Raw genomic sequence first — 56489 nt, 5'->3', positions numbered from 1 at the left:
TTGCGCAGCATCCGCTCCGCGACCTCGGCGGTGATCCGCTCCTCGGGGTCCTTGCGCAGCAACCCCTGGAGCACCGGCTTCAGCGGCCCGGCGTTCTTCGGCGGCGGCAACGGCTCGGTGGCCAGCGCGGCCAGGGTGGCGATCGCCGACGGCCGGGCGTACGGCGACTTGCCCTCCAAGGCGGCGTAGAGGGTGGCACCCAGTGACCAGAGGTCGGCCTCCGGACCCGCCGTGCCGTCCCGCGCCCGCTCCGGCGCGATGTACGCGGGCGAGCCGAGCACCATGCCGGTCCGGGTGACGTTCGGGTCGCCCGGGATGGTGGCCAGGCCGAAGTCGGTGAGCACCACCCGGCCGTCGTTGCCCAGCAGCACATTGCCCGGCTTCACGTCGCGGTGCATGATGCCGGCCTTGTGCGCGGCCTTCAACGCGCCCAGCACCCCGAGGCCGATCTCGACGGCCTTCGCCGGCGACACCGGCCCGTCCTCGGCGATGGTGTCCTGCAAGGACTTGGACGGCACGTACTCCATCACGATCCACGGATCGCCGTCGGTACGCAGCACGTCGAAGATGCGGACCACGTTGACGTTGTTGAGGCGGGCGATGGCCCGCGCCTCCCGCAGCGAGCGCTCGCGCATCTCGCGGCGCTCCTCCGGCGTGAGGCTGGGCGGCGGGACCAGTTCCTTGATCGCCACGTCCCGGTGCAGTACCTCGTCACGCGCCTTCCACACCCGACCCATGCCGCCCTGGCCGAGCGGCGAAATGAGCCGGTACCGGTCGGCGACGAGTTGGGGAAGCGCGTTGGACATCGCTGAGACGGTACCCGGCAGCCCTGACGCGCACACCGCCGGCACGCCACTGTGCGGCGAAGGTCAAGTTCTCGACGCGTACCCTGAGGTCATGTCTGCCGAAGAGCCGCTGTTCCGGATCGTCCGCGGGGTGCCCACCGCCGAGGAGCTGGCCGCGCTGGTCGGCGCGATCGTCGTGCGGACCCGCCCGGCCGCCGCCCCCGCGCCGGCCCCCGTCTCGCAGTGGGCGCGCAGCGCCCGTCCGGCGGGCGCGGCGCCCGCCGCCGGTCCGGGCGCGTGGCGCGCCTCCGGCCTCCCCCGCTGACCCTTCCCCGGGTACGCCCCCCTGCCGGGATCTGCCTGGAGCCATTAACCTCACTCAGGGAAACGGCGTGGTGACGGGCAGGGAGGGTCGATGATCCCCGAGGAGAACCAGCCGGCGGGTTGGCTGCGTGGTTACGGCGGCATCGAGGCCGACATCCGACAGATGCGAGAGTTCGCCGACCGGCTCCAGGACGAGGTGACGCGCAACTATGCCCCGCACCTGTCGTACATCGCCGACGACCTGAAAGCGGAGATCCCCAACCCGGCCGACGCGTTCGTCGAGCTGGTGCAGTTCCTCCAGGCGCACCACGAAACCCAGACGGCGGCCGCCCAGGTGGTCTGGGGCATGGTCCCCGCCACCGGGCATCTCGCCGAAGCCGCCGGCCTGATCGCCAGCAAGTACCAGCACTCCGACGCCTTCACCGCGGCCCGCGTCGCCGACGTCGAACGGGCGCTCGCCCGACCGACCACGACCGTGCCACGCCCCACCCCGCCGCTGCACGACCCCACCGGGCCCGACAACGGGCCGGTGGTGCTGCCGTGATCGAAAGGGGCAGCGGCCGCACCCGCGGACTCACCGACTGGCAGCTGATGGACGTCCACAGCATGTGGGCGTGCCTCCAGGACCAGGACACCAGCGGGCAGTGGAAGCAGGTCGCCGGCTGGCGCAAGATCTGCGACCTCGCCCTCGCCCACCTCGGCCGCCTGCGGGAGTACCGGCGCGGACTCGCCGAGGCGTGGCCGCCAGAGACCAACGCCGCCGCTCGGGCCTACATCGGCGAGTTGGACCAGCTCATCGACAAGGTGCAACGCACCCACGACGCGGCCGCCGCGAACTACGACGCGCTCGCCGCCGCCACCCGAGCCATCGGCAGCACCCGCGCCGAACTCAAGCCGATCCACGACGAGTACGTGGCCAAGTTCAAGCAGAAGCAGGCGTACGAGGAGATCGCCGCCGACCCGAAGGCGGTGGCGGGTAGCCGGCTGCCTGCGACGTCGCCGGTGACGGACGCGGAGCTGGAGCGGTTGAACGTGCGGGCGCGCGGGTTGATGTCAGGGCTGAGCGGCGAACTCCAACAAGCCCAAGCCATGCTCCAACGGCCACCTGTCGTTCGCCCGCGGATCGATGACGGCGAGCCGCAGCCTTACGCCAATGCTGGAGTGCCGGCCCCGATCATCCCACCGATCGTTGCGATGCCGATCCCCACAACGACTGCCGCTCGAATGAGCCAGCCAGTAGCTGGCGCGACGAGGACTCCGACACAGGCTGCACCTACAAGCCCCGGTCCCATCCTCGGAGGTGCCGAATCGAGCCTCCTAACGCCTCCGACTCCACCGCCAGTTCAGCCTGCCGTCTCACCAAGCACGTCGCTTACACCGACTAACGGTCTGCCACTGCCACCAGCACTTCCACAAGTCCCCGATCGAGCACTCCGGCCAGGCGGGGTCGGCAAAATCGGCGGGGACGGGATGCCAGGCCACCTCCAGCCTGGCATTTCGAAAGGCCTGACACCGGTGGCGCCACCGAAGCCAATGCCGCCCGGGGGCCTAATTGGCGGTCCGCCGGGGATAGGGGTTGGTCCGACGACTGGGCCTACTACCCCTCGTCGGGTGAACCCGATAGGAGGCGTCATTGGCGGCGGTGGAGCCGGTACGGCACCCAGCGGTAGCGCAGGTTCCCGCCCCGGGGGAGCACGTTCCTCGCACCTCACTGGATCGCATAGTGCGACTCCCTACGGGGGTGCGCCATACGCGGGCAACAGGCCTGGACAGATCAACCCCTTAAGCCAATCGGGCGACAAATCTCGGCAATGGGATCCGGATCACCCATGGGAAACCGACCGAGGCATAGCTCCCGTAATGCGCCCTCCTGACGAGGAGGGACCCATCGACCCTGGTCCCGCAATTGGCCTTGATAGATGAGCCGAAAGATTCGACGACTCGCGATTGGCGCAGCCCTCGCCCTCGGCTCAATAACCACCGCTCCCATACCAGCCCAGGCTACACATTCCCGTGATGAATCCCAGATAATTCGGCGCAACCAATGGTTTCTCCAATACCTAAATGTCGACAAGGCCCACACGTTATGCCAGGGAGAAGGGGTAATAGTCGCCCTCCCGGACACCGGCGTCGACCCTCACCCAGACCTGCGGGGCAACCTGCTCCCTGGCAAAGACTTCATCCCCGGCGGACGAGGCGATGGCAGGCAGGATCTGAACAGCCACGGCACCGGAATGGCCGGGCTTATCGCTGCACACGGCCGCGGAGGAAACTTAGGTGCCCTCGGGATCGCACCGAAGGCACGAATACTACCGCTCCTCGTGTCACCGCCTGACGGGGATGGAGACCCGGACAAATTGGCGGAGGGTATCGAGTATTCAATCACCCAAGGTGCCGATGTCATCAGCATATCGAGCGGCGGCGGGACGAGCAGTCGGCTAACTCAGGCAATCCGGTATGCAATATCGTCCGACATCGTGATCGTCGCAGGGGTAGGCAATCGGCCAGCAGATCCCTTCGTCGCTTACCCGGCACGCGAGGAAGGAGTCATCGCCGTAGGGGGAATAGATCGTGCCGGAGTTCATGCACCCATATCTGTCACCGGCCCTCAAGTCGATCTAGTTGCCCCAGCTACTGACATATACAGCACCGGTCTCGGCGGAAGTTACCGTAAAGGGACCGGAACCTCCGACGCCACGGCGATTGTGGCCGGCGCTGCTGCCCTCATCCGCTCCAAATTCCCCGACCTGCCCGCTCAAGAGGTCGCGCACCGCCTCACCGCCACCGCCATCGACAAGGGCCCGCCCGGCCGCGACGACGAGTACGGCTATGGGGTCATCGACCTGGTCGCCGCGCTGACCGCTGACGTACCCCCGCTGGGCTTTGAATCCTCGAACGTGACCGCACCCGCACCGACCGCAGCGGGGCAGGCGGACGACGGTGGTGACGACGGGGCGACCGGGCGCGGGCTGGCGACCTTGGGCGTGCTGGTGGCGGCCGGTGGGGGTTATCTCGTTTGGCGACGGCGTCGCCGTGCCGCCGACCCGCCGCGGATCAGCCGGTAGCGTCGGTGGGGTGTTGACCTCCGTACCGCTGCGCCTCGTGCTCGCCTCGCAGAGTCCCGCCCGCCGCAAACTGCTCCAGGCTGCCGGAATCGAACCGGATGTGCTGGTCAGCGGCGTTGACGAGTCGCAGGTGGTCAGTGACCGGGCGGAGGAGTTGTGCCTGGAGTTGGCCCGGCTGAAGGCGCAGGCGGTGCTGGGCCGGCTGCGTGCCACGCCGGACGAGCGGACGTTGGTGTTGGGCTGTGACTCGGTGCTGGCCTTCGACGGGGAGATCCTGGGCAAGCCGGCCGATGCGGCGGACGCCACCCGGCGGTGGGAGCGGATGCGGGGCCGTAGCGGGGTGCTGCACACCGGGCACTGCCTGATCGACGTGGTCCACGAGTCGCGGGCGGAGGGGGTCGCCTCGACGACGGTGCACTTCGCCGACATCAGCGACGAGGAGATCGCCGCGTACGTGGCGACGGGTGAGCCGCTGGCGGTGGCCGGGGCGTTCACCATCGACGGGCTGGGCGGGGCGTTCCTGACCGGCATCGACGGTGATCCGGGGACGGTGGTGGGGTTGAGCCTGCCGCTGCTGCGCGGCCTGCTCGGCGAGCTGGAACTGAGCATCACGGACCTGTGGACGAAGGTCGCGCCGGGGGGCCAGGAGATCGAGCATCTGGGCTAGCGTCCGGTCATGACCACGAAGCCGCTGCCGCTGACCCCGGAACTGCACGCCTACCTCGTCGCGCACGGATCGGCGCCGGACGAGATCGTCCGGGAGTTGACCGAGGAGACCCGCGCCGCCCTGCCCGCCGAGGCGGGCATGCAGGTCGCGCCGGAGCAGGCCGCGTTCCTGACCTTTCTCACCCGGCTGCTCGGCGTCCGGCAGGCCGTCGAGGTGGGTACGTTCACCGGGCTCTCCTCGCTGGCGATCGCCCGCGGGCTGGCCGACGGCGGCCGGCTGACCTGCTTCGACATCTCCGAGGAGTACACCGGGATCGCCCGGCGGTACTGGACGCGGGCCGGCGTGCAGGATCGGATCGAGCTGCGGATCGGACCGGCCGCGGAGACGCTGCGGGAACTGCCCCGGGAGCGGCATCTGGACTTCGCGTTCATCGACGCCGACAAGGTGGGGTACCCGGTGTACTGGGACGAGTTGGTGCCCCGGATGCGGTCGGGCGCGGTGATCGCGGTGGACAACACGCTGCGTGGCGGCCGGGTGCTCGCCCCGCAGGACGCCGACGACCGGGCGATCGCCGCGTTCAACGACGAGGTCCTCGCCGACGTCCGCGTCGACGTGGTCATGCTTTCCATCGCGGACGGTGTGACGCTCGCCCGGGTGCGCTGAGCCAGCTCGCCGATATGGCGGCATCCGCGGCACTGGGACACCGCCATATCGGCGGTCTTGCGCCCGCCAACCGTCATGGTCCACTCCGGTTGCGGCATGTCGGGGCATCGCGTGGACGGGATGGCCCGCTTTGCCGCAGAGCGAGTCGATCAAGCGCGGGCCGCGGGCCGCGGGCGGGCGGTGGTCAGGCGGGGAGCCGGACCAGGTCGTCGGCGGTGGGGTGCGGGGTGCGCAGGACGCGGCCGAGTCGGGCGGTGAGCAGCAGGCCCGCCGCGATGAAGCCGGGCAGCAGCAGGAAGGCCAGGTGGGGGCCGACGCCGTCAGCCACCCAGCCGAGCGCGACCGGCGCGATTCCGAAGCCCACCCCCATCGAGTACGAGGACCAGCCGGCCGCCTTGTCGGCGGCCGGCCCGGCCACGGTGAGGGCGATGGAGATCGCCAGCGGGTAGTGCAGGGCGTTGCCCAGCCCGAGCACGACCAGGCCGGTGACGGCGAGCCAGCCGACCTGGGCGGACCAGAAGAGCGCGAACCCGACCAGGGAGACGCTCAGCGCCCCGAGCAGCAGCGGGACGGGCGGCAGGCGCAGGGCGAACCGGCCGCCGGCGGCCCGGCCGGCGAACATGCCGCAGACGATCGCCGCGACGGCGGCCGAGGCTCCGCCGGCGCTGAGCCCGGCATGGGTACGCAGCACGTCGGCGGTCCACAGGGACAGGCAGACCTCGATCGAGCCGGTCACCGACATCAGCACCCAGGCGATCCAGTACGCCCTCGGCAGCCGCGCCGAGGCGCCAGCGGTGGCCCCGACGGGGTGAGCGGGAGCCGACGGCTCCAGGTCACTGCGCGGCATCAGACGCGCGGAGCTGGAGTCGTCGTAGGGGGTGGCCTTCGGCAGGCGTACCCGGAAGGTCAGGGCGGCGAGGGCGACCAGCGTGATCAGGCCGACCTCGGCGGCCATCACCGGTCGCCAGCCGAGGCCGGCGCCGACGGCGGCGCCGATGACCAGCGGCGCGAGGATGCCCATGCCGGCGCAGGCGGCGTTGGCCTCGGCGAGCGCGGCGGGTGCGGCCGGTCCGTGGTGGGCGACGAGCACGACGTTCACGCCGCTGATCACCATCATGCCGAAGGTGGCGATCACCGCGACGGCGGCGATGGTGGCCGGCAGCGGGTGGAGCAGGCCGAGGGCGGCGACGCCGGCGGCCACGCCGGCGAGGCCGAGCCAGATGGCCGGGCCGCGGCCGAGGCGGCGGGCGACCGGCGCGAAGAGCGCGCCGCCGGCCACCGCGCCGACCGCGATGCCGGTGCTGTGCAGGCCGGCGACGGCGGCGCTGGTGCCCTGTTCGTCGCGGAGCAGCGGTACGACGGGGCCGAACCCGTAGAGGAAGAAGCCCCACAGCCCCAGCTGGGCGTAGGTCAGCCAGGTGGTCCTGTCACGGGTGAGGCGGGGCACCGGCCTTACGCTACGCGCGCATGCCCGGCGCCCCGCCGCAGGTGAGAGGCAGCTCTCGTCGGATCAGCGGACGCTGCGGGCGAACTGCCGCGCGGCCCAGACCACCCCGGCGACGGCGAGCACCGCGATGATCGAGAGGCCCTGCCACACCCGATCGTTGCTCAGGTCGCCGGCGAAGAGCGCGCGGGTGCCGTCGACCGCCCAGGAGAACGGGTTCCACTTGGCGACGCCCTGCAGCCAGCCGGGGGCGAAGGTGAGCGGCAGCAGGATGCCGGAGAGCAGCAGCACCGGCTGGGCCACGGTGTTCATCAGCGGGGCGAGCGCGTCCTCGCTCTTGACCTTGAGCGCGACGCCGTACGAGACGGCCGAGGTCATCAGCGCGATCAGGGCCAGCATCAGGTACGCCAGGAGCAGGTAGCCGATGAAGACGCGCAGGTCGAACAGGAGCGCCAGCAGGGTGATGATGACCGCCTGCGCGATCAGCGAGATCACGTCCCGCAGCGAGCGGCCGAGCAGCAGGGCGAGCCGGCTGACCGGGGTGACCCGGGACCGCTCGATCACCCCGGCGCGCAGCTCGGCGATCAGGCCGAACCCCTGGAACAGGCCACCGAAGATGGCCAGCAGCACCAGCAGGCCGGGCACGAAGATCTTGTACGCGGCGGCCTGGGTGGGCGCGTTCAGCGCGGGCTTGAGCAGCGGGGCGAAGAGCAGCAGGTACATCACCGGCTGGAAGACACCGACGAAGACCCAGACCGGGTTGCGCAGCAGCAACTGGATCTGGCGCTGGAAGATGAGCCAGGTGTCGCGGGCGAGTTTCATGACAGCTTCTCCGGGGGTCAGGACTCGCGCAGCGAGCGGCCGGTCTTGGTGAGGAAGACGTCGTCGAGGCTGGGCCGGTGCAGCTCGATGGAGCGCAGGTCGAGCCCGTCGCCGTCGAGGCGGCGCAGCACCTGGGGAATGGCGGTGGCGCCCTCGTCGACGTAGAGGCGCAGGCCGCCCTCGTCGGCGGTCTCCAGCTTGGTGACGTACGCCTCGGTGTCGAGCAGCTCGGCGGCGCGCGGGGTGGCGGCGGCGTCGAGGCCGACCAGCACCACCTCGCCGGAGATCTCGCGCTTCAGCTCGGCCGGGGTGCCCTCCGCGACCACCTCGCCGTGGTCCATGATCGCGATCCGGTCGCAGAGCGCGTCCGCCTCGTCGAGGTAGTGCGTGGTGATGAAGACGGTCATCCCCTCGGCACGCAGCCGGCGGATCTCGTCCCACATGTGCGCGCGGCTCTGCGGGTCGAGGCCGGTGGTCGGCTCGTCCAGGAAGACGATCTTCGGCTCGTGGATGATGCCGAGCGCGATCTCGACCCGGCGGCGCTGGCCGCCGGAGTAGGTCTTGCACTTGCGGTCGGCGTACTCGCTGAGCTGGAAGGCGTCCAGGGCGCGGGTGGCGCGCCGGTGCGCCTCGGCCTTGCCGATGCCGTAGAGCCGGGCCTGGAGCACCAGTTCCTCGCGGGCGGTGGACTCGTCCCAGGTGCTGCCGCCCTGGGGCACGTACCCGATCCGCCGGCGCACCCCGGCCGGGTCCTTGCGCAGGTCGGCCCCGGCGATGGTGGCCTCGCCGCCGTCCGGCTCGATGAGGGTGGCGAGCATCCGCAGGGTGGTGGTCTTGCCGGCGCCGTTGGGGCCGAGGAAGCCGAAGATCTCCCCCTCGGCGACCTCCAGGTTCACCCCCCGGACCGCGTCCACGGTCTTGGTCTCGCGACCCGCGCGGGAGCGGAACGACTTCCGCAACCCCCTGGTCTCGATCATGTCTGCTCCTGGTCGTCCGGGCCGGACGTGACCGGCCGCCGATCGTCCGCGACGGGGACGCACCTCTCCCGCGCGGCTCGCGCCGAGGCTATCGCGATATAGCTCTTATGGTCAACGTTGATTAATCCGCGTCTTCACCGCAGGGCGGGCCGCCGTCCTGCCACCCCGACCACCCCTCGGCCCGCTCCATTCCAGCGGGCAGGTACGACACTCCTGACTCGATCCGCTCCGCGATCCGCAGGCACCAGCCCATGTCCGCCTCGGCCCGGGCCAGCCAGAGCTCGAACATCCACCCGACGTGCACCGGCTTGCGGTTGCGCACCCAGTCCGAGTCCAGCGAGGCGCGCATCGACTCGATGCCCGCGCGGATCAGGTTGGCCCGGTTGCGCAGCGCCGCCGCCGCCTCGTCGCGCGGCATGGCGGGCAGGAAGGAGAAGGCCGCCACGAACGGGTCCGGCGTCTCGTTGAGCTGCCACCACTGCGCCCGCAGCAGGGTCTCGAACTCCTCCTCACCCTTCGCGGTCACCTCGTAGGTGGTGCGGGCGGGGCGCGCGCCGACCTGCTCGACGGAGACGGTACGCAGCAGCCCCTCGTCGGTGAGCTTGCGCAGCGCGTGGTAGATCGAGCCCGGCTGCACGTTGGCCCACTTGTCCGCGCTCCAGCTCAGCAGCTCACGGCGTACGTCGTAGCCGTGCACCGGCTGCATCCACCTGACCAGGCCCAGAATCATCATCCGCGTTGCCGACACCGGACAAGCGTAATAGCCAAATTTGACTACAGTGCTCGATGCCACACTGAGCGATCGTTAGGGCGAGGACCCCGGCCGATACACTCCCGGAATCGACCTCCCGGGAGGAGCCACCAAGGTGCGCAAGGTACTCATCGCCAACCGCGGCGAGATCGCCGTCCGCGTCATCCGGGCCTGCCGCGACGCCGGCTTGGCGAGCGTCGCCGTCTATGCCGACTCCGACCGGGACGCGCTGCACGTCACGCTGGCCGACGAGGCGTACGCGCTGGGCGGCGACACCGCCGCGGACAGCTACCTGCGCATCGACAAGCTGATCGACGTGGCCGCGAAGGCGGGCGCCGACGCGGTGCACCCCGGCTACGGCTTCCTCTCGGAGAACGCCGACTTCGCCCAGGCCGTCATCGACGCCGGGCTGACCTGGGTCGGCCCGACCCCGCAGGCGATCCGCGACCTCGGCGACAAGGTGACCGCCCGGCACATCGCCCAGCGTGCCGGCGCGCCGCTGGTCCCCGGCACCCCGGACCCGGTCGGCAACGCCGACGAGGTGATGGCCTTCGCGGTCGACCACGGCCTGCCGGTGGCGATCAAGGCGGCCTTCGGCGGCGGCGGGCGCGGCCTCAAGGTGGCCCGCACCATGGAGGAGATCCCGCACCTGTTCGAGTCGGCCACCCGCGAGGCGGTCGCCGCGTTCGGCCGGGGCGAGTGCTTCGTCGAGCGGTACCTGGACCAGCCCCGGCACGTCGAGGCGCAGGTCCTGGCCGACCAGCACGGCAACGTCATCGTGGTCGGCACCCGGGACTGCTCCCTGCAGCGCCGGCACCAGAAGCTGGTCGAGGAGGCCCCGGCGCCGTTCCTCACCGAGGCCCAGCGCCGGCAGATCCACGACAGCGCCAAGGCCATCTGCCGGGAGGCCGGCTACCACGGCGCCGGCACGGTCGAATACCTGGTCGGCGCGGACGGCACCATCTCGTTCCTGGAGGTCAACACCCGGCTCCAGGTCGAGCACCCGGTGACCGAGGAGACCGCCGGCATCGACCTGGTCCGCGAGCAGTTCCGGATCGCCGACGGCGAGAAGCTGCGCTTCACCGAGGACCCGACGCCGCGCGGCCACGCGATCGAGTTCCGGATCAACGGCGAGGACCCGGGCCGCAACTTCCTGCCCGCCCCGGGCGCCATCACGGCGCTGCGGCTGCCCAGCGGCCCGGGCGTCCGGGTCGACACGGGCGTCTCGGCCGGCGACGTGATCGGCGGCAACTTCGACTCGCTGCTGGCCAAGGTGATCATCGTCGGCGAGACGCGTACCGAGGCGCTGGAGCGCGCCCGCCGGGCGCTGGACGAGATGGTCGTCGAGGGCATGGCCACCGCGCTGCCGTTCCACCGCCTGGTGGTCCGGGACGAGGCGTTCACCGCCGAGCCGTTCACCGTGCACACCCGGTGGATCGAGACCGAGTTCGACAACACGGTGCCGGCCTTCACCGCCGTCGCCGGCCCCGCCGAGGGCCCGGCCGAGCGCGAGACCGTCGTGGTCGAGGTGGCGGGCAAGCGGCTGGAGGTCACGCTCCCCGCCGGCCTGGGCGCGGGTACGGCGTCCGCCGCGCCCGCCGCGAAGAAGCCGGCCCGCCGGGGCGGTGGCGCCAAGGCCGGCGCCGCGGTCAGCGGCGACGCGCTCACCTCCCCGATGCAGGGCACCATCGTCAAGATCGCCGTCGCGGACGGGGACACCGTCGCCGAGGGCGACCTGGTCGTCGTGCTGGAGGCGATGAAGATGGAGCAGCCGCTGCACGCCCACAAGGCGGGCACCGTGAGCGGCCTCGCCGCCGAGGTCGGCGCCGTGATCACCGCCGGCGCGGCGATCTGCACCATCGCCTGAGCGGCACCCGTTCGCGGAGTCCGGGCCGGGCCGGCCGGGGTGGTTTGGGCCACCAGCGGCGGCGGGACCGGCCGCGAGCAGGAATGATGTTCCGGTGCGGTTCCTTCATGGCGCGGTTCCCGCGCACGACCTGACCTACAACGACGTCTTCATGGCGCCCAACCGCTCCGAGGTGGGCTCCCGGCTCGACGTCGACCTGGCCACGGCCGACGGCACCGGCACCACAATCCCGCTGGTGGTGTCGAACATGACGGCGGTCTCCGGCCGGCGGATGGCCGAGACGGTGGCCCGGCGCGGCGCCATCGCGGTGATCCCGCAGGACATCCCGATCGAGGTGGTGGCCAACGTCGTCGGCTGGGTCAAGCAGCGCCACCTGGTGCACGACACGGCGATCACGCTCGGCCCCACGGACACCGTCGGCGACGCGATCCACCTGCTGCCGAAGCGGGCGCACGGCGCGGTCATCGTGGTGGACGAGGCCGGCCGGCCGCTCGGCGTGGTCACCGAGGCGGACACCGTGGGCGTGGACCGCTTCGCCCAGCTCCGGCACGTGATGTCGACCGAACTGCACACCGTGCCGGCGGACGCGGACCCGCGTACCGGCTTCGACCGGCTCTCGGCCGGCCGGCGCCGGCTCGCCCCGGTGGTGGACGCCGAGGGGCGGCTGGTCGGCGTGCTGACCCGGCAGGGCGCGCTGCGCGCGACCCTCTACAAGCCGGCGGTGGACGACCGGAACCGGCTGCGGATCGCCGCCGCCGTCGGCATCAACGGCGACGTGACCGGCAAGGCCGCCGCCCTGCTGGAGGCGGGGGTGGACACCCTGGTGGTGGACACCGCGCACGGGCATCAGGAGCGGATGATCTCGGCGCTCCGGGCGGTCCGCCGGCTCGACCCCGGGGTCCCGGTCGCGGCCGGCAACGTGGTCACCGCCGACGGCGTACGCGACCTGGTGGAGGCGGGGGCGGACATCGTCAAGGTGGGCGTCGGCCCGGGCGCGATGTGCACCACCCGGATGATGACCGGCGTCGGCCGCCCGCAGTTCTCGGCGGTGCTCGACTGCGCCGCGGCGGCCCGCGCGCTGGGCCGGCACGTCTGGGCCGACGGCGGCGTACGGCACCCGCGCGACGTGGCACTGGCCCTGGCCGCCGGCGCCTCGAACGTGATGATCGGCTCCTGGTTCGCCGGCACCTACGAGTCCCCCGGCGACCTCTACACCGAGCCGGACGGCCGGCGCTACAAGGAGAGCTTCGGCATGGCCTCGGCCCGCGCGGTGAGCGCCCGGACCGGCGAGGACAGCGCGTACGACCGGGCCCGGAAGGCGATCTTCGAGGAGGGCATCTCCACGGCCCGGATGTACCTGGACCCGACCCGTCCCGGGGTGGAGGACCTGATCGACGAGATCATCTCCGGGGTCCGCAGCGCCTTCACCTACGCGGGCGCGCGGAACCTGGACGAGTTCCACGAGCGGGCCCTGGTCGGGGTGCAGAGCGCCGCCGGCTACACCGAGGGAATGCCGTTGCCGACGAGCTGGTGACCCCGGGAAGGCTCGACGGTCAGGGGAACAGCCGGCCGATCACCGTACGGGCGGCCGCCTCGGGATCGGGGCCGACCCGGGCGGGCAGGGCACCGGCCAGCCAGAGCGTGGCGAAGCCGTGCACGATCGACCAGGCCGCCAACGAGTCGACGTCGGGCTCCCGCCCGGTGTGTCGGGCCACCCCGCTGCGCAGCAGCTCCCCGGCCCGCTCCCGGGCCGCCACCAGGTCCGGGTCGTCCGCCCGGTAGAGGTCGGGGCGGAACATCACCTCGAAGTGCGCGCGGTGTCGGACCGCGAAGCCGACGTACGCGACGCCGCTCTCCCGGAGGTCGTCGCCGGCTGCCCGCAGCGCCTCGCCCAGCAGCTCGAAGCCCTGGGTGGCGAGGGCGGTGAGCAGGCCCGCCTTGTCGCCGAAGTGGTGGGCGGGCGCCGCGTGCGAGACGCCGGCCCGGCGGGCCAGGTCGCGCAGGCTCAGCGCGGCCGGTCCGGACTCGGCCATCGCGTCCGCCGCGGCCGCCAGCAGGGCGCGGCGGAGGTCGCCGTGGTGGTACGAGCGGGTCGAGGTCATGCGGTCAACCCTAACTTGTCATTGACAAGATGGCATCCGAGGGAGCAATCTTGCCAATGACAAGATTGCTCCCTCGGAGGGAAGACCCATGGCACCCCTGATCGCCCTTCTCACCGGCACCGCCGTGGCCCGGATCGCCGGCCTGCTCGGCGTGGACGCCCTCGACGGTTGGCTGCCCGCCCTCCGGATCGGCCTGGCGCTGATGTTCGTGCTGACCGGCGTGGCCCACTTCGCGTCGCGGCGGGCGGACCTGATCGCGATGGTCCCGCCGGCCCTGCCCCGGCCCGACCTGCTGGTCACGGTCACCGGCGTGCTGGAGCTCGGCGGCGCGCTCGCCCTGCTGGCCCCGGCCACGGCACGCTGGGCGGCGGCCGGCCTGGCGCTGCTGATGCTGGCCATGTTCCCGGCCAACGTCTCGGCCGCGCGGCGCAGGCTGACGCTCGCCGGTCGGCCGGTGACCCCGCTGGGCGCCCGGACGGTGCTGCAGATCGTCTTCGTGGCCGCCGCGCTCGCGATCGCCTTCGGCGGCTGACCCGATCGGGGTCCCCGGCCCCTCCGACCGGGGACCCCGGCTCACACCTGGGCGGGTTCGGCCGCCGCCGGAGGCGCGTCCCCGGCGGCCTCGGGGCGCACCGGGGGCAGGCGCAGGCAGGCGAGCAGGCCGACCAGCAGGAAACCGGCCGCCGCGAAGGCCGCGTATCGGGTGGCGTCGGAGAAGGCGACCTTCGCCTCCGCGGCGATCGGCGCCGTACGCGGGTCCGCCGCCAGCCCGGCGATCGCCGCCCCGGCGCTCTCCTTGACCGCCGTCACCACCTGATCCCGCTGGGCCGGAGCGAGCCCGGGCTGGTCGGCGATCCGGTCGGACAGGATGCCGCCGAGACCGGCGAAGAGCACCGTGCCGAGCACCGCGATGCCGAGCGCCGAGCCGACCTGGCGGGCGGTGCTCTGCAACCCGGAACCCTGGCCGCTGCGCTGCACCGGCACCTCGGACAGGGAGACGCCGGTGAGCTGGGCGGTGGCCAGGCCGACGCCCACCCCGTACACGAAAAGGAAGCCCAGCGGCGCCCACCAGGCGGTGTCCGGGGCGACCACGAGGCCGAGCCCGGCCACCCCGACCAGCTCGGCGGCCACGCCGAGCTGGACCACCCGGGCCGCGCCCCAGCGCTGGGTCAGCGGGGCGCCGAGGCCGCTGGCCAGGAAGCTGCCGACGGCGAGGGGCAGCAGCGCGAGACCGGTCCGGAAGGCGCTGTAGCCGAGCACGTTCTGGAACCACAGCGGCAGGGCGAAGAGCAGCCCGAACTCGCCCAGACTGACGATCGCGGCGGCCAGGATGCCGTTGCGGAACGAGCCGATGCCGAACAGGGACAGGTCGAGCAGCGCCGGCCGGCCGGCCCGGTTGCGGCGGAGCTGCTGGGCCAGGAACACGCCGAGCGCGGCCAGGCCGACGGCCCCGGCGACCGGCACCGGGGAGACCGAGGCGGTCCAGTCCAGGCCGAAGAGGTTGAACGGCTTCTCCCGCGCCCACCAGCCGTACGTGCGGCCCTCGATCAGGGCGAAGACCACGCCGGTCATGCCGATCACCGAGAGCAGCGCGCCGAGCAGGTCGACCGCGCGTTCGGCCCGTTCGTCCCGCGACTCGGCGACCAGGACGAGGGTCACGACGATCACCGCCAGGCTGACCGGGATGTTGATGCCGAACGCCCACCGCCAGGAGTATGTGGTGGTCAGCCAGCCGCCGAGCAGCGGGCCGAGGGCCGCCGCGCCGCCGATGGTGGAGCCCCAGACGGCGAAGGCGATGCCCTTCTCCCGGCCGCGGAAGTTCGCGTTGAGCAGGGAGAGCGAGGTGGGCAGCATCATCGCGCCGCCGATGCCCTGCAGCACCCGGGCGCCGATCAGCGCCACGCCGGAGCCGGCGAGGGCGGCGAGCACGCTGGCGACCACGAAGACGGTCACCCCGGCGACGAACATCCGGCGGCGGCCGGACCGGTCGGCGAAGCGCCCGGCGACCAGCAGCAGGGCCGCGAAGACCAGGGTGTACGCCTCCTGCACCCACTGCGCGTCGGTGGAGGTGATCTCCAGGTCGCGGATGATCTGCGGTACGGCGACGTTCACGATCGTGGCGTCCACGATGATCATCGCCACGCCGAGGCTGAGGGCGAGCAGTCCCCACCAGCGCCCGCGCCCGTCGCTGCGCATCACGACCTCCCTCATTAGCTAGATTTTCTAGCTACCTGAGCTGCTAGCTTTTACCCATGGAGGGGGTGTCGTCAACCGGAGCACCGTTCGACCCAGGGCAGGCGCCCGCGACCAGCGAGGCCGCCCGCGCGCTGCGCGAGGTGCTCCGGGTCGCCGGGGACACCCGGTCGGCACTGGCCCGCCGGCTGGGCATCGGGGCCACCGACGCCGCCGCCATCGACCACCTCGTCTCCAGCGCCGAGCCGCTCGGCCCGGTGGAGCTGGGCAACCGGCTCGGCATCCGCTCCGCCTCCGCCACCACCCTGGTCGACCGCCTGGTCCAGGCCGGGCACGTCGAGCGCACGCCGCACCCGTACGACCGCCGCCGGCTCTGCCTTCGGGTGACCGAGCACGCCGTGAGCGAGGTGGTGGACGCGCTGCGGCCGATGCTGGCCGGCGTCGAACGCGCGGTCGCCCGACTCACCCCCGAGCAGGCGGCGGCGACGACCGCGTTCCTGCGCGAGGTGGCCGATGTGATGCGCGAGTACATCGCCACCGCACCCGACGACCCGGGCACCGCGCGCGGCGTGACACCCCGCTGACCTGCGGCGAAGGCCGGCCCGTCAACTTCTGTCGGAAATTAGTTTGGCCCCTGACGATCGGGAGGCTAACGTTAGGCCCGTGCAGATCGATCCTCTCGTGCGCTTCCCCGACGTGCTGCAGCACGCGCCGCTCGGCCGCCTCCTCGGCGTGGCCGGACACCTGATGGGGCAACGGTGGGGGCGCCATCTCGCCGAGCACCACGGCCTCACCACGGCCGGCATGCGGGTGCTCATGATCCTCCACCGGGCGGAGGGTGACAGCACCCACCGGGAGGTGGCGGAGCGCTGCTTCGTCCGGCCGGCCACCCTCACCGGCATCGTCGACACCCTCGAACGGGACGGATTCGTCGAGCGTCGCCGCGACCCGAACGACCGGCGCAGCATCCAACTCACCCTCACCGACAAGGGCCGCGAGCACTCCCAGGCCCTGATCGACCGCATCCACACCGACGCGCCGCTCACCTCCGTCGACGCCGACCCGGCGAAGAAGGCGGTGATCCGGGAGTTCCTCATCGAACTCATCACCAACATGTCCGACGGCGACGTCGGGCAGTTGAACCCAGACCAGGAAACCACCGACGAGACGACACGGGGGCTCCGTCCGTGCTGATCCGCCTGCTCCGCACCCAGCTACGCCCGTACCGACGACTGCTGGCCGCCGTGGTGGCCTTCCAGTTCGTCGGCACGCTGGCGTCGCTCTACCTGCCCAGCCTCAACGCCGACATCATCGACAAGGGCGTCGCCGTCGGCGACACCGGCCAGATCCTGCGTACGGGCGGCTGGATGCTGCTCGTCAGCCTGCTCCAGATCGCCTGCTCGATCGCCGCCGTGTACTTCGGCGCCAAGACCGCCATGGGATTCGGCCGGGACGTCCGGGCCGCCATCTTCAGCCACGTCAACAGCTTCTCCGCCCGCGAGGTGGGCCGGTTCGGGGCACCCTCGCTGATCACCCGCAACACCAACGACGTGCAGCAGGTGCAGATGCTCGTGCTGCTGAGCTGCACGATGCTGGTCGCCGCGCCGATCATGAGCATCGGCGGCGTGGTGATGGCGCTGCGCGAGGACGTCGGACTCTCCTGGCTGCTGCTGGTCAGCGTGCCGGTGCTGGCCATCCTGCTGGGCCTGCTCACCAGCCGGATGGTGCCGGGCTTCCGGCTCATGCAGACCCGGATCGACACGGTCAACCGGGTGCTGCGCGAGCAGATCACCGGCATCCGGGTGGTCCGGGCCTTCGTCCGCGAGCCGTACGAGACGGACCGCTTCGGGGTGGCGAACGCGGACCTGACCGCGACCGCCCTGCGCATCGGCCGGCTACAGGCGCTGATCTTCCCGGTGGTCATGCTGGTGCTGAACGTCTCCAGCGTGGCGGTGCTCTGGTTCGGCGCGGGCCGCGTCGACTCCGGTCAGATCGAGATCGGCGCGCTGACCGCGTTCCTCCAGTACCTGATGCAGATCCTGATGGCGGTCATGATGGCCACCTTCATGCTGATGATGGTGCCCCGGGCGGCGGTCTGCGCCGAGCGCATCGGGGAGGTGCTGGACACCGAGTCCTCGGTGGTGCCGGCCGAGCGACCGGTGACCGAGGTCGCCGGCCGGGGCGAGTTGGAGCTGCGCGGGGTCGGCTTCCAGTACCCGGGCGCCAGCGCCCCGGTGCTGCACGACATCACCTTCCGCGCCGTACCCGGCCGCACCACCGCGATCATCGGCGCCACCGGCGCCGGCAAGACCACCCTGCTCACGCTGATCCCCCGACTGGTCGACCCGACCGCCGGCGCGGTGCTGGTCGACGGGGTGGACGTCCGGGAACTTGCCCCCGACGAGCTGTGGCGGCGGATCGGTCTGGTGCCGCAGCGGCCGTACCTGTTCAGCGGCACCGTGGCCAGCAACCTCCGGTACGGCAATCCGGACGCCACGGACGCGGACCTGTGGGCGGCGCTGGAGATCGCCCAGGCCCGGGACTTCGTCGCCGAGATGCCGGGCGGGCTGGACGCGCCCATCGCCCAGGGCGGCACCAACGTCTCCGGCGGCCAGCGGCAGCGGCTCGCGATCGCCCGCGCGCTGGTCCGCAAGCCGGAGATCTACCTCTTCGACGACTCGTTCTCCGCGCTCGACCTCGGCACCGACGCCCGGCTGCGGGCGGCGTTGAAGCCGGTCACCGCGGACGCGGCGGTGGTGATCGTGGCCCAGCGGGTCTCCACGATCGTCGACGCCGACCAGATCATCGTGCTCGAGGACGGAGGAGTCGTCGGGATGGGACGACACGGGGAACTGCTCGAAACCTGCCCGACGTACGCCGAGATCGTGGCGTCCCAGCAGACCGCGGAGGTGCCGGCATGACGGCCGTGGAGGAGAAGGAGACGCCGAAGCGGCTGCCACCCGGCGGCCGGCGCGGCGGCCCGCCGCACATGAACATGGGCATGCCCGCCGAGAAGGCGATGAACTTCGGGCCCTCGGCGCGACGGATGCTGCGACGGCTGCGGCCGCACCGACTGGAGCTGGGCGCGGTGCTCGGGCTGGCGCTGCTCAGCGTCGGGCTGAGCGTGACCGGGCCGAAGGTGCTCGGCCACGCCACGGACATCATCTTCAGCGGGGTGATCGGCCGCCGGCTGCCCGCCGGGACCACCGTCGACCAGGCGGTGGCCGCGGCGCGGGCGTCGGGCAACGACCGGTTCGCCGACATGCTGGCCCGGATGGACGTGGTGCCCGGCCTGGGCATCGACTTCGACCGGCTGGGCCGGGTGCTGGCCCTGGCCCTCGCCCTGTACGTGGGCGCCAGCCTGCTGATGTGGGCGCAGGGTTGGCTGCTCAACGGGGTGGTGCAGCGGACCGTGCTGCGGCTGCGCGCCGACGTGGAGGACAAGCTCAACCGGCTGCCGCTGCCGTACTTCGACCGGCAGCCGCGGGGCGAGCTGCTGAGCCGCGTCACCAACGACATCGACAACATCTCGCAGACCCTCCAGCAGACGCTGAGCCAGCTGCTCACCGCGCTGCTCACCGTGGTCGGCGTGCTGGCCATGATGGTCTGGATCTCGCCGCTGCTGGCCGTGGTCGCGCTGGTGGCGGTGCCGATGTCGGTGCTGGTGACCAGCCAGATCGCCAAGCGGTCCCAGCGCAAGTTCATCGCCCAGTGGGCGCACACCGGCGAGCTGAACGGCCAGATCGAGGAGGCGTACACCGGCCACGAGCTGGTCAAGGTCTTCGGCCGGCAGAAGGAGGTGGAGGCCGCCTTCCACGCCAAGAACGAGGAGCTGTTCCAGGCCAGCTTCGGGGCGCAGTTCGTCTCCGGGATCATCATGCCGGCGATGTTCTTCATCGGGAACCTCAGCTACGTGGCGATCGCCGTGGTCGGCGGCCTGCGGGTGGCGTCGGGCTCGATGAGCCTCGGCGACGTGCAGGCCTTCATCCAGTACTCCCGGCAGTTCACCCAGCCGCTCACCCAGGTCGCCTCGATGGCCAACCTGCTCCAGTCCGGGGTGGCCTCCGCCGAGCGGGTCTTCGCGGTGCTGGACGCCGAGGAGCAGAGCCCGGAGCCGGCCCGGCCGGCGCGGAACGCCGAGCCGCACGGCCGGGTCGAGTTCGAGCGCGTCTCCTTCCGGTACACGCCGGACAAGCCGCTGATCGACGACCTCTCGCTGGTGGCCGAGCCCGGCCACACGGTGGCCATCGTCGGCCCCACCGGCGCCGGCAAGACCACCCTGGTCAACCTGATCATGCGGTTCTACGAGCTGGACGCCGGCCGGATCACCCTGGACGGGGTGGACATCACCACCATGCGCCGGGACGAGCTGCGGGGCCGGATCGGCATGGTGCTCCAGGACACCTGGCTCTTCGGCGGCACCATCCGGGACAACATCGCCTACGGGCGGCCGGACGCCACCGAGGAGGAGATCCTCGCCGCGGCCCGGGCCACCTTCGTGGATCGTTTCGTGCGCAGCCTCCCCGACGGGTACGACACCGTGATCGACGAGGAGGGCAGCAACGTCAGCGCCGGCGAGAAGCAGCTGATCACCATCGCCCGGGCGTTCCTCGCCGAGCCGTCGCTGCTGATCCTCGACGAGGCGACCAGCTCGGTGGACACCCGGACCGAGGTGCTGCTGCAGCGGGCGATGGCGGCCCTGCGCTCGGACCGGACCAGCTTCGTGATCGCGCACCGGCTGTCCACCATCCGCGATGCCGACCTGATCCTGATGATGGAGCGGGGCCGGATCGTGGAGCAGGGCACCCACGACGAGCTGCTCGCCGCCGACGGCGCGTACGCCCGGCTCTACCGGTCCCAGTTCACCGGTGCGGTGCTCACCGACGAGGTTCCGGCGGTGCCGGGCGTCACGCCGACCGGCCCCCGCCCCGCCGTCACCCCGGCCCGTCCCTGACCATGCCCCCACCGACCGCCATCCGGGTTTGCGGCATGTCGCGGCCTCCCGCACCGGCGAGACCGCGACATGCCGCAGTCCGCGGCGGCGACGAGAGGTCAGCCCGGGAGCAGGTCGGCCGAGCGGGCGGCCACCACCGCGCCGATCAGCCCCAGCGCGTCGGCCGCCGGCATCGGGTCGAGCCCGCGCCCGTCGCGCAGGCGCAGGGAGACCGAGCCGTCGGCGGCCTCCCGGGCGCCGACCACGCCGACGTACGGCACCCTGCGCCGGGCCGCGTCGCGGATCCGGGCACCCAGCGAACCGGCGTGGTCGACCTCGACCCGCAGCCCGGCCGCCTCGGCCCGGCGGGCCAGCGCGTCGGCGGCGTCCGCCTGGCCGCCGTCGACCGGCAGGAGCACCAGCTGCACCGGGGCGTACCAGGCCGGGAAGGCGCCCGCGTGCACCTCGATCAGGTAGGCGAAGAGCCGTTCCATGCTGCCCACCAGGCTCCGGTGCACCATCACCGGCCGCTTCCGGCTTCCGTCCGCGTCGGTGTACGACAGGTCGAACTTCTCCGGCTTGTCGAAGTCGAGCTGGATGGTGGAGATGGTCGACTCCCGGCCGGCCGCGTCGACGATCTGGATGTCGATCTTCGGGCCGTAGAACGCCGCCTCGCCGGGAGCCTCGGCGAAGTCGACCCCGTCGAGGGCGGCGCGGAGCAGCTCCTCGGCCCGCGCCCACTGGGCGTCGTCGCCGACGTACTTCTCCCCCGGCCCGCGCAGCGACAGCCGGAACCCCGCCGGCCGAACCCCGAGCGCCGCGTGCGCCGCGCGGATCAGCCGGAGGATCTCGCGTACCTCGTCACCGACCTGCTCCAGCGCGCAGAAGTTGTGCGAGTCGTTCAGCGAGATGGCGCGGACCCGGGACAGTCCACCGAGCACCCCGGACCGTTCCGCCCGGTACATTCCGCCGATCTCGGCCACCCGCAGCGGCAGCTCCCGGTAGGAGCGGCCGCGGGCCCGGTAGACCAGCGCGTGGTGCGGGCAGAGCGCCGGACGCAGCACGAACTCGTCGTCGGCGCTCAGTCGCATAGGCGGGAACATGTCGTCGGCGAAGTAGCCGAGATGACCGGAGATCTCGAACAGCTCCCGCTTGCCCAGCGGCGGCGAATAGACGTGCCGGTAGCCGGCCCGGCGCTCCAGGTCCCGCACGTACTCCTCGACGGCGTGCCGGGCGGCGGCGCCGGCCGGCAGCCAGATGGGCAGCCCGGCGCCCGCGAGGGGATCGGAGACGAACAGCTCCAGCTCCCGGCCGAGCCTGCGGTGGTCGATCATGTCGCTCTCCTTGATCGGGTACGACCCGGAGGCGAGCTGGCCCGGAACGCCGCGAGGCCCCGGGGCGGTTCGCCCCGGGGCCTCGTCGACGGATACGTCAGTGCGGCACGCCGGGGATTCCCGGCGTCGTGGTCACCACCGCGCTGCGCATGCGGCGACGGTACGCCCGCCGGCTCGACGGGCGCACCCGGATTTCGGGGAGCGGAGGCACGCCGGCGGAGGTGGCACGCCGGCGGAGAGGGTGCGGGTCGCCGGCTCGGGACCTGCCGGCGACCCGCCGCGACCCGGTCGCCAGGAACGGGGGACCCGGCGTCCACGCGGTCGCGTCCCGCCAACGGTACGCCGCGGATCGATGTTCCGCCGCCCGCCCCGGGGCGTCACATCCGGCGGTCCCGTTTCGTTGTCCATCGGAGGCTCTGCCGTGTCAGCGGTCACCACCGGCCGGGGCTGTCCGCGGTGACGCCGGACACCCGGGCAGGCTCGGAACGGTTCATCGGGGGAATCCGGCGAGGTGGCGGTCATGCCCGAACTCATCTCTGACGTCGCGTCGCCGACGTGGGCGTACCTCGTGCTGCTGGCGCTGCTGGCCGCCGACGCGTTCGTGCCGGTGGTGCCGACCCAGATCGTCATGATCACCAGTGGCGCGCTGACCGTCTACGGCGGACTGAGCCTGCCGCTCACCATCGCGGTCGGCGCGCTCGGCGTGTTCGCCGGCGACCTCGCCTGCTACCTGCTGGGCCGGACCGCCCCGGACCGCCGGCAGGCCCGACACGTCACGCCGAGCCGGGCCCGCCGGGCCGCCGCCCGGGTCACCCGCGGGCTGCGGGAACCGGGACCGCTGGTGATCCTGCTCTGCCGCTTCGTGCCCGGTGGCCGGATGGCCGCCTGCTTCTCGGCCGGCCGCAGCCGCTACCCGTACCGCCTCTTCCTGCTCTACGAGGCCGCCGCCGCCACCGGTTGGGCCAGCTACGGGACGCTGGTCGGCCACCTGGGCGGCACGGCGCTCACCCAGTCGGCGTGGCGGCTCGTGCTGATCGGCGCGGTGGCGGCGGCCGGGTTCGCCGCGGCCGGCTGGGCGATGACCGCGATCAGCGCCCGCAACAGCCGCACCGAGACCCCGGTCAAGGTCCCGGCCGACTGAAGCGCGGAGATCCCGCGCGAAGGGCGCTGATCCGTCGCGTGTCGAGTGAAGCGCGGTATAAGCTCGACTTATATTGACAGCATGTGGGAGATCAGACTGCATCCCGAGGTCGAAAGATGGTTTCTCGACCTGTGCAGAAGTGATCCCGCCTCGGCCGACCTGGTCAGCGAAGCGGTCGACCTGCTCGGGGAACATGGGCCCGCGCTCGGGCGCCCCCCTTGGTCGATCGCCTCAAGGGCAGCACGTTCCACCACATGAAGGAACTACGGCCCGGCTCGGCCGGCTCGACGGAGGTGCGGATGATCTTCGCCTTCGACCCACTGAGGGAGGCCGTCTTCCTGGTGGCAGGAGACAAGGCCGGACAATGGCGAAGTTGGTACCGAACGGCCATACCCTTGGCAGACGCACGGTTTCAGGAGCATCTGATCAGCCTGAAGGAAGCCCAGCAATGACGGACGGAGTGAACTGGCGAGACGTCAAGGCCAAGGCCAGGAAGATCGATCCCGCCTGGGACGACCCCGCCCGCGTGGCTCGACGGGGACGCATGCGGGACCAGATGCTCGCCGCCGTCAGCGGTGCTCAACTCGCCGAGATTCGGAAGCAGCTGGGCATGACCCAGACCCAACTGGCCGAGGCCGCAGGGCTGTCCCAGGCGAGGATCAGTCAAATCGAGAACGGGGAGAGCACCAGCCTGGAGACCCTGAGGGCATACGTGACCGGGCTCGGCGGACACCTCGACGTCGTCGCCCGCATCGGGAACATCCAGCTGAACGTCGCCTGAGAGGGCACCCGGGTCGACTCCGGAAGGAACGGCATCTAGGGGGCTACCCGGGGATCGAAGTGGGTGGCCGGCCCGGATCCGTTTCGGGTGGTTCCGGCAGCAGGCTCAGTCCATGCCCGGAATCCAACGAAGCGGCCTGCTGGCCCTCGGTGGGATCGCCTTGGCGGCGGTGCTCGCCGTGCTCGGTCACCTCGAGGTGAACGACGATCTGAATCCCTGGTCGCTGACCGTCAGCGACTTCGCCGTCTCCGACCGGGGCGGCGTCATCGACGGGGCCATGGTGGTGCTCGCCGCGGCCACCGTCGTACTGCTGGCGCCGCTGCGCCGCGCCGGGGCGCGGGGGCCGGCGCGGGCGCTGCTGCTGGCCTGGTCCGCCGGCCTGCTGGTCGCCGCCCTGGTCCCCACCAACGACCCCGGTACGGCCATGGGCACGGGCGCCTACCTGCACCGGTACGCCTCGGTGGTGGCCTTCCTCGTCCTGCCGGTCGCTGGCTGGCTGCTCGCCGGCCCGCTGGGCGGGCGGGCCGCCGGCTGGCTGCGCGTCCTCGCCCTGACCAGCCTGGTGCTGGCCGGGGCGATGGTCTGGTCGGCGTACCCGGGTGACCGGGTGCTCATCGGCCTGGTCGAACGGCTGCTCATCCTCGCCGAGGTCGCGCTGCTCACCGTGGTCGCGGCAACCCTGGTCCGCCGGCACGGGACCGGCGAGGTGGCGGCCTTCCCGGGCCCGGGACACCGCCAGCTCGCCGAGGTGGCGCCCGGCACCGGCCGGGCGCGGCGGGTCACTCCAGCTCGTGGAGCATGAGCTGGCGGGCGGCCTCGGTGATCGAGCCCGAGAGGCTCGGGTAGATCGTGATGGTCTGCGCCAGCTCGTTGACCGTGAGGTTGTTCTCCACCGCCATGGTGATCGGCAGGATCAGCTCGCTGGCCTTCGGCGCCACCACCACGCCGCCGATCACCTGCCCGCTGGCCGGCCGGCAGAAGAGCTTCACGAAGCCGTCGGCCAAGTCGTCCATCTTCGCCCGGGCGTTGCCGGCGAGCGGCAGCATCACCTGGCGGGCCGGGATCTTGCCGGCGTCCACCTCGTTCTGCGAGACGCCGACGGTGGCCAGCTCGGGGTCGGTGAAGACGTTCGCCGCGACGGTACGCAGCCGCAGCGGCCGGACCGCCTCGCCGAGCGCGTGCCACATCGCGATCCGGCCCTGCATGGCGGCGACGCTGGCCAGGGCCAGGACGCCGGTGCAGTCGCCGGCGGCGTAGATGCCGGGGACGTTGGTCCGGGACACCCGGTCGACGCTGACGTACCCGCCCCGGGCCAGCTCGACGCCGTACTCGGCGAGGCCCAGGCCGGCGGTGTTGGGGATCGAGCCGACGGTGATCAGGGCGTGCGAGCCGACCACCACCCGGCCGTCGGAGAGCACCACCTCGACGCCGTCGCCGATCCGGCGGACCGCCTCGGCCCGGGAGTTGTTGAGGATGGTCATGCCCCGGTTGCGGAACACCCGCTCGATCGCCATCGCGGCGTCGGGGTCCTCGTGCGGCATGACCCGGTCCCGGCTGGAGACCAGGGTGACCTCGATGCCCATCGCCAGGTACGCGCTGGCGAACTCGGCGCCGGTGACGCCGGAGCCGACCACGATCAGGTGCTGGGGCAGCGCGGGCAGGTCGTACACCTGCCGCCAGGTGAGGATGCGCTCGCCGTCCGGCGGGGCGGTGGGGAGCTGCCGCGGGGTGGCGCCGGTGGCGACCAGGACGGTGGACGCGTCGATCCGGTACTCGGGGCGGCCGTCGGCCGGGGTCACGATCACCCGGTGGGTGTGGCCGAGCGTGTCGTCACCCAGCCGGGCGGTGCCCGCGACGAACTCGACCCCGGCCTTGACCAGCTTGTCGTGGATGTCGGCGGACTGGGCCAGGGCGAGCCGCTTCACCCGCTCGTGCACCGCGCGGGCGTCGACGGTCACCGCCTCCAGCCCGTCGGAGTGCACGCCGAACTCCTCGGTGTCCCGGTAGCCGGTGACCACCTGGGAGCTGGCGATGAAGGTCTTGGACGGGACACAGTCGGAGAGCACGCAGGCACCGCCGGCCCCCTCCGCCTCGACCACGGTGACATCAGCGTCCAGCTGGGCGGCGACCAGCGCCGCCTCGTACCCGGCCGGCCCCCCGCCGATGATCACGATCTGGCTCACAGGGCCATCCTTTCGTTCGCGGCTGCGGGGCTCCGCTCCGCCGCACTCCTCGCGCTCACCGTGCTCGCCCCCGACCGATGCTCACAGTGACTTTCTTCTCCCCGGCGCGCTCGACACGCTCCGTCGTATTCTCCCCCACCCGCACACCGGACTATCGTCATCGCCGTGCGTCTGTACGCCGCTTACGGCTCGAACCTGGACCCCGCCCGCATGCGCGCCTACTGCCCGCATTCGCCGATGGTGGGCACCGGCTGGCTGGAGGGGTGGCGCCTCACCTTCGCGGGCGAGGGCGTCATCGGCTGGGAGGGCTCGGTCAGCACCGTGGTCGAGTCCCCGGGCGACCGGGTCTTCGTGGCGCTCTACGACATCGACCCGTACGACGCCGCGCAGCTCGACGAGATCGAAGGCGTGACGGCCGGGACGTACCGGAAGCTCACCGTGCGCGTCTCGACGCTGGACGGGGACGTGACCGCGTGGGTCTACGTCTTCGACGGATACGAGGGCGGCCTGCCGACGTCGTGGTACCTGTCGGAGATCGCCAACGCGGCGGAGAAGGCGGGCGCGCCGGACGACTACGTCACCGAGCTGCGGTCCCGCCCCACCGGCACCGCGTCGGCCTAGCCGCTGTTCCACACCCCAAGTCTCCCCCGGCCGGCTCACCGGCCGGGGGTCGACCCCGGAGCGCGGGTCGCGGGTCACACCGCCGTGGCGGTGACCACCCGCTCGTACATGTCGGTCCAGCGCCCCTCGCGCAGCCCGACGGAGCGGTAGAGGGTCACCGGGACGGTCGGGTTGGCCAGGTCGACCCCGAGCCCGGCACCGCTGCGGCCCTTCGCCGCGAAGACCGCGAAGGCCCGCCGCAGCAGCGCCGCCCCCACCCCGCGCCGCCGGTACGTCGGCAGCACCGAGAGCGTGCGGACCCAGCCCATGTCCTGGTCCACCGCCTGGTCGGAGGATTGCAGGGCACCGGCGGGGACCCCGTCCACCTCGGCGATGAACCACTCGTCCCAGACCTTGCCGTACGACGGGAGCATCTCCCGCCACTGGTCGAAGCCGAGCGGCTCGTAGTCCGGGGTGTCCCGGAACGCGGTGTCGAAGATCCGGTGGAACTCGCGCAGGTCCGCCTCGTCGTCGGGACGCAACGGCCGGACGGTCACCCCGGCCGGGGGCGACGGTTCGGCGGGCAGGTCGGCCAGCGAGCGGGTCATCCGCAGGTACCGCTTGACCAGGGTGAAGCCCGCCTCGGCCAGCTCGCCCGCCCACCGGGTCTCCGGGGCGAAGGCGGCGGTACGGGCGGTGAGCGCGGGCAGGCCACGTTCGGCGGCCCGCTCGGCGACCCGGTCGAGCAGCCGCGCCAGCAGCGGGGCGCGCAGCTCGGCCCCGCGCTCCGGGTCGACGTAGACCTCGACGAACTCCCGGCCCACCCCGGTCGGGTTGCTCAGGATCGTCCAGCCGGCCGCGACCCCGTCCGGGTCGGTGACCAGCCACGAGTCGCGGGTCATGTCGACGAAGGGGGCGGTCAGCGCGTCGCGGACGTCCTCGGCGTCGAAGTCCGGATAGCCGACGGCGAAGGTGTCGGCGGCGTGCACCACCGCCAGGATCGCCGGTACGTCATCGAGGGTGGGGCGGCGGGCGGTCCAGCCGGCGGGAAGCGTCACGTCGGCGATCCTGGCAGGCCGTCCGCGACGGCGCCGCTGATTTATCGGCCGCGCACGTGGAGGCGCGCGGCGGTGAGCAGGTTGAGCAGTTCCGCTCCCTCGCCGGGACCGAGCGCCCGGAACGCGGTCGAGGCGAGCCGGTCGGTCACCGCCTCGGCCCAGAGCCGCCGCCGGACCAGCGGCCCCACCGGCGGGTACGGCGGCGACCAGCCGCAGGCCGCGGCCCCCGCCTCCCCCTCCGGGCCGGCCAGCACCGCCTCCAGCGGGGTCATCCCGGCGGCCCGCACGGCGAGCAGGTGGGCCCCGGCGAAGTGCTCGCGGAGCAGCAGCAGCCCGACCGCCACCCGGGCCCCCGGCGAGCGGTCCGGGACCGGCATGGCCCGCCAGGCCGCGAAGAGCGGCATCCCGCTGCCGTCGGCCGCGTCGACCGTCCGTCCGAGCAGGGCGGCCAGGCGGGGCGCCTCGGGGGCGTCACCGAGCCGTGCGGCACCCCAGCGGCAGCACTCGGCCAGGTTCGCGCCCGCCACCTCCAGGGGCCGGACGGTACGCGCGGCGGCGTCCCAGCCGTCGGCGACCGCGTCGGGGGCGATGAAGCCGAGTGCGGCGGCGGCCGTCTCGGCCCGTACGTCGCCGAGCGCGCCGGCCCGCCCGGTGATGTAGAAGGCCCAACCGGAGATGCCCAGCAGCCGGGCCCGGCGCAGCGTCGCCGGGCAGCGGGCGAACGCCTCCCCCAGCTCCAGCACCAGGGGCTTGCTGGCGGCGGCGACCTGTTCCGGCGTCACCGGCGCGGCCCCGCCGTCCGTCCACCATGGTCGTCCATCACGCTCAGTCTGCCCGGTGACCACCGTCTGCGGCATCCCCCTCTTCGGTGTCCAGCGCCTCCAGCGCGCCCTCCACCTCCCCGGCCCGTCGGCGGGCCGCGGTGACCGCCCGTTCCGCCCCCCGGCGGGCCAGCTTGGCGCGGCTCAGCTCCTGCTCGGCGACGGCCCGGCGGCGCTCCAGCTCCGCCAGCTCGGTCTCGATCCGGTCCAGGGTGGCGGCTCCGTCCTGCTCGGACCGGGTGGCGTCGGTCAGCTCCCGCTCGGCCCGGCCCTGCTCGTCGCGGGCCTTGGCGAGTTCGCGTTCCAGCGCCCGGCGGCGTTTCGCCCGTTCGGCCCGGGCGGCGCGCTCGGCGGCACGCTCGTCGCGCGCCCGCCGGCTCTCGGCCCGCTCGGCCGCCCGGTCCGGTACGGGTGGCTCCTCGCCGCCCCCGGTGACCAGCCGCAGCTGCGGCCGGGGCACCTCGCCGAAGCCGGCGTAGTGCACGGACCGGAGCAGCCGGCCGGCGCGTACCTGCTCGGCCACCTCGGTGTCGGAGAGCGCGGCGTTGAGGGTCGCCTCCACCTCTCCCAGCGGCAGCTTCCCGGCCGGCGGGGCGCCGGGCTCCGCGGCGGCCAGCTTGCGTACCTCGGCGACGAGGGCGCCGACCACGGCCCGGCGCTGCGCGGACAGCTCGCGCAGTCGGGCGCCGCGCAGCTCGCGCTGGGCGGTCCGCAGCGACTCGGCGAGCTGGGCCAGGTCGGCGACCAGCTCGGGGCGACGGATGGCGAGCAGGTTGACCAGCCAGGCGGCGACGGTGGGCCGGCGCAGCCGGCCGATCTCCCGGGCGGCCTTCGGGTCACCGGACCGGCGCGCCTCGGTCACCGCGGCGTCCCGGGCCGCGACGAACCGGTCCGGTGGCGTCGCGTAGAGCCGCTGGACCAGGTCGGGGGTGGGTCCGGGCACGGCGGTCAGGCGTCGATCCGGGTGCCCGGCTCGAGACGGCGGTAGTCGGTGTTGGACATAGCCGTGTACTGCCGGTTCAGCACGCCTAAGCCGTTGGCGTTGAGCAGCCCGTCGTGCAGCGCGTACGCCCGCCGCGGGGCGACCGCCCGGATGAAGTCGACCACCTCGGAGAACTTGTTCCAGGGCGCGTGGATCGGGGCGAAGAGGGTGTCCACCTGGACGTCGTCCGGGACGACCAGCGAGTCGCCCGGGTGATAGACCACGTCGTTGACGAGGTAGCCCAGGTTCGGGATCACCGGGATGTCCGGGTGGATCACCGCGTGCCGGCCGCCGTACGCCCGGACCGGCACGCCGGCCGCGGTGAACGACTCGCCCGGCGCGACCACGGTCAGCGCCTCGGCCGCGTCGCCGAGGACACCGGCGAGCGAGGCCGGGCCGCGGACCGGCATCGGCCGGCGCTCCAGCGCGCGGGTCAGCGCCTCGACGTTCACGTGGTCCGGGTGCTCGTGCGTGATCAGCACCGCGTCCGCCCCGTCCAGCGCCGCCGGCTCGCTGTAGACGCCGGGGTCCACCACGAGCACTCCCCCGTCGTGCTCGATCCGGAGGCAGGAGTGGGCGTACTTGGTGACCTGCATCGTGACTCCTCGATTATCGAATCGTGACGTCCTGAGCGCAGTCTGCCGGAACCGGCGCGATGGCGCGTCGCGTCCGAGGTATCGGCCCCGGCGCGGGGCCGTCGAGGAGCGGAGCGGGGAGATGAGCGAGCGTCACCGAAATCACGGCCCGAGTGGACGGGTGAGACGCCGCCGCGGGGTGCTGCTGGCCGTGCTGGGACTGGCCGCGGTGCTGGTCACGGCGGGTTGCGGCGCCGACGGCGGAAACAGCGCGTCGGATTCCGGGCGGGCGCCGGCCGCGGGTGGCGCCGCGGACGCGGGCGCGGGTGGAGCCCCGGAGAAGGCAGCGCCCGCCGCGACCGGCTCGGGCGGGGCGGACCTGCGGGTGGACCAACGGTCCATCATCTACACCGGGACCATGCAGGTCCGGGTGGAGGATGTGGACCGGGCGGCCCGGGAGGCGACCGACCGGGTGCGGGCGGCCGGCGGATTCGTCGGCGGTGACCAGCGCAGCAGCGAGTCCTCAGACGCCCGGGCCGAGCTGACCCTGCGGGTGCCGGCGGACCGGTTCACCACGGTCATCGACCAGCTGGCCGGGCTCGGCAAACAGGAGCGGCGCGAGATCCACACCCAGGACGTCACCGAGGAGACCGTGGACCTGGACGCCCGGATCGCCACCCAGCGCGCCCGGGTGGACAGCGCCCGGAAGCTGCTGGCCCGGGCCACCACGATCAACGAGCTGGTCTCGCTGGAGAACGAGGTGGGCCGGCGGGAGGCCGACCTGGCGTCGCTGGAGGCGAAGAAGCGCCGGCTGTCCGACCTGACCGCGCTCTCCACGATCACGGTCACCTTCCTCGGCCCGGACCAGACCACCGCCGACGAGGGGCCCGAACTCGGCTTCCTGGTGGGGTTGAAGGGCGGCTGGGACGTCTTCGTCACCACGTTCTTCGTGCTGCTCACCGTGCTGGGCGCGCTGCTGCCGTTCGCGCTGGTGATCGGCGTACCGGTGGTGCTGCTGGTCCGGCGGGCCCGCCGCCGGCGGGCCCGGCGCGGGCCGCCGGCCGGACCGGCCCCGATGGTGCCGGGACCGGCCGGTCCGGTGGGTGGTCCGGCGCCTAGCGGGCCGCCGCCAGTGCCCGCAACGCGGTCTGCACCATGAGGCGTACGCCGACTCCGATGGCGCGCTCGTCCACGTCGAACGAGGCCCGGTGCAGGTCCACGTTGGGCCCGTTCCGGCCGACCCCGAGGCGGGCGAGCGCGCCCGGCACGTGCTCCAGGTACCAGGAGAAGTCCTCGCCGCCCATGCTCTGCGGGGTCTCCGCGATCCCCTCGGGGCCGAGGGCGGCGGCGGTGGCGGCGGTGAGCACACCGATCGCCCGGGCGTCGTTGGTCACCGGCGGCCGGCCACGCAGGTACTCCAGGTCCACGGTGGCCCCGGTCGGCGCGATGACGTCGCGGACCACCTGAGCCACGATCTTCGGGGCCTGGTCCCAGGTGTCGCGGTCCATCACCCGCAGGGTGCCGGCGGCGCACGCCTCGGACGGGATGACGTTGTAGCGGGTGCCGGCCGAGGCGTGGCCGAACACCAGCAGCAGCCCGCTGTTGGCCGGCACCCGGCGGCTGACCAGGGTCGGCACCTCGGTGACCAGCCGGCCGAGCGCGTCGACCAGGTCGACCGTCAGGTGCGGCCGGGCGGTGTGCCCGCCGGGGCCGGTGAGCCGGACGGTCACGTTGTCGGCGGCGGCGGTGATCGGGCCGACCCGCAGGCCGACCTTGCCGACCGGCAGGTTCGGATCGCAGTGCACGGCGAAGATCTGCACGACGTCGTCCAGGCCACCGGCCTCGATGACCTCCAGCGAGCCGCAGGGCAGGATCTCCTCGGCCGGCTGGAAGATGAGCCGGACCCGGCCGTCGAGCTGGCCGAGGTCGGCGAGCTGGGCCAGCAGCATGCCGACCCCGAGCATCACCGTGGTGTGCACGTCGTGCCCGCAGGCGTGGCAGACCCCGTCCACGGTGGACCGGTACGGCACGTCCTTCGGGTCGGTCAGCGGCAGCGCGTCGATGTCGGCGCGAAGCGCGATCACCGGGCCGTCCGGCCGCCCGTCGATGTCGCAGATGACGCCGTTGCCCTTGGGGAGCAGTCGCGGGTTGAGCCCGGCGAGCGAGAGTTCCCGGTGGATCAGGGCGGCCGTCTCGAACTCCTCGCCCGACAGCTCCGGGTGGGAGTGAATGTGACGGCGGGTGGCGATGAGCCCGGGTACCCGGAGGGCGAGCAGGTGGTCCAGCTCGAAGGGCAACGGTTGGGACCCGGATGGCGTCTCCGGCCAGGACGACGCCAGTGTGCTGCCGGAAGGCAGCGTCAACGCACTCGTCACGTCGAATTCTCGATCACTAGAGATGGATGGATCTTCGGGGAGAACAGCAGACAGCCTAGACCTTCGGCGGTGACGCTGTGCAACATCTTTCGCGTAGCGGTCGGAGCGCACAGCGTCACGAATGCCCTGGTGGGAGGGCTCGAATATCTGCGGGACAGCAGGTAGATCGGGGTTGAGCGCCGTCATCTGTCCCACACCTCCTACAACGCGTAACCGATTCAGCGGTCACAAATTTCCGGCCGCCGTTCCGAATTGTCGCATTAGTCGCGGCAATTAACTGCCGCTCCGACAATTGCGCGACAACGGTCCGCCGCCGGGCGACTCCCGACGGTGACATGCCGGACCGAACCGCGACCGCACACGCTGTCCGTCCCGATCACCCGATCGGGTTACCCACATTCCGACCGACCACTCCGGCTCGGCGTGTCTGTCGGCACGCCCCGATCCGCAGCGGTCGTCCGCACCCGTGCCCCGGCGGCGGGCCGCACCGCTGCGACCCGGGGTCGGGCCGGGCGGCGTCGCCCGGGGGTCCGCACCGAAGGTGCCGACGGGCGGGCCGGCCGGCACCCTCGCAGCGCCGCCCGCACGTGGGGAGACCATCGACTGTACGCCCGCGCGGAGCCTCCTGGCGAGAGCATCCGCCCAGCTCAGGGGTCACCCCTAACGACGGCGGCGGCCCGCGCCGGGCACCGGGGAAGGTGCCGGCACGGGCCGCCGCCGGAGCAGGTCAGAACCGGTCGCTCGGCCGGTACGTCCCCCACACGTCGCGTAGCGTCCCGCAGACCTCGCCGACGGTGGCCTTGGCGCGCAGCGCCTCCTTCATCGGGTAGAGCACGTTGGCGTCGCCCTCGGCGGCGGCACGCAGCTCGGCCAGCGCCCGCTCGACCGCGCCGGCGTCCCGCTCGGCACGCAGCTTGGCCAGCCGCTCCGCCTGGGCGGCCTCGATCGCCGGGTCCACCCGCAGCGGCTCGTACGGCTCCTCCTCGTCGATCTGGAACCGGTTGAGCCCGACCACCACCCGCTCGGCGGAGTCGATCTCCTGCGCGATCCGGTACGCGGACTGCTCGATCTCCCGCTTCTGGAAGCCGGCCTCGATCGCGTCCACCGCCGAGCCGTGGTCGAAGACCCGCTGCATCAGCTCGTCGGCGGCCGCCTCGATCTCGGCGGTCATCGCCTCCACCACGTACGACCCGGCGAACGGGTCCACCGTGGCGGTCAGGTCCGTCTCGTACGCCAGCACCTGCTGGGTGCGCAGGGCCAACCGGGCCGCCTTCTCGGTGGGCAGCGCGATCGCCTCGTCGAAGCTGTTGGTGTGCAGCGACTGGGTGCCGCCGAGCACCGCGCCGAGGCCCTGGATCGCCACCCGGACCAGGTTCACCTCCGGCTGCTGGGCGGTGAGCTGCACGCCGGCGGTCTGGGTGTGGAACCGCAGCATCATCGACTTCGGATTCTTCGCGCCGAACTCGTCGCGCATCAGCCGGGCCCAGATCCGCCGGGCCGCCCGGAACTTGGCGACCTCCTCCAGCAGGGTGGTGCGCGCGACGAAGAAGAACGACAGCCGGGGGGCGAAGTCGTCCACGGCCAGCCCGGCCGCCAGCGCCGCGCGGACGTACTCCACGCCGTTGGCCAGGGTGAACGCGATCTCCTGGGCGGGCGTCGCGCCGGCCTCCGCCATGTGGTAGCCGGAGATGGAGATGGTGTTCCACTTCGGCACCTCCTTGCGGCAGTACGCGAAGGTGTCGGCGACCAGCCGCAGCGACGGCTTCGGCGGGAAGATGTACGTCCCCCGGGCGATGTACTCCTTGAGGATGTCGTTCTGGATGGTGCCGTTGAGCGCCGAGCCCGGCACCCCGGCCTCCTCGGCGACGAGCTGGTAGAGCAGCAGCAGCACCGAGCCGGGCGCGTTGATGGTCATCGAGGTGGAGACCTTGTCCAGCGGGATGCCGTCGAACAGCAGCCGCATGTCCTCGATGGAGTCGATGGCGACGCCGACCTTGCCCACCTCGCCGTGCGCGATCGGGTCGTCGGAGTCGTAGCCCATCTGGGTGGGCAGGTCGAACGCGACGGAGAGGCCCATCGTGCCGGCGCGCAGCAGCTGATGGTAGCGCGCGTTGGACTCGGTGGCCGTGCCGAAGCCGGCGTACTGCCGCATGGTCCACGGGCGGGAGGTGTACATCGTCGGGTAGACCCCGCGGGTGTACGGGAACTCGCCCGGGGCACCCAGCCGCTCCGCCAGTTCCCCGGGCAGGTCCTCCCCCGTGTAGACGCCCTTGATCGGGAAACCGGACTCGCTCGACCGCCGTTCGCTCATCCCCGGATGGTAGGACGCGGGAGGACATCGATGAGTGAGGGATTCCGCACATTCGGGGATGGCACCGGGGGCGGCCGGCCGGTGAGTAGCCGGCCACGTACGGTCGAGTAGGTAAAGCTCCGCCGCGTCGGGTTTCGCATCGGCCGTCGGAACCAGCAAGATAGGGGGGTTGTGTCCCAGCCCCCTCGATATCCCCGGTGGCTTTTCTGTGACTCAGATCCCGACGTGGAGCGGCGGACCGGTCAGTCCCCCCACTGGACGCGCGGCACCCGGCACCACCATCGGTGGTCGCTACTCGCTGCGCTCGCCGGTGGGCAACGGCGGCATGGGCACGGTCTGGCGCGCGACAGACACCCTGCTGCGCCGTGACGTGGCGGTGAAGGAGGTCGTCCTCCCGCCCGGCCTGGCGCCCAGCGACCGCGACGCGATGTACGAGCGGACCCTGCGCGAGGCCCGCGCCGCGGCCGCGATCCAGCACCCGGCCGTGGTCCAGGTGTACGACGTGGTGACCGAGGGCGGCCGCCCGTGGATCGTGATGGAGCTGCTGGACGCCCGCAGCCTCGCCGACATGGTGATCGAGGACGGGCCGGTGGCGCCCCGGGCGGTCGCCAAGATCGGCATCGCGCTGCTCGGCGCCCTGGAGGTGGCGCACGCGATCGGCGTGCTGCACCGTGACGTCAAGCCGGCCAACGTGCTGATCTGCACCGACGGCCGCTGCGTGCTGACCGACTTCGGCGTCGCCCGGATGCCGACCGATGTGCAGCTCACCACCCCCGGCATGGTGCTCGGCTCGCCACACTTCATCTCGCCCGAGCGGGCCATGGGCCAGGACTTCGGCCCGCCCAGCGACCTCTTCTCGCTCGGCGTCACCCTCTACACCGCGGTCGAGGGGCGTCCCCCGTTCGACAAGGGCGACCCGATCGAGACCATGCACGCCGTGGTCGAGGACCCGCCGGCCACCCCGCAGCGCAGCGGCCCGCTGACCCGGGTGCTGATGGGCCTGCTGGAGAAGGACCCGGCCCGCCGGCTGGACGTGCACACCGCCCGCGGCATGCTCCGCGAACTCCTCGCCGGCCCGCTGACCAGCAACAACACCGCGGTCAACTCGGTCACCGACCCGTACGCGGTAGTGCCGGTGCAGCGCCCGTCCGCGCCGCCGCCGGCCGCTCCCGAGCCAAAGCCGACCGGGCAGATCGGCGGCCGGGCGATGATCGGCCCCGGTGAGTCGCTGACCGACCGCCTCGCCGCCCTGCGCCGGGGCGAGCGTCCCGCGCCGGCGGGGGCCGCCGGCGCCGCGCTCGACGAGACCAGCGCCGACGCGCTGGCCGGCCCGCTGCACACCCCCACCGGCGCGATGCCGTCCGGCGCGCCGGAGGCGACCCAGCGCATCTCGCCGGACGCCACCCAGCGGCTGGGGGTCGGCGGCGCGCCGGACGCGATCCAGCGGCTCACGCCGGGCGTCCGGCCGGAAGCCACCCAGCGGATCAGCACCGGCCACCCGGATGCGACCCAGCCGGTCTACGGCCGCGGCGTCGAGGCCACCCAAGCGGTGTACGGGGGCAACCAGTGGTCGGTTCCCGGCACCGGGCAACCGTGGGCGGCCCCGGCTCCGGCCGGCCGTCCCGGCAAGGGCAGGGGCCTCGGCCAGCTCGTCGACACGGTCAAGGGCTGGCCGCGCAAGGTCCAGCTCGCGACGGCCGGGGGCGTGGCCGTGCTGCTGCTGGTCGGCGTGATCGCCCTCGCCGGTGGCGGCGACGACAGCCCACCGCCGATCGTGACCTCGCTGCCCACCGGGTCCGCGCCGGCCGCGCCCCCGGTGGACATGGAGGAGCAGTCGGTCAAGGGCGTCACCCTCCAGGTCCCGAAGGGCTGGGACAAGAACACCGGCGGCGTCTTCGTCGACTTCGTCGACCCGAAGCAGGACGGCCGGAAGGTGCGCGTCCTCGCCGAGAAGTGGGGCGGCACCTCGACCAGCTGGGCCGAGTTCGCCTCGCGCAATCTGCGGGACAAGAGCAAGTCCTGCGCCAAGCCGTACGAGCAGCTCGCCATGACCGAGACGAAGCTGGCCGACAAGCCGGCCGCCGAGTTCGAGTACACCTGCGGTGACGGCGACAGCAAGCGGCACGGGGTGTGGCGGGGCGTCGTGCAGGACGGCAAGGTCTACTCGTTCTACCTGACCGCCAACGACGCCGACTTCGCCGCCAGCAGGCCGATCTTCGACGCGATGGCGAGCTCGTTCAAGTTCGGCGAGGACAACTGAGTCGAGGCCGACGGGCAGTGGTGATCCGCCGCCGTGCTATCAAGGGGCAATGGCGGCGGACATCACCGATCTCGACGAACTTCGCGAACAGGCCCGGCGGTGGCTCGACGACGACCCCGACCCGGCCAGCCGCGACGAGCTGCGCGCCGTCCTGGAGGGCCTGCCGGGCAGCGGACCCGAGCTGGCCGACCGGTTCGCCGGGCCGCTGACCTTCGGCACGGCCGGGCTGCGCGGCCCGCTGCGCGCCGGCCCGAACGGCATGAACCTCGCGGTGGTCACCCAGGCCGCCGCCGGACTGGTCGGCTGGCTCGCCGAGCAGGGCGGTGACGGCCCGCTGGTGATCGGGTACGACGCCCGGCACGGCTCCCGGGCCTTCGCCGAGCGCACCGCCCAGGTCGCCACCGGCGCGGGCCGCCCGGCCCTGCTGCTGCCCCGCCCGCTGCCCACCCCGGTGCTCGCGTACGCGGTGCGGCACCTCGGCGCGGTGGCCGGCGTGATGGTCACCGCCAGCCACAACCCTCCCCAGGACAACGGCTACAAGGTCTACCTGGGCGCCGGGCTCGGCGGGGAACTCGGGGCGGGCGCGCAGATCGTGCCGCCGGCCGACGCCGGCATCGAGGCCGCCATCCGGGCGGTCGGGCCGCTGGCCCGGGTGCCGCTCGGCCCGGCCGGCGAGGTGCTCGGCGACGACCTGGTGGCCGCGTACGTGGACCGGGCCGCCGAGGTGGTCGACCCGACCGGCCCGCGCGACCTGAAGGTGGCGTACACCCCGCTGCACGGCGTCGGGGCCGCGGTGCTGACCGCCGCCTTCGCCCGGGCCGGGTTCGCCGTCCCGGGCGTGGTGCCCGAGCAGGCCGAGCCGGATCCGGCCTTCCCGACCGTGAGCTTCCCCAACCCGGAGGAGCCGGGCGCGGTCGACCGGCTCGTCGCGCTCGCCGGTACGACCGGGGCGGACCTCGCCATCGCCAACGACCCGGACGCGGACCGCTGCGCGGTGGCCGTCCCCGACGCGGCGAGCGCCAGCGGCTGGCGGATGCTGCGCGGGGACGAGGTGGGCGCCCTGCTCGCCGACCACCTGATGCGGCGCGGTGTCACCGGCCTGTACGCCACCACCATCGTGTCGTCGTCCCTGCTGCGGGCGATGTGCGCCGCCCGGGGCCTGCCGTACGACGAGACGCTGACCGGATTCAAGTGGATCGTCCGGGCCGGTGGCGGGGCCCAGCCGCTGGTCTTCGGCTACGAGGAGGCGCTCGGCTACTGCGTCGCCCCGGAGCACGTCCGCGACAAGGACGGCATCACGGCGGCGCTGACCGTCGCCGAACTGGCCGCCGGCCTGAAGGCCCAGGGCCGGACGCTCACCGACCGGCTGGACGAGCTGGCCGCCGAGTTCGGCGTGCACCACACCGACCAGCTCTCCGTCCGAGTGGACGACCTGCGGGTGATCGCGGACATGATGGCCCGGATCCGGGCGGCCACCCCCACCTCGCTGCTCGGACACCCGGTGACCGAGGCCGCCGACCTGCTGCCCGGGGCGGACGTGGTGATCCTGCGCACCGACGCCGCCCGGGTGGTGATCCGCCCGTCCGGCACCGAGCCGAAGCTCAAGGCGTACCTCGAGGTGGTGGAGCCGGTCACGGACGGCGACGTCCCCGCCGCCCGCACCCGCGCGGCCGCCGCCGCCTCCACCCTCCGCACCGAGATCGCCCAGGCCCTCGGCCGCTGACCCGACCGGGTGATCATGAGGTTAGCGGCATCGGAAACCGCTCTCCGCACCGCTAACCTCATGATCGATCCTGCTTGGGGCGGGGTCGGGTCGGGTGGGGGGGTGTCAGGGGCGCTTGCCTAGGGCGGCGTCGACGGCCTCGGCGAGGGCGGCGATGACCAGGCTGATGGAGGGGCGGACGACGCTGTCGTCCAGGCTCACCTCGCCGGAGAAGCCGGCGCCGCTGGCGATCTCCGCCAGCCGCGTGCGGGCCTCGTCGGCGGCGTTCCCGGTGAGCCCGAGCGCCGGCTCCATCCGCAGCACCGCCACCAGGGTGGCGAGCGCGGCGGTCCGCTCGTCGGGGAGCTGCCCGCTGGTCAGCGCCTCGGCCAGCCGGCGGCGGATGTCGGCCTCGACGGAGGCGTCGGCGACCGGGTACCGGTGCACGTGGATGAAGCCCAGCTCGGTCTCGTCGACGTCCCGCACCACACCGCGCCCGCACAGGTCACCGAGGATCCGGTCGCGCAGGCCGTGCCGCAGCCGCTGCACCCAGGACGACGGGGTGTGCGGGGTGTCGGCGGCGATCTTGGCAAGGACCGCGTCGGCGACGGGCTCGCCGGTCGGGGCCGGGTCGATCACCGCCAGGGAACCCTCGGCGTACGCGATCCGGCCGGCCAGGGCCAGCTCGACCAGCACCGCGGCGGCCATCCCGAGATCCAGGCTGATCCGCGGCATGGTCGCCTTGCCGGTTTCGTCGTCGTAGGCGAGGAGCAGCAACTCTTCGGCGAGCGCAACACCAGTCATGGCCGCAGACGCTAGCGGGTGCGCGCACCCCACGCACGAACTCCCGACCGATGACGCGCCGACCTGCGGCGCGGGCGGGACAGGCGCCCCGCCCGCGCGGCGTCACCGTCAGCCGAGCGTGTCGGTGCGGCGGCCCTCGAGCAGCAGTCCGTAGTGCAGCACCCGGTGCTGCGGGGCCAGCTCCAGGTACTCGTGGGCGAGCAGCTCACCGGTGGCCGGGTCGAAGACCAGCAACATCTGCGCCCGCTCGGGCCGCTCACCCGCCGGCGGCACGAGGTCGGCGGTGACGCCGACACCGGCGCGGCCGGCCCGGTCGACGACCCGTCCCCGCCACACGAAGCCGCGGATGCCGGCCAGGATGCTGAGGATGTCGGCGCGGGTCCGCCGCGGGACCAGGTGCTCGGAGTAGATGCCGTACACCGTCATGGCCACGTCACCGGCCGGCCGGTCGGTCCCGAGCAGGCGGGCGAGCGCCGCCCGGCCGGAGGCCAGCCGCCGGCCGGGCGCCAGGTCCCGGGGCTCCTCGCGGGGCCCTTCGGCGCGCCGGGACCCCGACGGGGCGGGTCTGGGGGTCTGCCTCGTCCAGTAGTCCCGGGACGCCTCGTCGGGGAACTCGATGTCCAGCACGGTCCGGTCGGACCACCGGCGCCCGTCGGCTGTCGTCCAGGTGCGGCGCTCGTCCACGTAGCTGGCCACGTAGCCTTCGGGCGAAAACACGCTCATGCCGCCCCAGGACTTGCTCCGCTGGTAGGCGTAGCGGCCACCGTCGCGGTCGTAGGACGCGTCGGTGAGCTGCCCGGCGAGCGCCCGCAGGTGCGGGCCGGCCGGTTCGCCGTCGGTGGCGATCTCGTAGCCCACCGGCTGGAGCACGGTCCCGCCGCCGGCCGGCTGCGTCGGTCGGGTGGGTGCCGGGTCGCGCCGGAGGATCGGCACCAGGCCGGCGGACGCGACCGCGGCCGCCGCGACGGCCGCACGGACGAGGACCGCCCGGCGGCTCGCCCGCCGACGGGACGGCAGCGCCGCGGAAGACGCCGAGCTCTCGGCGCGGAGGATCAGGTCGTGCGCGGAGAGGGGCGCCGCCGGCACGTCCACGCCACGGGCCGGATCGGCCGGGCCCAGGAGGTCCCGGACCTGCTGCTGCGGGTGCATGCTGCTCCTTTCGTACGTGAGCGGGCACTCAGACATGGGCCGACGCCGGCCGGGGGTCGTTGCGGGGCGGGCGGGTGGCCAGCGTGAAACGGAGTCGTCGCCGGGCCCGGAACAGCCGCACCGCGGCGGCGGACCGGGTGCAGCCCAGCGCGGCGGCCGCGTCCGCCACGCTGAGGTCCTCCCACCCGACCAGCCGGAGGATCTCCTGGTCGGCCTCGGGCAGCGCGCGCAGCGCCCGGCGCAGGTCGAGCACCGGCGCCAGGGCGTCGGGCCCGGCGGGACCGGCCGGCACCTGGTCGGCCTCGCTGAGCGGAAGCAGGGCGGGCGCGGCGCGCCCGTGCCGCCACCGGTTGGCCACGGTGTGCCGGGCGACGGCGTAGAGCCACGGGAGGGCGTGTTCGGGGACCTCGCCGCGCCGCCGCCAGACGACGACGAAGACGTCCTGGGCGAGCTCGGCGGCCGCGTCGGCGTCCGGCAGCCGCCGCAGGCCGTACCGGACGATGTCCGGGTAGTGCGCGGCGTAGAGGCTGGTGAACCAGGCCTCGCCCCGCTCACCCTCGGGTTTCATCTGATCGCTCTCCCGACCGGAGTTCCTGACAGGGACACCGGGTATGTGTCGCGGGCGGGGCGGTTCGTTACCGGCGGACGCGGGACGGGTCCGGAAACGGCACCGCCCCGGCCACGGGCCGGGGCGGTGGGCACGTCTGGAGGATCAGAAGCGGGGCATGCCGCCGAACTGACGGTCGCCGGCGTCGCCGAGGCCGGGGACGATGAACATCCGGTCGTTGAGGCCCTCGTCGATGGACGCGGTGACCAGGCGCAGCGGCAGGCCGCTCCGCTCCAGCCGCTCGATGCCGACGGGCGCGGCGAGCACGCACAGCACCGTGATGTCGGTGCAGCCGCGGTCGGCGAGCAGCCGGCAGCAGTGCTCCAGCGAGCCGCCGGTGGCCAGCATCGGGTCGAGCACCAGCACCGGCAGGCCGCTCAGGTCCCGGGGCAGCGACTCCATGTACGCGCGCGGCTCGTACGTCTGCTCGTCGCGGGCCAGGCCGACGAAGCCCATCGACGACTCGGGCAGCAGGCCGAGCGCGGCGTCGGCCATGCCCAGACCGGCCCGCAGCACCGGAACCAGCAGCGGCGGGTTCGCCAGCCGGGTGCCCTCGGCGGCGGTGACCGGAGTCTGGATCGGGTACTTCTCGACCGGGAACGAGCGCGCGGCCTCGTACACCAGCATCGTGGTGAGTTCGTGCAGCGCGGCCCGGAAGGTCGCCGAGTCGGTCCGGGCGTCCCGCATGGCGGTCAGCCGGGCCTGGGCGAGCGGGTGGTCAATGACGTGTACGTCCACGATCGCTCAACCTACCGCCCGCCGGCCCGGCGCACTGCGGGTGCCGGCTGACCAGCGACGCCGCTCACGTGTGACGCCCGCGTCCACCCCTGCGTGACCAAGATCACCCGACGCGCGGGTGCGTAGTATTCGGAGCATGACGGCGACAGCGACGTCGGCCCGGTCGGACCTCTCCGAGCTGGGACGATCCGAGACCGCTCTGCGGACCTTCCTGCACGGCCTGCCCGGCGTGGACCAGGTCGGCGCGGAGCAGCGGGCGGCACAGCTCGGCACCCGCTCCATCAAGACCACGGCCAAGGCCCAGGCCATCGACCTGGCGATCCGGATGGTCGACCTGACCACCCTCGAAGGGGCCGACACCCCCGGCAAGGTACGCGCGCTCGCCACCAAGGCGCTGCGCCCCGACCCGGCCGACCCGAGCTGCCCGCACGTCGGCGCGGTCTGCGTCTACCCCGCGATGGTCCCGTACGTGGCCGAGGTGCTCCGCGGGTCCGGCGTCCACCTGGCCAGCGTGGCGACCGCCTTCCCGTCCGGCCAGGCCCCCCTCGACGTCAAGCTCGCCGACACCCGGGCCGCGGTCGAGGCCGGCGCCGACGAGATCGACATGGTGATCAACCGGGGTGCCTTCCTGGCCGGCCGGTACCAGGAGGTCTACGACGAGATCGTGGCCACCAAGGAGGCCTGCGGCGACGCGCACCTCAAGGTGATCCTGGAGACCGGCGAGCTGGCCACCTACGACAACGTGCGCCGGGCCTCCTGGCTGGCCATGCTGGCCGGCGGTGACTTCATCAAGACCTCCACCGGCAAGGTGCCGGTCGCGGCCACCCCGCCGGTGACCCTGGTGATGCTGGAGGCGGTCCGCGACTTCCGCGCCGCCACCGGACGGCAGGTCGGCGTGAAGCCGGCCGGCGGCATCAAGACCACCAAGGACGCGATCAAGTACCTGGTCATGGTCAACGAGACCGTCGGCGCGGACTGGCTGGACCCGGACTGGTTCCGGTTCGGCGCGTCCAGCCTGCTGAACGACCTGCTGATGCAGCGCACCAAGCTGACGACCGGCGTCTACGCCGGCCCCGACTACTTCACCCTGGACTGAGCGCGATGTTCGAATACGCCCCCGCCCCCGAGTCGCGCTCGGTGGTGGACATCAAGCCCTCGTACGGGCTCTTCGTCGACGGCAAGTTCGTCGACCCGGTCGACGGCGGCAGCTTCAAGTCGATCAACCCGGCCTCCGAGGAGGTGCTCGCCGAGATCGCCGAGGCCGGCAGCGAGGACGTGGACCGCGCGGTCCGCGCCGCCCGGCAGGCGTACGAGAAGGTCTGGGGTCCGATGCCGGGCCGCGACCGGGCCAAGTACCTGTTCCGGATCGCCCGGCTGATCCAGGAGCGGTCCCGCGAGCTGGCCGTGCTGGAGTCCCTGGACAACGGCAAGCCGATCAAGGAGTCCCGGGACGTCGACCTGCCCCTGGTCGCCGCGCACTTCTTCTACTACGCCGGCTGGGCCGACAAGCTGGAGCACGCCGGCTTCGGCGGCAATCCGCGCCCGCTCGGCGTCGCGGCGCAGGTCATCCCGTGGAACTTCCCGCTGCTCATGCTGGCCTGGAAGATCGCCCCGGCGCTGGCCGCGGGCAACACGGTGGTGCTCAAGCCGGCCGAGACCACCCCGCTGACCGCGCTGCTCTTCGCCGAGATCTGCCAGCAGGCCGACCTGCCGGCCGGCGTGGTCAACATCGTCACCGGCGCCGGCGACACCGGCCGGGCGCTGGTCGAGCACCCGGGCGTGGACAAGGTCGCGTTCACCGGCTCCACCGAGGTCGGCCGGGCCATCGCCCGCTCGGTCGCCGGCACCCGCAAGAAGCTCACCCTGGAGCTGGGCGGCAAGGCCGCGAACATCGTCTTCGACGACGCCCCGATCGACCAGGCCGTCGAGGGCATCGTCAACGGCATCTTCTTCAACCAGGGGCACGTCTGCTGCGCCGGTTCGCGGCTGCTGGTCCAGGAGTCGGTGGCCGACCGGGTGCTGGAGTCGCTCAAGCGCCGGATGGCCCAGCTCCGGGTCGGCGACCCGCTGGACAAGAACACCGACATCGGCGCGATCAACTCGGCCGAGCAGCTGGCCCGGATCCGGGAGCTGTCCGATGCCGGCTCGGCCGAGGGCGCGGAGCGCTGGTCGCCGCCGTGCGAGCTGCCGGATCGGGGCTTCTGGTTCGCGCCGACCATCTTCACCGGGGTCACCCAGGCGCACCGGATCGCCCGCGAGGAGATCTTCGGCCCGGTGCTGTCCGTGCTGACCTTCCGCACCCCGGCCGAGGCCGTGGAGAAGGCCAACAACACGCCGTACGGGCTGTCGGCCGGGATCTGGACCGACAAGGGCTCCCGGATCCTGTGGGTGGCCGACCGGCTCCGCGCCGGCGTGGTCTGGGCCAACACGTTCAACAAGTTCGACCCCACCTCGCCGTTCGGCGGCTACAAGGAGTCGGGCTACGGCCGCGAGGGCGGCCGGCACGGGCTGGAGGCGTACCTCAATGTCTGAGCGGGTCGCGGTACGCAAGACGTACAAGCTCTTCATCGGCGGGAAGTTCCCGCGCAGCGAGTCGGGACGGTCGTACATCGTGCAGGACTCCAACGTGTCCCTGGCCTCCCGCAAGGACGCGCGGGACGCCGTGGTCGCCGCCCGGGCCGCCGTGAAGGGCTGGGCCGGGGCGACCGCGTACAACCGGGGGCAGATCCTCTACCGGGTCGCCGAGATGCTGGAGGGCCGGCGCGACCAGTTCATCGCGCTCGGCGTGTCCGCCGACGAGGTCGACGCCGCGATCGACCGCTGGGTCTGGTACGCCGGCTGGTCCGACAAGCTCCCCCAGGTGTACGGCGGGGCGAACCCGGTGGCCGGCCCGTACTTCAACCTGTCGGCGCCCGAGCCGACCGGCGTGGTGGCCGTGGTGGCCCCCGCGGCCCCGGCGCTGCTCGGCCTAGTCAGCGTGATCGCCCCGGCGATCGTCACCGGCAACACCGTGGTGGTGGCGGCCTCCCCGGCCGCGCCGCTGGCCGCCGTGACGCTGGCCGAGGTGCTGGCCACCTCCGACCTGCCGGGCGGGGTGGTCAACATCCTCACCGGCAAGCTGACGGAGACGGTGCCGACGCTGGCCGCGCACATGGACGTCAACGCGATCGACCTCACCGGGGTGACCGACGCCGAGCTGGCGGCGGAGCTGGAGGTCAAGGCGGCGGAGAACCTGAAGCGGGTGCTCCGCCCGGCCCCGGCCGACCACGACTGGTACGCCGACCCGGGCGTGACCCGGATGACGGTCCTGCTGGAGACGAAGACGGTCTGGCACCCCAAGGGCGTCTGACCCCCTCCAAGATACGCCCTCCGCGGAAGGGCGGTCGGAGGTGCTGGTGGGGTGGATCTACTACGGGGGGTAGGATTCGAGGGTGACTCGGCTCGGTGATCTCGAACGTGCGGTGATGGACGTGCTGTGGGACTCGGTCCCCGCCACGTCCGACGGGGTGACCGTACGCGAGGTCGCGGACGCCCTGGACGGGCGCGAGCTGGCGTACACGACGGTGATGACCGTGCTCGACCGGCTGGCCGGCAAGGGCATGGTGCAGCGCGAGCGGGAGGGGCGGGCCTGGCGTTACCGGCCGGCGGCCACCCGCGAGGCGCACATCGCCCAGCTCATGCTCGACGCCCTCGACCTCGGCGGCAGCCGGGACGCCGTGCTGGTGCGCTTCGCCCGCTCGGTGACCGGCACCGAGGCGGAGGTGCTGCGCGCCGCGCTCGGCGCCGAGGCGGGCCTGACCGACCGGGTCGACGACCCGCGGGCGGGTGGCCCGGCGCTCGACGAGGCGACGGACCGGTAGGGCGGCCGCCGTGGCGTACGCCGTGCACTTCGCCGCGACCATCCTGGCCTGCTGGCTGACCGCGCAGGTCCTCACCGTCTCGAAGTGGACCTGGCGGGCGCCCCGGGTGGCCATCCTGTGCTGGCAGGCGGTGGGGCTGGCGCTCGGCCTCTCCGCGATGGGCCTGCCGATGGCGGTCGGGCTGGCCGCGTACGACCGGCCGACCGGGAGCGCCCTGCTCGCCCTCGCCGAGGACCTGGCCCACGGCACCCTGCCGGCCGGGGTGGGCGCGGCGCACCTGGGGCTGGTCGGGATCGGCTTCGGGATCGGGGCGGTGCTGCTCACCACGACCGTGCGCAGCATCCACGGCACGGTGCGGGCCCAGCGCCGGCACCGGGAGCTGCTCAGCCTGGTCGCCCGCCGCGATCCGACCGTCCCCGGCGCGCTGGTGCTCGACCACCCGAGCGCGGCGGCGTACTGCCTGCCGGGGGTGCGGCCCCGGGTGGTGGTGAGCGCCGGCACGCTGAGCCTGCTGGACCGCGCCGAGCTGGCGGCCGTGCTCACCCACGAGCGGACGCACGCCCAGGAACGGCACGACCTGGTGCTGCTGCCGTTCACCGCGCTGTGCCGGGCACTGCCCTGGTTCGGCTGGGTCCGGGACGCGCACGAGCAGGTCGCGCTGCTGGTCGAGATGCGCGCCGACGACAAGGCCCGGGAGCTGCACGCCGAGGCGCCGCTGGCCGGGGCGCTGCGCCGGTTCGCCGCCGCCGGTCACCGGGTCACCCCCGCCGGCGCTCTCGGCGTCGGCGACCGCGACCTCGACGTACGGGTGCAGCGGCTGTTGGTCGCCGACCGGCCGCCCCGGCTGCTCGGCGGCACCGCGCTGGCGGTGGCGACCACCCTGGTCGCCCTGCCGATCTCGCTCTTCTTGAGCTGACCCCGATCCTGACCCCTAAGGCGCTATAAGTAGGCGCTCTACGTGTAGGCTCGCTACGTCAAGCGAGCCGACCCATGGGAGCCACGGCCATGGACACCCTGTTCCTCGCCCGCCTTCAGTTCGCCGCCACCACGTCGATCCACTTCCTGTTCGTGGCGGTCACCCTCGGGCTGGTCACCCTGCTGGTCGGGGTGCAGACCGCCGGCTTCGTCACCGGCAAGCCGGTGTACGAGCGGCTGACCCGCTTCTGGGGCCAGCTCTACGTGATCAACTACGTGCTCGGCATCGCCACCGGCCTGGTGATGGAGTTCCAGTTCGGGCTGAACTGGAGCGGCCTGTCGCGCTACGTCGGCAACGTCTTCGGCGCGCCGCTGGCCGTCGAGACGCTGGTCGCCTTCGTGCTGGAGTCCACCTTCCTCGGCATGTGGATCTTCGGCTGGCACCGGCTGCGCCGGGGCGTCCACCTCGCCCTGCTGTGGGGCGTCGCGCTCACCGCGTACGCCTCGGCGTTCTGGGTGCTGGTCGGCAACGCCTGGCTGCAGCACCCGGTCGGGTACGAGATCCGCGACGGCGTCGCCCACCTCACCGACTTCGGGGCGCTGCTCACCAACCCCACGCTCGGCTTCGCCTTCGGTCACGTGGTGGCGGCCAGCCTGGTCACCGGCGGGATGCTGATGTCGGCGGTGAGCGCCTTCCACCTGATCCGGCGTACCCCGGACTTCGCGCTGTTCCGCAAGTCCCTGCGGATAGGCCTGCTCACCACGGCGGCCGCGGTGGTCCTCCTGATCGGCTTCGGCTTCGCCCAGTTCGGCCCGGTCGGTCAGGTGCAGCCGACGAAGTTCGGCGGCGGGCCGGACCGGGACGCGCTGGTCGCCGAGTGGACGGCGAAGTTCGGTCCCGGCGACTACGTCCCGCCGACCCTGTCCAACGTCGGCCTCGGCTTCATGATCCTCATCGGCTTCGGCCTCTTCTTCGGCCTGCTGATCGTGCCGCTGCTCTGGCGGGACTGGCTGATCCGGCTCCGCTTCCCGCTCTGGGTGGTGCTGCTCGCCCTGCCGTTCCCCTTCGTCGCGGTGATCCTCGGCTGGATCGCCCGGGAGGTCGGCCGCCAGCCCTGGGCGGTGTACGGCCTGCTCCCCGTCGACCGGGCCGTCTCGCCGGTCGGCTCCGGCCTGATGCTCACCTCGCTGGTCGGCTTCACCCTGCTACTCGGCGCCCTCGCCGTCACGAACTGGGTGCTGCTGGCCCGGCACGCCGCCCGGGGCGCGGCCGACCCCGCCCTCGGCCGGCCACCCGCGCCCGACACCGACACCCACCCGCAACCCGTGTTCGCCTGAGGGAGCCCGCCGTGGAACTCGTCTGGTACGCCCTGCTCGGCCTCTTCCTCGCCACCTACCTCGTTCTCGGCGGCTACGACTACGGCGTCGGGCTGCTGCTGGCCCGGGGCGCCACCGAGGAGCGCCGGCGGGCCGCGCTCACCGCCCTCGGGCCGTTCTTCCTCGGCAACGAGGTCTGGCTGGTGGCCGCCGCCGGCACCCTGCTCGGCGCCTTCCCCACCCTGGAGGGCGAGTTGCTCTCCGGGTTCTACCCGGCCGTGTTCGGCGCCCTCGTCGGGGTGGTGCTGGTGACCGCCGGGGTGCAGCTGCGCAGCCGGCCGCATGGCGCGTCGGCCCGGGCCGCCTGGGACCGGGTGGTGGTGGCCGGCAGCCTGCTCGCCGCGCTCGGCTGGGGCGCCCTGCTCGGCGGGCTGCTCCAGGGCCTGCCGCTGCACGCCGACGGGCACGTCGACGGGGTGGCACACCTGTTCACTCCGTTCGTGGCCGCCGTCGCGCTGGCGATGCTGACCCTGGTCGCCGTGCAGGGTGCGACGTTCCTCACCCTCCGCCTGCCGGCCGCCGGCGCCGCCTCGCTGGCCCGGGTGGCCCGCCGGCTGGTCCCGGTGGCGCTCACCGCGGTCGCCGCGGCCACCGTCCTGGGCCTGCTCTCCGACCGGGTACGCGCCGCCGTGGCGCGACCGGCGGTCGCCGTACTGCTGCCGTTGGCGCTGGTGGTGGCGCTGCTGGTGGCCCGCGCGGCGCTCGGCCAGGGGCGGTCCGGGGTGGCCTTCACGGCGACCAGCGCGGCGCTGGCGCTGCCGGTGGTGCTGGTCGGCGCGGCGCTCTGGCCCCGGGTGCTGTTCTCCACCGTCGACCCGGCCGCCTCGCTGACCGTGGCCGACGGGGCGGCGAGCGAGCCCACCCTGTCACTGCTGGGCTGGCTCGTGCTGCCGCTGGTGCCGGCCCTACTAGGCTTTCAGGCGATGTGCTGGTGGGTGTTCCGGGGACGGACTGACGGCAGGGCACCGGTGTACTGGTGAACCGCCGCCCGTTCGACCCGCGTCTGCTGCGCCGGGTCCCCGCGGCCCGGCGCGACCTCGCCGTGCTCGCGGTGTTGGGCGGGCTGACCGCGCTGCTGGTGGTCGCGCAGGCCACCGCACTGGCCACGCTGCTGGCGACCGCGGTCGACGGGCGGCTGCACCGGCCGGCGTTGGCCGGCTTCGTGGCGGCGGTGGCCGCCCGGGCGCTGGTGAGCTGGGGGCAGGGCACGGTGGCGGCCCGGGCGGCGGCCACCGTCAAGGCGACCCTGCGCGGCGACCTGCTCCGCGCGGTCGGCCGGCACGGGCCCACTTGGGTCGCCGGGCAGCGGGCCGGGCAGCTCGCCACCCTCACCGGGCGCGGCCTGGACGCGCTCGACCCCTACTTCACCGGCTACCTGCCCCAGCTGGTGCTCAGCGTGACCGTGCCGCTGGCGGTGCTGGCCCGGATCGTGCTGGCCGACTGGAGCTCGGCGCTGATCATCGCGCTGACCATCCCGCTCATCCCGGTCTTCGGGGCGCTGCTCGGCTGGCAGGCGCAGGCCGCCACCGAGCGGCAGTGGCGGCGGCTGTCGCTGCTCGGCGGGCACTTCCTCGACATGGTCGCCGGGCTGCCCACGCTGCGCGCGTTCGGCCGGGCCCGGGCCCAGGTCGACGTGGTGCGCCGGATGGCCGACGGGCACCGGCAGGCCACCATGCGGACGCTGCGGATCGCGTTCCTCTCCGCGCTCGTCCTGGAACTGGTCGCCACCCTCTCGGTGGCCCTGGTCGCGGTGCCGGTCGGCATCCGGCTGCTCGGCGGCGGGATCACCCTCGCCACCGCGCTGCTGGTGCTGCTGCTCACCCCGGAGGCGTACCTGCCGCTGCGGGCCGCGGGCAGCCGCTTCCACGCCAGCATGGAGGGGCTCACCGCGCTCGACGAGGCGCTCACCCTCTCGGCGACCCCGGCGGCCGCCGCCACGGCCGCCACCCCGCTGCCGGCCCCGGACGGCCGCGGCGAGATCCGCTTCGAGGGCGTCACCGTCGAGTACGAGCGGACCACCGCCCTGCGGGACGTCACGCTGACCATCCGGCCCGGCGAGCGGGTGGCCGTCATCGGCCCCAGCGGCGCCGGCAAGAGCACGCTGCTCAACCTGCTGCTCGGCTTCGTCGCGCCGACCGCCGGCCGGGTCACCGTCGACGGCGTGGACCTCGCCGAGGTCGACCTGGACGCCTGGCGCCGGCAGCTGGCCTGGGTGCCGCAGCGGGCCCACCTGTTCGCCGGCTCGCTGGCCGACAACATCCGCCTCGGCGTCCCGGACGCCCCGGACACCACGCTCGCCCGGGCGGTCCGCGACGCCGCGCTGGACGAGGTGGTCGCGGCCCTGCCCGACGGGCTGGCCACCGTGCTCGGCGAGCGCGGGCACGGCCTGTCCAGCGGGCAACGGCAGCGGGTGGCCCTGGCTCGGGCGTTCCTCCGGGACGCCCCGCTGGTCCTGCTCGACGAGCCGACCGCCCGGCTGGACAGCGCCAGCGAGGCGGTCGTGCTGGCCGCCACCCGGCGGCTGGTCGCCGGGCGGACCGCGCTGCTGGTCGCGCACCGGCCCGCGCTGCTGGGGGACGCCGACCGGATCCTGCGGGTCGAGGACGGCCGGGTCACCGAGCTGACCCCGACGCCGGCCGGGAAGGCCTCCTGATGAGCGACGCGCTTGACCGGCCCGACGACCAGGGGCGGCCGGACCAGCCGGTCCGGGCCGTGCCCGGCGGCGTCTCCCGGGACGGAACGACCCCGGCCGGTCGCGACCCGGGCGCGCCGACCCCGGCCGAGGCGAACCCGGCCGAACTGCTGCCCGGTGGGCCCGCCCCGACCGCCGCCGTCCCGGCCACCGGGGCCACGACCGGGGCCCGCGCCGAGCGGACGGTGCTCCGGCTGGCCCGGCCGTACCTGGGCCGGCTGGTGGGCGCCGGGCTGCTCGCCGCGGCCACCGAGTTCGCCGGGCTGGCCCTGATGGCGACCGCCACCTGGCTGCTGATGAGCGCCGCCGGGCGGCCGACGCTGGACCGGTTGACCGTGGCCATCGTCGCGGTCCGGGCCCTGGCGGTCAGCCGGGGCGTGTTCCGCTACACCGAGCGGCTCGCCGGGCACGACGCCGTGCTCCGGATGATCACCGACGTCCGGGCCCGGGTCTTCGCCACCCTCGCCGCCCGGCGTGACGGCGCCGCCCAGCGCACCGGGGACGCGCTGAGCCGCCTGGTCTCCGACGTGGAGGCGGTGCAGGACCTGCTGCTGCGGGTGCTCGTACCGGGGGCGGCCGCCGCGCTGGTGAGCCTGCTCGCGGTCGGCGGGGCCGCGCTGATCTCGCCCCCGGCCGCCGGCGTGCTCGCCGTCGGGGTGCTGGTGGCCGGAGTGGCCCTGCCCGCGCTGGCCACCGGGCTCACCCGGCGGGCCGCCGACGAGGTGGCCCCGCTGCGCGGCGCGCTCGCCGTGGACGCGGTCGATCTCACCCACGGCGCCGCCGACCTGGCCGCGTTCGGCGCGGCCAGCGCCGAGGGGCGCGCCCGCCGGCTCGCCCGGCTGGAACGCCGGCTGGCCGCGGCCGGCTTCGCCGTCGACGCGGCCGGGGTGCTGATCAGCGGGCTCACCGCCGCCGCCGTGGTGGCCGTGGCGCTCCGCGCCGGCGTCGGCGCGGTGCTGGTCGGCGTGCTGGCCGTCGGCACGCTGGCCGCCGTCGAAATCGCCCTCGCCCTGGTCGGGGCCGCCCGGCAGCGCGCGCAGCTCCGGGCCGGCCTGGCCCGGGTCGCCGCCCTGCTCACCGGCCCCGGTCCGGCGCCCGCCGGACCGGTCGCCGGGACACCCGCCGCCGGGACGCCGGCCGCCGCCGGGCGAACCGGTGCGGTGGCGGCCGGGCCCGACGTGCGGTTCGACGGGGTGACCGTGCGGTACCGGGCGGGTGCCGCACCGGCCCTGGACGGCGTCGACCTCGACCTGCCCGCCGGCCGCCGGGTCGCCGTGGTCGGGCCCAGCGGCGCCGGGAAGAGCACCCTCGCGGGCGTGCTCACCGGCGCGGTACGCCCCGACGCCGGCCGGGTCACCCTGGACGGCACCGACGTGGCCGGGTACCCGCCCGAGGAGCTGCCCCGGATGATCGGCGGCCTGCTCGCCGAGGCGTACGTCTTCCACGCCTCGGTCCGGGAGAACCTGCTGCTCGGCCGGCCCGGGGCCGACGAGGCGGAGCTGACCGCCGCGACCCGTGCCGCCGGCCTGCTCGACTGGGTACGCGACCAGCCGGCGGGCTGGGACACCGTGGTCGGCGAGCAGGGCGGCCAGCTCTCCGGCGGGCAGCGCCAGCGCCTCGCGCTGGCCCGGGCGCTGCTGGCCGCCCCGGCGGTGCTGGTGCTCGACGAGCCGACCGAGGGCCTCGACCCAGCGGCCGCGGACGCGGTGCTCGCCTCGGCGCTGGCCGCCACCCCCGCCGGGCACTCGGTGCTGCTGATCAGCCACCGGCTGAGCGGCCTGGCGGAGCTGGACGAGATCGTGGTGCTCGACGCCGGGCGGGTGGTCCAGCGCGGCCGGCACGCCGACCTGGTCGCGCAGCCCGGCTGGTACCGCGACCAGTGGCTGCTCCAGGAGGCAGCGGAACGCGGCTACCTCGCCCTCACCCCCACCCCCTGACCCCCTCCCCCTGCCCCTTCCCCCCCTTCCCCCCCACCAGCTGGTCGATCATGAAGTTGGCGGCGACAAATCGGGCAGCCGACGCCGCTAACCTCATGATCACCACCCCACTGGCCGGGCGGTGGGTGGGTGGGGTGGGGTGGGGTGGGTGGTGGGGGGGGGTGGGGGGTCAGGGGAATTCCCGGACGCGGGGGGGGCGGGCGGGATGGCAGGGTGGGTCGCATGCGGGCGTACCAGGACGTGCTCGTCGAGGAGCGGCTGCGCGAGCTGGCCGGCCGGCTGCGTGGTCCGGCCGGCCTCAAGGCCGACCTGCTGACCGAGGCGCGGCACTCGTTGCAGGACGCGGTCGAGGCGTACCGGGAGGGGGGCCTGTCGCGGGCGGAGGCCGAGCGGCGGGCGGTGGCCGAGTTCGGCAGCCCCGCCCAGCTCGCCCCGGGCTACCAGGCCGAGCTGGCGGCCGGCGCGCTGCGCCGGCTGGCGGTGCGGGCGCTCGCCGTGGCGGTGACGCTGATGGCCGGTGGCGACCTGACCTGGCGGGGGGCGAGTTGGACCGAGGGACCCCGACCGCCGGAGGGCTACCGGCTCCTGTCCGCCTCGCTGAACGGGATCTGGGGGCTGGTCGCCGCGCTGGCACTCGCCGGGCTGCTGCTCGGGATCGTCGCCGCCCGCTACCGATCGTCCCGGCTGCCCGTGCTCGGCCGGGCGGTGGGCTACGGGCTGGTCGGCGGCCTGCTGGGTGGGGCGGTCGCCGGGAGCGCCCTGTTCGGCTGGTCGATCAGCCTCTGGGAGGCGGCCCTGACCTGGCCGCCGATGATCATCGGCGGGGTGCTGGTCAGCGTCGGCTGGTTCGCGCTGGCCCGAGCGGCCCGCTGCTGGCTCCAGGCCACCTGCTGACCGCAGCCTCGCGGCCGATCTGATCGAGGCGAGCCGCCGCAGTCCGCCGTCTTCCGGCCCGGGCTGCGGCAACCCGCCGCTCGCGCCGGCCGAGCAGGCCCCGGGCTGCCGCAACCCGCCGCCCCGCCGGCCGCGCCGAGCCCGACCTGCCGCAACCGGCGTGGGTCAACGCCGGCCGGGTGCGGGGGCGGTCAGGCCGGGGTGGCGGGCGGCGGTTCGGTGCCGAGGAAGCGGCCCACCGTCGCGCTGAACTCGCGCCAGCCGGCCCGTTCGCCGGCGAGTGCCCGGCCGCCGGCCTCGGTCACCCGGTAGGTACGCCGTTCCCGGCCGTTGACGGTGCTCCAGGAGCTGGCCACGTAGCCGGCCCGTTCCAGCCGGCGCAGCGCCGGATAGATGGTGCCGGTGGGCAGGTCGAGGGCGCCGCCGCTGCGGGCCCGGAGCGCCTCGATGATCGCGTAACCGTGCAGCTCGCCCTGCTCCAGCACCGCCAGCAGCAGCGCGTCCAGATGCCCGTGCAGCGCCTGCGCCTTCATACGTAGCAACGCTACTTGTCCGCCGGTCGGGACGCCACCGGGGTGCGGCTCCCGACGTCGGCGGGACGCCCACTAGGGTATGTGCGCAGAGTCACTCGGCGGCCGGAGGCGTCGCCGGGTGGGCAACCGACAGCACACGGAGGTCAGCGTGGCCCGCCAGTCGCCCCAACGGCCCGACGCCGACGAGCCCGAGCTCGACGACACCACGGCGTCGAACGCAGATGACGAGGTAGAGGCCAGCCGCCCGGCGGCGGACCGGGCCCTCTGGGACGAGCTGCGGATCGACCCGGTCGAGATCGCCTTGCCGGCCGGCACCGGCTTCACCCTGCGGGCGTACCGGCCGGCCCGGGAGCTGGCCCCGACCGACGTCGCCGACCGCGACCAGGACGACCCCTTCCTGGCCCGTCGTCAGGTCGTCGAGACCGAGGACGACGAGGAGGTGGTGATCCTCGACGAGGAGTTCGCCGCCCTCACCGCCGAGGAAGAGGACGAGGACGAGGACGAGCGGCCCGCGAGGCGTCGGCGCGGCAAGACCGACGTGACCGACGAGGCGGCGGACGCCGACGAGGACGAGGCCAACGAGGCCGACGAGGACGAGGCCGACGAGGACGACGAGGACGAGGACGAGGCGGACGACGCCGCGGGCGACGAGGAGGTGCCCGCCTTCCTCACCCACCGGGGCAAGCTGCTGCTGTTCAAGACCCCGGAGTCGTTGGTCAGCTTCGTCCGTTCCGGCGCGCCCAACGACCTGTCTCAACTGGACAGCTGGAATGAACTGTCCGAACGGGTGGAACCGGCCGACATCGCCCCGCTGGACGAGGACACCTACGAGCTCGACCTGGTCGTCGAGAACCTCCGCGGTGGCCACGACGCGTGGGATCCCACGCTCCTGATCGAGGCCGGCGAGGTCGCCCGTGACCTGGCGTACGCCCTGCGGCTACCGGCCGTGCTGGACATGCTCTCGGCGGGTTCCAGCCTGGACGACCTGGACGAGGCGCTGCGGGCATCTGTCAACGGCGGAATCGGTGGTTTCCTGGGTCGCCGCCGGCTGAAGAAAATCGGGGCACAAACCGCAAGTTTGGGTTGGCGCACCATTGTCGGCAAGATCTCTGCCGTTGTGGACTGGCGCGACTGACCCCGACCGGGGAGCATCAGTCTCTGGCAGAGAAAGACCTGTGTCCCGGGAGGAGGACGACGCCGTGGCGCTCGTGCGCGTGTACTGCGGTCTGGCCTCGGCGGATCCGGCCGACCGGCCGGCCTCGGTCGGTTCGATGCTGACGTCCGCAGTGGTCGACGACGCAGGCCGTCTGCTGCATGTCTGCGAGATCAGTGACGACCCGGCCGGTTACGCCCAGCTGGTCGCGCTGCTCGTGGAGCGGTCGGGCGGGCCGAGCGGTGCGGCCATCGCCGCCGACAGCGACGACCACTCGGTCACCTCGCTGCTCAGCGCGGCCGGACGGCCGCTGGCGATCGCGGACGACGACTCGGTCGACGACTTCGCCGAGCGGTTCGCCGACGACGACTCGCTGGAGGAGATGCAGTCGCCGCCGGTCGAGCGCCGGGCGGTCGGGCTGGCGCGGGCGCTCCAGGCCGGCGCGCTCTCGGCGGTCACCCTGCCGGCACCGCGCGATCTCACGGGCTACAAGCAGGTCCTCGCCGCGCACGCCGCGCTGACCAGCGGGCGGCACTCCGCCGCGGTCGCCCTGCGCGAGGTGCTCCGCGAGCTCTACCCGGCCGCGCTCCGGGCGTACCCGGACCCGGCCGAGCCGGTCTCCCTGGCCGTGCTGGACGCGCTCCCGGAGCCCGGGATGCTGGCCGGCACGGTGGCCGGCGGCCGCGAGGTCGCGGTCGCCGCGGACGCCGTCGCCGCCCACCTGGCGGCCGAGGGCGTCGCCGACCCCGACACGGTCAACGAGGCGGTGACCGCCCTGCGCGTCGCCATCTCCGAGACGCCGCGCCGCGCCACCGTCAACCGGGCGCTCACCGCCGCCGTCGCCGAGACCGTACGGCAGGCGGTCGCCTCCGTCCGGGCCTGCGACGCCGGCTGCGACGCACTGGTGGGCGCGCTCAGCGCACGGATCGCCACGCCGGCCCCGGGCCGGCGGGCCGCCGCCCGGCGCGGCGAGCCGGTCGGTGACCTGACCGACCTGCGCAACACCGGCACCGGCCTGCGACCGGTCCGGCCGGTCGAGCCGGAACCGGTGGGCCGGCGCAGCCGCCCGGAGCCGGTCTCCGGACCCGCCGCGCCGGCGTCACCCCGACCCCTC

At 73.5% G+C, this 56489-nt stretch carries 52 protein-coding genes and 1 pseudogene (1 of these 53 running past the window's edge); 32 read left to right on the top strand and 21 right to left on the bottom strand.

Annotated elements, in window-relative coordinates:
- A protein-coding gene (locus EFE23_RS02465; RefSeq protein WP_123239229.1) for a serine/threonine-protein kinase crosses the window boundary here: on the bottom strand, window positions 1-806 show its 5' end (the start). It extends 1150 nt beyond the left edge of the window; only the first 806 of its 1956 coding nucleotides appear in the window; it begins with the start codon at window positions 804-806; its stop codon lies off the left edge, out of view.
- Window positions 807-897: 91 nt separating this feature from the next.
- Between EFE23_RS02465 and EFE23_RS02460 the strand changes: the two genes are divergently transcribed.
- Window positions 898-1110, top strand: coding sequence for an acyl-CoA carboxylase subunit epsilon (locus EFE23_RS02460; RefSeq protein WP_123239228.1), 213 nt, complete (start codon window positions 898-900; stop codon window positions 1108-1110).
- A gap of 90 nt (window positions 1111-1200) precedes the next feature.
- Window positions 1201-1653 (top strand): hypothetical protein, encoded by a 453-nt coding sequence (locus EFE23_RS02455; protein ID WP_123239227.1) that lies wholly within the window; start codon window positions 1201-1203, stop codon window positions 1651-1653.
- Between the two features lie 292 nt (window positions 1654-1945).
- Here the strand turns inward: EFE23_RS02455 and EFE23_RS29485 are convergent, their stop codons facing one another.
- Window positions 1946-2200: a hypothetical protein gene (locus tag EFE23_RS29485; RefSeq protein WP_158675820.1), complete on the bottom strand. Its 255-nt coding sequence runs from the start codon at window positions 2198-2200 to the stop codon at window positions 1946-1948.
- 828 nt (window positions 2201-3028) lie between these two features.
- On the opposite strand from EFE23_RS29485, the gene mycP reads away from it, so the two are divergent.
- Genes mycP through EFE23_RS02435 form a run of 3 tightly spaced genes read left to right on the top strand, consistent with a single transcriptional unit; the run spans window position 3029 to window position 5504 of the window.
- Window positions 3029-4174, top strand: coding sequence for a type VII secretion-associated serine protease mycosin (gene mycP, locus EFE23_RS02445; RefSeq protein WP_123239226.1), 1146 nt, complete (start codon window positions 3029-3031; stop codon window positions 4172-4174).
- 10 nt (window positions 4175-4184) lie between these two features.
- On the top strand, window positions 4185-4841 hold the full coding sequence (locus EFE23_RS02440; RefSeq protein ID WP_123239225.1) for a Maf family protein: 657 nt from the start codon (window positions 4185-4187) through the stop codon (window positions 4839-4841).
- 9 nt (window positions 4842-4850) lie between these two features.
- Window positions 4851-5504 (top strand): O-methyltransferase, encoded by a 654-nt coding sequence (locus EFE23_RS02435; RefSeq protein ID WP_123239224.1) that lies wholly within the window; start codon window positions 4851-4853, stop codon window positions 5502-5504.
- Window positions 5505-5688: 184 nt separating this feature from the next.
- On the opposite strand, the gene EFE23_RS02430 is transcribed toward EFE23_RS02435, so the two are convergent.
- The 4 genes from EFE23_RS02430 to EFE23_RS02415 form a co-directional block, all read right to left on the bottom strand.
- On the bottom strand, window positions 5689-6951 hold the full coding sequence (locus EFE23_RS02430) for an MFS transporter (protein WP_123239223.1): 1263 nt from the start codon (window positions 6949-6951) through the stop codon (window positions 5689-5691).
- Window positions 6952-7014: 63 nt separating this feature from the next.
- Entirely contained in the window at window positions 7015-7770 is a 756-nt protein-coding gene (locus tag EFE23_RS02425; protein WP_123239222.1) for an ABC transporter permease, read from the bottom strand.
- A 17-nt stretch (window positions 7771-7787) separates the two neighbouring features.
- Complete coding sequence (locus EFE23_RS02420) at window positions 7788-8747, bottom strand: ATP-binding cassette domain-containing protein (RefSeq protein ID WP_123239221.1); 960 nt, start codon at window positions 8745-8747, stop codon at window positions 7788-7790.
- 121 nt (window positions 8748-8868) lie between these two features.
- Window positions 8869-9480 (bottom strand): PadR family transcriptional regulator, encoded by a 612-nt coding sequence (locus tag EFE23_RS02415; RefSeq protein ID WP_123239220.1) that lies wholly within the window; start codon window positions 9478-9480, stop codon window positions 8869-8871.
- 133 nt (window positions 9481-9613) lie between these two features.
- On the opposite strand from EFE23_RS02415, the gene EFE23_RS02410 reads away from it, so the two are divergent.
- Window positions 9614-11365: an acetyl/propionyl/methylcrotonyl-CoA carboxylase subunit alpha gene (locus tag EFE23_RS02410; RefSeq protein ID WP_123239219.1), complete on the top strand. Its 1752-nt coding sequence runs from the start codon at window positions 9614-9616 to the stop codon at window positions 11363-11365.
- A 94-nt stretch (window positions 11366-11459) separates the two neighbouring features.
- Window positions 11460-12899 carry a GuaB1 family IMP dehydrogenase-related protein gene (locus EFE23_RS02405; RefSeq protein WP_123239218.1) on the top strand — a complete coding sequence of 480 codons (1440 nt, stop codon included), beginning with the start codon at window positions 11460-11462 and terminating at the stop codon, window positions 12897-12899.
- Window positions 12900-12918: 19 nt separating this feature from the next.
- Here EFE23_RS02405 and EFE23_RS02400 read toward each other — a convergent pair whose 3' ends face one another.
- Window positions 12919-13467, bottom strand: a complete 549-nt coding sequence (locus EFE23_RS02400) for a TetR/AcrR family transcriptional regulator (RefSeq protein WP_123239217.1) — start codon at window positions 13465-13467, stop codon at window positions 12919-12921.
- 88 nt (window positions 13468-13555) lie between these two features.
- Between EFE23_RS02400 and EFE23_RS02395 the strand changes: the two genes are divergently transcribed.
- Window positions 13556-13999: a DoxX family protein gene (locus EFE23_RS02395; RefSeq protein ID WP_123239216.1), complete on the top strand. Its 444-nt coding sequence runs from the start codon at window positions 13556-13558 to the stop codon at window positions 13997-13999.
- Window positions 14000-14040: 41 nt separating this feature from the next.
- On the opposite strand, the gene EFE23_RS02390 is transcribed toward EFE23_RS02395, so the two are convergent.
- The gene (locus tag EFE23_RS02390) at window positions 14041-15663 is read right to left on the bottom strand and encodes a DHA2 family efflux MFS transporter permease subunit (RefSeq protein ID WP_123239215.1); all 1623 of its coding nucleotides are present in this window, start codon (window positions 15661-15663) and stop codon (window positions 14041-14043) included.
- A gap of 56 nt (window positions 15664-15719) precedes the next feature.
- Between EFE23_RS02390 and EFE23_RS02385 the strand changes: the two genes are divergently transcribed.
- The 4 genes from EFE23_RS02385 to EFE23_RS02370 all read left to right on the top strand — a co-directional run bounded on the left by EFE23_RS02385 (window position 15720) and on the right by EFE23_RS02370 (window position 20614).
- On the top strand, window positions 15720-16244 hold the full coding sequence (locus tag EFE23_RS02385) for a MarR family winged helix-turn-helix transcriptional regulator (RefSeq protein ID WP_123239214.1): 525 nt from the start codon (window positions 15720-15722) through the stop codon (window positions 16242-16244).
- Between the two features lie 79 nt (window positions 16245-16323).
- Window positions 16324-16854, top strand: a complete 531-nt coding sequence (locus EFE23_RS02380) for a MarR family winged helix-turn-helix transcriptional regulator (protein WP_233600830.1) — start codon at window positions 16324-16326, stop codon at window positions 16852-16854.
- Complete coding sequence (locus EFE23_RS02375) at window positions 16848-18581, top strand: ABC transporter ATP-binding protein (RefSeq protein ID WP_123239213.1); 1734 nt, start codon at window positions 16848-16850, stop codon at window positions 18579-18581. Before EFE23_RS02380 ends, EFE23_RS02375 begins: the two co-directional genes overlap by 7 nt.
- Window positions 18578-20614 (top strand): ABC transporter ATP-binding protein, encoded by a 2037-nt coding sequence (locus EFE23_RS02370; RefSeq protein ID WP_123239212.1) that lies wholly within the window; start codon window positions 18578-18580, stop codon window positions 20612-20614. Before EFE23_RS02375 ends, EFE23_RS02370 begins: the two co-directional genes overlap by 4 nt.
- Window positions 20615-20712: 98 nt before the next feature.
- Here EFE23_RS02370 and thrS read toward each other — a convergent pair whose 3' ends face one another.
- Window positions 20713-21942 carry a threonine--tRNA ligase gene (gene thrS, locus EFE23_RS02365; protein ID WP_255421116.1) on the bottom strand — a complete coding sequence of 410 codons (1230 nt, stop codon included), beginning with the start codon at window positions 21940-21942 and terminating at the stop codon, window positions 20713-20715.
- Between the two features lie 505 nt (window positions 21943-22447).
- Here thrS and EFE23_RS02360 point away from each other — a divergent pair.
- The 4 genes from EFE23_RS02360 to EFE23_RS02345 all read left to right on the top strand — a co-directional run bounded on the left by EFE23_RS02360 (window position 22448) and on the right by EFE23_RS02345 (window position 24651).
- Entirely contained in the window at window positions 22448-23068 is a 621-nt protein-coding gene (locus EFE23_RS02360; protein ID WP_123239210.1) for a DedA family protein, read from the top strand.
- 254 nt (window positions 23069-23322) lie between these two features.
- Window positions 23323-23520, top strand: coding sequence for a type II toxin-antitoxin system RelE/ParE family toxin (locus EFE23_RS29670; RefSeq protein WP_373683952.1), 198 nt, complete (start codon window positions 23323-23325; stop codon window positions 23518-23520).
- Window positions 23517-23849: a helix-turn-helix domain-containing protein gene (locus EFE23_RS02350; RefSeq protein WP_123239209.1), complete on the top strand. Its 333-nt coding sequence runs from the start codon at window positions 23517-23519 to the stop codon at window positions 23847-23849. The genes EFE23_RS29670 and EFE23_RS02350 overlap by 4 nt, the downstream gene beginning before the upstream one ends.
- Window positions 23850-23961: 112 nt before the next feature.
- The gene (locus tag EFE23_RS02345) at window positions 23962-24651 is read left to right on the top strand and encodes a DUF998 domain-containing protein (protein ID WP_123239208.1); all 690 of its coding nucleotides are present in this window, start codon (window positions 23962-23964) and stop codon (window positions 24649-24651) included.
- Here the strand turns inward: EFE23_RS02345 and EFE23_RS02340 are convergent.
- Window positions 24629-26032: an NAD(P)H-quinone dehydrogenase gene (locus tag EFE23_RS02340; protein ID WP_123239207.1), complete on the bottom strand. Its 1404-nt coding sequence runs from the start codon at window positions 26030-26032 to the stop codon at window positions 24629-24631. The two genes, EFE23_RS02345 and EFE23_RS02340, sit on opposite strands and share 23 nt — an antisense overlap.
- Before the next feature lie 165 nt (window positions 26033-26197).
- On the opposite strand from EFE23_RS02340, the gene EFE23_RS02335 reads away from it, so the two are divergent.
- Window positions 26198-26653 carry a gamma-glutamylcyclotransferase gene (locus tag EFE23_RS02335; protein ID WP_123239206.1) on the top strand — a complete coding sequence of 152 codons (456 nt, stop codon included), beginning with the start codon at window positions 26198-26200 and terminating at the stop codon, window positions 26651-26653.
- Window positions 26654-26727: 74 nt separating this feature from the next.
- Here the strand turns inward: EFE23_RS02335 and EFE23_RS02330 are convergent, their stop codons facing one another.
- From EFE23_RS02330 to EFE23_RS02315, 4 genes are read right to left on the bottom strand one after another with little or no spacing between them, the layout of a single operon-like run.
- Window positions 26728-27690: a GNAT family N-acetyltransferase gene (locus EFE23_RS02330; RefSeq protein WP_123239205.1), complete on the bottom strand. Its 963-nt coding sequence runs from the start codon at window positions 27688-27690 to the stop codon at window positions 26728-26730.
- 41 nt (window positions 27691-27731) lie between these two features.
- Entirely contained in the window at window positions 27732-28472 is a 741-nt protein-coding gene (locus tag EFE23_RS02325; RefSeq protein WP_123239204.1) for an SCO6745 family protein, read from the bottom strand.
- A 43-nt stretch (window positions 28473-28515) separates the two neighbouring features.
- A complete protein-coding gene (locus EFE23_RS02320; RefSeq protein ID WP_123239203.1) occupies window positions 28516-29454 on the bottom strand; it encodes a hypothetical protein in 939 nt (312 codons plus the stop codon).
- 5 nt (window positions 29455-29459) lie between these two features.
- Window positions 29460-30089: an MBL fold metallo-hydrolase gene (locus tag EFE23_RS02315; RefSeq protein ID WP_123239202.1), complete on the bottom strand. Its 630-nt coding sequence runs from the start codon at window positions 30087-30089 to the stop codon at window positions 29460-29462.
- Window positions 30090-30210: 121 nt separating this feature from the next.
- Here EFE23_RS02315 and EFE23_RS02310 point away from each other — a divergent pair, with 121 nt between their 5' ends.
- Entirely contained in the window at window positions 30211-31227 is a 1017-nt protein-coding gene (locus EFE23_RS02310) for a DUF4349 domain-containing protein (protein WP_123239201.1), read from the top strand.
- Here the strand turns inward: EFE23_RS02310 and EFE23_RS02305 are convergent.
- Together EFE23_RS02305 and EFE23_RS02300 are read right to left on the bottom strand one after the other, a co-directional pair.
- Entirely contained in the window at window positions 31184-32443 is a 1260-nt protein-coding gene (locus tag EFE23_RS02305) for an amidohydrolase (protein ID WP_123239200.1), read from the bottom strand. The two genes, EFE23_RS02310 and EFE23_RS02305, sit on opposite strands and share 44 nt — an antisense overlap.
- Window positions 32444-33170: 727 nt before the next feature.
- Window positions 33171-34754, bottom strand: coding sequence for an acyl-CoA mutase large subunit family protein (locus tag EFE23_RS02300; protein ID WP_123239199.1), 1584 nt, complete (start codon window positions 34752-34754; stop codon window positions 33171-33173).
- A 208-nt stretch (window positions 34755-34962) separates the two neighbouring features.
- Here EFE23_RS02300 and EFE23_RS02295 point away from each other — a divergent pair, with 208 nt between their 5' ends.
- Together EFE23_RS02295 and EFE23_RS02290 are read left to right on the top strand one after the other, a co-directional pair.
- On the top strand, window positions 34963-37014 hold the full coding sequence (locus EFE23_RS02295; RefSeq protein WP_123239198.1) for a serine/threonine-protein kinase: 2052 nt from the start codon (window positions 34963-34965) through the stop codon (window positions 37012-37014).
- A 49-nt stretch (window positions 37015-37063) separates the two neighbouring features.
- Window positions 37064-38737, top strand: a complete 1674-nt coding sequence (locus tag EFE23_RS02290; RefSeq protein WP_123239197.1) for a phospho-sugar mutase — start codon at window positions 37064-37066, stop codon at window positions 38735-38737.
- Between the two features lie 105 nt (window positions 38738-38842).
- On the opposite strand, the gene EFE23_RS02285 is transcribed toward EFE23_RS02290, so the two are convergent.
- The 4 genes from EFE23_RS02285 to upp all read right to left on the bottom strand — a co-directional run bounded on the left by EFE23_RS02285 (window position 38843) and on the right by upp (window position 42014).
- Window positions 38843-39520 (bottom strand): GOLPH3/VPS74 family protein, encoded by a 678-nt coding sequence (locus EFE23_RS02285; protein WP_123239196.1) that lies wholly within the window; start codon window positions 39518-39520, stop codon window positions 38843-38845.
- A 108-nt stretch (window positions 39521-39628) separates the two neighbouring features.
- Window positions 39629-40669 (bottom strand): CU044_5270 family protein, encoded by a 1041-nt coding sequence (locus tag EFE23_RS02280; protein WP_123239195.1) that lies wholly within the window; start codon window positions 40667-40669, stop codon window positions 39629-39631.
- A 28-nt stretch (window positions 40670-40697) separates the two neighbouring features.
- Window positions 40698-41237, bottom strand: coding sequence for an RNA polymerase sigma factor (locus EFE23_RS02275; protein ID WP_123239194.1), 540 nt, complete (start codon window positions 41235-41237; stop codon window positions 40698-40700).
- A 144-nt stretch (window positions 41238-41381) separates the two neighbouring features.
- Entirely contained in the window at window positions 41382-42014 is a 633-nt protein-coding gene (upp, locus tag EFE23_RS02270) for a uracil phosphoribosyltransferase (protein ID WP_123239193.1), read from the bottom strand.
- Window positions 42015-42150: 136 nt separating this feature from the next.
- Here upp and deoC point away from each other — a divergent pair, with 136 nt between their 5' ends.
- The 10 genes from deoC (at window position 42151) to EFE23_RS02220 (ending at window position 53689) form a co-directional block, all read left to right on the top strand.
- Entirely contained in the window at window positions 42151-43110 is a 960-nt protein-coding gene (deoC, locus tag EFE23_RS02265) for a deoxyribose-phosphate aldolase (RefSeq protein ID WP_123239192.1), read from the top strand.
- Window positions 43111-43115: 5 nt separating this feature from the next.
- On the top strand, window positions 43116-44546 hold the full coding sequence (locus EFE23_RS02260) for an aldehyde dehydrogenase family protein (RefSeq protein ID WP_123239191.1): 1431 nt from the start codon (window positions 43116-43118) through the stop codon (window positions 44544-44546).
- Window positions 44539-45363: an aldehyde dehydrogenase family protein gene (locus tag EFE23_RS02255; RefSeq protein WP_123239190.1), complete on the top strand. Its 825-nt coding sequence runs from the start codon at window positions 44539-44541 to the stop codon at window positions 45361-45363. Before EFE23_RS02260 ends, EFE23_RS02255 begins: the two co-directional genes overlap by 8 nt.
- A gap of 82 nt (window positions 45364-45445) precedes the next feature.
- A complete protein-coding gene (locus EFE23_RS02250; RefSeq protein WP_123239189.1) occupies window positions 45446-45874 on the top strand; it encodes a BlaI/MecI/CopY family transcriptional regulator in 429 nt (142 codons plus the stop codon).
- A 10-nt stretch (window positions 45875-45884) separates the two neighbouring features.
- The gene (locus tag EFE23_RS02245) at window positions 45885-46790 is read left to right on the top strand and encodes a M56 family metallopeptidase (protein ID WP_123239188.1); all 906 of its coding nucleotides are present in this window, start codon (window positions 45885-45887) and stop codon (window positions 46788-46790) included.
- 89 nt (window positions 46791-46879) lie between these two features.
- Window positions 46880-48127 (top strand): cytochrome ubiquinol oxidase subunit I, encoded by a 1248-nt coding sequence (locus tag EFE23_RS02240; protein WP_123239187.1) that lies wholly within the window; start codon window positions 46880-46882, stop codon window positions 48125-48127.
- Between the two features lie 11 nt (window positions 48128-48138).
- Complete coding sequence (locus tag EFE23_RS02235) at window positions 48139-49146, top strand: cytochrome d ubiquinol oxidase subunit II (RefSeq protein WP_123239186.1); 1008 nt, start codon at window positions 48139-48141, stop codon at window positions 49144-49146.
- Entirely contained in the window at window positions 49143-50819 is a 1677-nt protein-coding gene (gene cydD / locus EFE23_RS02230; protein ID WP_123239185.1) for a thiol reductant ABC exporter subunit CydD, read from the top strand. The genes EFE23_RS02235 and cydD overlap by 4 nt, the downstream gene beginning before the upstream one ends.
- Entirely contained in the window at window positions 50819-52795 is a 1977-nt protein-coding gene (gene cydC / locus EFE23_RS02225; RefSeq protein WP_233600828.1) for a thiol reductant ABC exporter subunit CydC, read from the top strand. Before cydD ends, cydC begins: the two co-directional genes overlap by 1 nt.
- 222 nt (window positions 52796-53017) lie before the next feature.
- On the top strand, window positions 53018-53689 hold the full coding sequence (locus tag EFE23_RS02220) for a permease prefix domain 1-containing protein (protein ID WP_123239184.1): 672 nt from the start codon (window positions 53018-53020) through the stop codon (window positions 53687-53689).
- Window positions 53690-53880: 191 nt separating this feature from the next.
- Here the strand turns inward: EFE23_RS02220 and EFE23_RS02215 are convergent, their stop codons facing one another.
- Window positions 53881-54222 carry a PadR family transcriptional regulator gene (locus EFE23_RS02215; RefSeq protein WP_123239183.1) on the bottom strand — a complete coding sequence of 114 codons (342 nt, stop codon included), beginning with the start codon at window positions 54220-54222 and terminating at the stop codon, window positions 53881-53883.
- A gap of 118 nt (window positions 54223-54340) precedes the next feature.
- Here EFE23_RS02215 and EFE23_RS02210 point away from each other — a divergent pair, with 118 nt between their 5' ends.
- Window positions 54341-55357: a SatS C-terminal domain-containing protein gene (locus tag EFE23_RS02210; protein WP_123239182.1), complete on the top strand. Its 1017-nt coding sequence runs from the start codon at window positions 54341-54343 to the stop codon at window positions 55355-55357.
- 40 nt (window positions 55358-55397) lie between these two features.
- Window positions 55398-56489, top strand: a pseudogene (locus tag EFE23_RS02205) (transposase); the annotation flags it as partial.

The organism is Micromonospora solifontis (assembly GCF_003725545.1).
In the GTDB taxonomy this organism is placed as follows: domain Bacteria; phylum Actinomycetota; class Actinomycetes; order Mycobacteriales; family Micromonosporaceae; genus Micromonospora; species Micromonospora solifontis.
The sequence above is the reverse complement of the archived record's forward strand: the minus strand, read 5'-3'. Positions and strand labels throughout refer to the sequence as shown.

What these genes read in the sequence shown, in the direction of transcription:
- EFE23_RS02400 (WP_123239217.1), bottom strand. Translation starts at nt 13,467, where the DNA reads ATGACCTCGACCCGCTCGTACCACCACGGCGACCTCCGCCGCGCCCTG.
- EFE23_RS02420 (WP_123239221.1), bottom strand. Translation starts at nt 8,747, where the DNA reads ATGATCGAGACCAGGGGGTTGCGGAAGTCGTTCCGCTCCCGCGCGGGT.
- EFE23_RS02315 (WP_123239202.1), bottom strand. Translation starts at nt 30,089, where the DNA reads ATGCAGGTCACCAAGTACGCCCACTCCTGCCTCCGGATCGAGCACGAC.
- EFE23_RS02370 (WP_123239212.1), top strand. Translation starts at nt 18,578, where the DNA reads ATGACGGCCGTGGAGGAGAAGGAGACGCCGAAGCGGCTGCCACCCGGC.
- EFE23_RS02415 (WP_123239220.1), bottom strand. Translation starts at nt 9,480, where the DNA reads ATGATGATTCTGGGCCTGGTCAGGTGGATGCAGCCGGTGCACGGCTAC.
- EFE23_RS02425 (WP_123239222.1), bottom strand. Translation starts at nt 7,770, where the DNA reads ATGAAACTCGCCCGCGACACCTGGCTCATCTTCCAGCGCCAGATCCAG.
- EFE23_RS02240 (WP_123239187.1), top strand. Translation starts at nt 46,880, where the DNA reads ATGGACACCCTGTTCCTCGCCCGCCTTCAGTTCGCCGCCACCACGTCG.
- EFE23_RS02455 (WP_123239227.1), top strand. Translation starts at nt 1,201, where the DNA reads ATGATCCCCGAGGAGAACCAGCCGGCGGGTTGGCTGCGTGGTTACGGC.
- mycP (WP_123239226.1), top strand. Translation starts at nt 3,029, where the DNA reads ATGAGCCGAAAGATTCGACGACTCGCGATTGGCGCAGCCCTCGCCCTC.
- EFE23_RS02390 (WP_123239215.1), bottom strand. Translation starts at nt 15,663, where the DNA reads ATGCGCAGCGACGGGCGCGGGCGCTGGTGGGGACTGCTCGCCCTCAGC.
- EFE23_RS02255 (WP_123239190.1), top strand. Translation starts at nt 44,539, where the DNA reads ATGTCTGAGCGGGTCGCGGTACGCAAGACGTACAAGCTCTTCATCGGC.
- cydC (WP_233600828.1), top strand. Translation starts at nt 50,819, where the DNA reads ATGAGCGACGCGCTTGACCGGCCCGACGACCAGGGGCGGCCGGACCAG.
- deoC (WP_123239192.1), top strand. Translation starts at nt 42,151, where the DNA reads ATGACGGCGACAGCGACGTCGGCCCGGTCGGACCTCTCCGAGCTGGGA.
- EFE23_RS02300 (WP_123239199.1), bottom strand. Translation starts at nt 34,754, where the DNA reads ATGAGCGAACGGCGGTCGAGCGAGTCCGGTTTCCCGATCAAGGGCGTC.
- EFE23_RS02345 (WP_123239208.1), top strand. Translation starts at nt 23,962, where the DNA reads ATGCCCGGAATCCAACGAAGCGGCCTGCTGGCCCTCGGTGGGATCGCC.
- EFE23_RS02275 (WP_123239194.1), bottom strand. Translation starts at nt 41,237, where the DNA reads ATGAAACCCGAGGGTGAGCGGGGCGAGGCCTGGTTCACCAGCCTCTAC.
- EFE23_RS02385 (WP_123239214.1), top strand. Translation starts at nt 15,720, where the DNA reads ATGGAGGGGGTGTCGTCAACCGGAGCACCGTTCGACCCAGGGCAGGCG.
- EFE23_RS02260 (WP_123239191.1), top strand. Translation starts at nt 43,116, where the DNA reads ATGTTCGAATACGCCCCCGCCCCCGAGTCGCGCTCGGTGGTGGACATC.
- EFE23_RS02395 (WP_123239216.1), top strand. Translation starts at nt 13,556, where the DNA reads ATGGCACCCCTGATCGCCCTTCTCACCGGCACCGCCGTGGCCCGGATC.
- EFE23_RS02280 (WP_123239195.1), bottom strand. Translation starts at nt 40,669, where the DNA reads ATGCACCCGCAGCAGCAGGTCCGGGACCTCCTGGGCCCGGCCGATCCG.
- EFE23_RS02220 (WP_123239184.1), top strand. Translation starts at nt 53,018, where the DNA reads ATGCGGGCGTACCAGGACGTGCTCGTCGAGGAGCGGCTGCGCGAGCTG.
- EFE23_RS29485 (WP_158675820.1), bottom strand. Translation starts at nt 2,200, where the DNA reads ATGGCTTGGGCTTGTTGGAGTTCGCCGCTCAGCCCTGACATCAACCCG.
- EFE23_RS02350 (WP_123239209.1), top strand. Translation starts at nt 23,517, where the DNA reads ATGACGGACGGAGTGAACTGGCGAGACGTCAAGGCCAAGGCCAGGAAG.
- EFE23_RS02360 (WP_123239210.1), top strand. Translation starts at nt 22,448, where the DNA reads ATGCCCGAACTCATCTCTGACGTCGCGTCGCCGACGTGGGCGTACCTC.
- EFE23_RS02285 (WP_123239196.1), bottom strand. Translation starts at nt 39,520, where the DNA reads ATGACTGGTGTTGCGCTCGCCGAAGAGTTGCTGCTCCTCGCCTACGAC.
- EFE23_RS02290 (WP_123239197.1), top strand. Translation starts at nt 37,064, where the DNA reads ATGGCGGCGGACATCACCGATCTCGACGAACTTCGCGAACAGGCCCGG.
- EFE23_RS02460 (WP_123239228.1), top strand. Translation starts at nt 898, where the DNA reads ATGTCTGCCGAAGAGCCGCTGTTCCGGATCGTCCGCGGGGTGCCCACC.
- EFE23_RS29670 (WP_373683952.1), top strand. Translation starts at nt 23,323, where the DNA reads ATGAAGGAACTACGGCCCGGCTCGGCCGGCTCGACGGAGGTGCGGATG.
- EFE23_RS02215 (WP_123239183.1), bottom strand. Translation starts at nt 54,222, where the DNA reads ATGAAGGCGCAGGCGCTGCACGGGCATCTGGACGCGCTGCTGCTGGCG.
- EFE23_RS02310 (WP_123239201.1), top strand. Translation starts at nt 30,211, where the DNA reads ATGAGCGAGCGTCACCGAAATCACGGCCCGAGTGGACGGGTGAGACGC.
- EFE23_RS02435 (WP_123239224.1), top strand. Translation starts at nt 4,851, where the DNA reads ATGACCACGAAGCCGCTGCCGCTGACCCCGGAACTGCACGCCTACCTC.